This is a genomic window from Siminovitchia sediminis (assembly GCF_042680885.1).
Taxonomy (GTDB): domain Bacteria; phylum Bacillota; class Bacilli; order Bacillales; family Bacillaceae_C; genus Siminovitchia; species Siminovitchia sediminis.
Genome location: NZ_JBHUEO010000062.1, coordinates 1 through 52,182, shown reverse-complemented (window position 1 = coordinate 52,182; position 52,182 = coordinate 1). Strand labels below are relative to the sequence as shown.

The following is a 52,182-nucleotide window of genomic DNA, read 5'->3' as shown; positions in this document are numbered from 1 at the left end:
GCACCAAGGTGACGGTATACTCGGAGTCCAAGGGCTGGGCTCAGATCAACTATAACGGCAGGACCGGATATGTAAGCAGTACCTACTTATCAGGAAGTGCACCATCGTCCAAACCATCCGGCTCAGCTCCTGCGCAAGCGAAGACAACGGCAAAATATGTGAACGTGAATCCTGGTTCCACTCTAAACGTAAGAAGCCAGTCATCGACAAGCGGCAGTGTGATCGGCAGTTTGTCGTCTGGCACCAAGGTGACGGTATACTCGGAGTCCAAAGGCTGGGCTCAGATCAACTATAACGGCAGGACCGGATATGTAAGCAGTACCTACTTATCAGGAAGTGCATCATCGTCCAAACCATCCGGCTCAGTTCCTGCACAATCGAAGACAACGACAAAATATGTGAACGTAAATCCTGGTTCCACTCTAAACGTAAGAAGCCAGTCATCGACAAGCGGCAGTGTGATCGGCAGTTTGTCGTCTGGCACCAAGGTGACGGTATACTCGGAGTCCAAGGGCTGGGCTCAGATCAACTATAACGGCAGGACCGGATATGTAAGCAGTACCTACTTATCAGGAAGTGCACCATCGTCCAAACCATCCGGCTCAGTTCCTGCACAATCGAAGACAACGACAAAATATGTGAACGTGAATCCTGGTTCCACTCTAAACGTAAGAAGCCAGTCATCGACAAGCGGCAGTGTGATCGGCAGTTTGTCGTCTGGCACCAAGGTGACGGTATACTCGGAGTCCAAAGGCTGGGCTCAGATCAACTATAACGGCAGGACCGGATATATAAGCAGTACCTACTTATCAGGAAGTGCACCATCGTCCAAACCATCCGGCTCAGTTCCTGCACAAGAGAAGACAACGACAAAATATGTGAACGTCAATCCTGGTTCTTCGTTGAATATTCGAAGCCAAGGCTCCACTATCAGCAAAATTATCGGTAAATTGCCGTCTGGCACCAAGGTGACGGTATATTCCGAGTCCAAAGGCTGGGCTAAGATTACAGCCAATGGGTTGTCAGGCTATGTGAGCAGTGATTTCTTAACAACATCCAGTTCATCGGGTTCATCTGCAGATCCGGAGACAGGAGCACCTGTAAAGACAATTAAGTTTGTGGATGTCAACGCAGGGTCCATTTTAAATGTACGCAGCAAGCCTTCCACAACCGGACAAATTATTGACAGATTGACGAGAGGTACAGAGGTTGCGGTTATATCCGAGACAAGTGGATGGTCGAAGATTTCGGTAAATGGAAAAACAGGCTATGTGAGCAGTCAATATCTATCAGCAACAGACGAGAAGAAGGAAACAGTCAAGACAACAACGAAATACGTGGTGAGCCCCGATGCATCAGGTATTGCTATGCATAAAAGTCCAACTAACAATTCCTCTGTCATCGTCCATGTGGCAGCAGGTATTCCTGTTGAAGTCTATTCCGAAGAAAACGGCTGGGCGAAAGTAAAGGTTTATAATTCCGAAGGGTATATTCAATCCAAATTCCTTTCCGCCTCAAAGCCTGAAAGCGATACTGAGCAAACGGGGGATTCTGTTCAAACAAGATATGTTTCAGTCAACCCCGGTTCCAATTTAAATATGCGCTCGAAGCCATCGCTTCAAGGTACAGTTATTGCGAAACTTCCGAGCGGAACAGCCGTTCAATATCATTCTGCATCCAATGGCTGGGCCAAAGTCACAGTTAATGGAAAAACAGGATATGTCAGTACACAATACCTGACTGCAGGTCTGAAAGAACACGATAAATTAGAAGATAAAGCGACTGAGTATAGTTATTACGACCTGAGCCTTGATGAAATGGTGAAGATTCAAATGGCGGCCAACCCGCAGACAGATAAGCAATATGCCACGTATATAAGGGAGGACAGCTTAAGGCTGAATTCTTCTAAATCTGGAACTGTTGTTGGCGGAACTTGGAATGTCAGAAGCGGGGCCGGGACAAATTTCAGTTCTCTTGGCAAGGTCAGCTCCGGACGAAATTTGACCATCTTATCCTCAGTAAAAGGAGCAGATGGCTATACCTGGTATCAAGTAGCTTATAATACGGGGTGGGTAACAGCTAAAGAGGATGATGTAAGATATTATCTGGACCCGGACAATTTTATTAACGATCCGGTGAAGTCACTGCAGTTTGTTAACCTATCCAAAACAACAAACGCCCAGGCTCAAGAAATTAATGAAAAAATTCTAGCCGGAAAAGGGATTTTAAGCGGCAAGGCTGCTGCATTTATTGAAGCAGGCAAAATTCACGGAGTCAATGAATTGTATCTCATTTCCCATGCCCTGCTGGAGACAGGAAATGGAAACTCTCAGTTGGCCAAGGGTGTTAAGATCAATGGAAAAACAGTGTATAATATGTATGGCATTGGGGCCTATGACGGGGCAGCCGTTCAAAAAGGTGCCGAGTTTGCCTATAAGGCAGGCTGGTTTACACCTGAAGCTGCCATTATCGGCGGTGCCCAATTTATTGGAAGAAATTATATCAGCGCCGGCCAAAACACCCTATATAAAATGAGGTGGAATCCGGAGGCGGCTGTTGCCAATAATCGAGCCACGCATCAATATGCTACGGATATTGGCTGGGCTGTCAAGCAGATCTCCCAAATCCATAATTTATATATGCTGGTCAATTCGTACACCCTTCAATATGATATTCCAGTTTACAAAAAGCTTTAATATGATAGCCGCTCTGTCAGCTGTCAAGAAAGTCAGGTGAATCTGATTTTCTTGACAGTTTTTTTTAGGCTGATTTTATCGCTTCGAAGGTAACTTACTGAAAAAGATATCCATATTTCCATCACTTATAAATTTTTTCCCCGCCGCCATCTTCAATGATGATTCCCTTGATCTATTAGACTCTGACATAATCGTTTAGATGTTGTCCAACAAGATCATCCAATGAGTTTGATAGTGAATTACAGCTCCAATTTTCATTTGATGTTCCCGGTTGAAAGAATCCCAAAATGATAAAATAAACGGAATGATTCCATTAATGCAGGGTGAACGGAAGAGATTGTGCAGTAACATCCCCTTTTACCGATCAGAGAAAAAATTTAAATAAAGTGTAGTACCTTAAACACCGTTCCTCGTCTATAAATTGACGGCTGAAAGGGGGGGGGAGAAGTCTTGGATGAAATGCTCATTGAAAAAATCAAAAAAGGAAATGACCGTGCATTTCGCATACTTGTGGAAAAGTACCGTACATATGTTTTTCACACAGTGTATGGTGTACTGCGGAATGAAAAAGATGCAGAAGATGCAGCTCAGGAAGTGTTCATGAAAATATATGCTTCTCTCCCCCAATATGACAATCAAGGGTTTAAAACATGGATCACAAGAATAGCGGTCAATCACGCCATCGATATGAAACGAAAAAAAATGCGGCGGAAAGAAGAAATGAATGTTGAATATGAAGAGACGAGCCACTCCCCAACTGGAGACAGTGTTGAATGGCTTGTCATGAAAAGAGAACAACAATATCTGATCAGGAAGAGGCTAGATGAACTTCCTGATAACTACAGAACGGTTGTTGAAGGGTTTTACATAAAGGAACAAACATATGAGGAGTTGGCGAATGAGTTAGGCGTCAAAGCCAAAACCATCGAAGTCAGGCTGTATCGTGCAAGACAATGGATGAAGAAGCACTGGAAGGAGGATGACTTTTCATGAAACATATCGATAATGAGAAATGGATATTATACGTGACTGATTCTCTTGATGAAGACACGCGCGTCCACTATGAAAACCATCTTTACAGCTGTGATCACTGCTTGGAGCAATATTTAAAAGCTGTCCAAGCAGCAGAATCACAGATGCCCGTGTTGTCCAATCCATTGGGCTTTACAGACTCCATTATGAAGGAAATAGCGGTGGTGGAGGAAAAGGCACTAATAAAGCCCAAAAAGAACTTGCGCAAGCAGGCCTTCATGCATTATGCCGTTGCCGCAGCAATGACACTTGCACTCATGTCTGCAGGGGTCTTCTCACAACTGGTTTCCACCGTGAGTGCTTTTGAGAATTCAGCTGCAAAAGAAGAGCGCTCCATTATCAGCGGATGGTTAAATGAAGCAGATTCCATTACTGAAAAAATTGAGGAAAACATTAGGGAGGGAAACGAACATGAATAAAAATCCGATGATTGCGTTTTTGCTGGCTTTTTTTCCAGGCGGCGGATTGATGTATCTGGGGAAAGTCATGCGCGGGCTATTTTATACAACTGTTGTTATCGGAATTCCGGCCTTGTCGGCAGCTGTTGTATTCATAACAGGCTTTAATTTTTTTCTGGTCTTCGCTTTAGGAGGGCTTCTGATGTATCTTATTAATTTCATTGATACAGTGATGACTGCGTCAAAGCTGTATAATCGAACCGGCGAACCGGACGAAGGAGCGGCCGTTGAAAAAAATCCGGATTCTGAGCGCTTCTTCACAATTGTTCTTTCTATTATTCCAGGGCTTGGCCATTTGCAATTAGGGTTGGTATACCGTGGAATCACTATGCTTGCAGTTTTCTTGGGACTGGGCGTCATGATTTTGTTTGTCACCATGATGACAGGGAGATCCGAATTCCTTGTATTTCTTGCATCGCTGCCCATCATTTGGATTTACGGTTTTTTTGATGTCATGCAGCTGCTGGACCGCAAATCTAAAGGGGAAACATTAGAGGACCGGACAGTCCTTGAAGATTTACAAAACAAAAGGCCCGATGACAGAAAGAGCAAATCCATCGCCACGTTACTGTCCATCGTACCGGGTGCCGGTCATTTATACCTTGGATTGCAGAGACGCGGTATCCAATTGATGGCTGGCTTCTTATTGTCTATCTATATTCTTGATGTTTTGCGACTGGGGATTTTTCTTTTTGTAGTACCGATCCTTTGGTTCTATAGTTTTTTTGACGGACTGCAAAAGGCTTCCCAATATGAAAGCGGAGAAGTGGAGGATGAGCCTGTGATCACTTACTTGATGAACCATCAGAAATGGATGGGGATCGGCTTAATAGCAATGGGAATCTACTACCTGGGGACAGATGTTTTTCTCCCGATGGCAGAACCTTACTTGCAGAGCCATTACCAAATCAATGTTCATTTTATTGTTCAATCGTATATCCAGCCTGCTTTGATTTGTGTCATTTTGATTGGCGGAGGCATCAAGCTTTTGGCAGGTAAGAAAACAACTTCAAACAGGGAGGGTGAAGAAACATGAGGACATGGAGAGTCGGTTCTTTTTCAATGGGGGCTGCCCTTTTGCTCCTCGGCGTTGTTCTTTTGCTGTCACAGATTTTTAAGTGGGGGGACACGAATGTTGCTCTTCTATCTTGGTGGCCGATCATTTTTATCATTCTTGGTGCTGAGATAATTGTTTATTTAACAGTATTCAAAAAAGAAAAAAAGACCATTGAATATGATTTTATCAGCATTATTTTTATCACTGTCATTGGAACTTGCGGGTTGGTGATGACCATGCTGAGTACGAGTGGATTGTTGGACTTGGCAGGTCAAGCAGTGAAGGCCGAAGTCCGGACGATGGATCTTCCTTCATACGAAGAACGCTCATTAAACGGAATTAGCCGGATTGTCGTCGAATCGGGATCGTTTCCCCTAACGATTGAAAGTACAGAGGCAAAGACCGTCTCATTATTTGGTACCTATCAGGAAGAAACGGTTGGTGATCAACCACTGATAGAAAACGTCTCGGATTATATACTTTCAGAGAAGAAGGGTGATACGCTCTTCGTCAAGTTGAAAGAACTCCCTCATCAAAGGTTTCTCAATCATTATAACGATGCAGACGCGACTTTGCTCATCCCTGCAAATAAACAACTAGAAATCAAAGGAAGTGAAAGTCATTTAACGTTTAAACCCCGGGAATTGAAAAGCAACTGGTCCATCGATACACCGGGCATGGTAACCATTGAAACGGATGATCAGACCGATACGGAAATTGAAGCCCGTCATGTCTATGAATTGGAAGGGGCCTGGAAAGATGTTAAGAATCTAACTGAACAAGGCCTTAAGTCCGGACACATCTCCTTCGGCAAAGGAACCTCAACCATGACCGTCAATCATGCCCATATAGTAGAAGTAGACTAAAAAGTGATAAAAAGGTATGATTATTAAATGGAGACTTATTTTGACTTGATAGCTTGAAGGATGATGATTTAAATTGAAAAGAGCACGAATCATTTATAACCCGACATCCGGCAGAGAAATATTTCGGCGGCACATCGCTGATGTTTTACAAAAATTGGAGAAAGCCGGTTACGAAGCGTCCTGCCATGCAACCACAGGGGCTGGTGATGCGACACTGGCTGCCCGCACCGCAGTCGAGAGAAAATATGATGTATTGATCTGTTCCGGCGGAGACGGCACGATCAATGAAGTGATCAACGGATTGGCAGAACAGGAGTATCGTCCGAAGATCGGCATTATTCCAACAGGAACAACGAATGATTTTGCCAGGGCATTACATATTCCAAGGGATATTGATGCGGCAGTAGATGTCATCATTAAGGGAGATACTATTCCAGTAGATATTGGGCGAATGAATGACAGTTACTTTATCAACATCGCCGGCGGTGGAAAATTGACTGAGCTCACATATGAAGTGCCTGTCAAAATGAAAACTGTGCTGGGACAGTTGGCCTATTACTTAAAAGGGATAGAGATGCTGCCATCGATCAGAGCAACAGAAGTAAGTATTGAATACGACGGCAAACTATTTGAAGGGGAAATCATGCTGTTTCTTGTAGGTCTGACAAACTCAGTCGGGGGGTTTGAAAAGCTTGCGCCGGATGCATCCATCAATGATGGGTTGTTTTCTTTGCTCATATTAAAAAAGACCAATCTGGCTGAATTCATCCGGGTGGCTACACTGGCCTTAAGGGGTGAACATATTGATGATCCACACGTCATCTATACTAAAGCCAATCATATTAAAGTGAAATCCAAAGAAAAAGTTCAATTGAATATCGATGGTGAATACGGCGGATTGCTGCCAGTGGAATTCTATAATTTATACCGTCATCTGGAAGTGTTCGTTCCCATCGACCGTATTCGTCCTCAAGATAAAGTATAAAACAGGCCGTCACCCAAGTGGATGACGGTTATTCTTTTTATAGGGAAATCATGAAAAAATCCTACAGCAGTTTATATAAATAAAACTCGTCAACAGGCTGGCCATTAATCATCAGCGATCCAATTTTTTCCCCTTCTACCTGAAAACCCATTTTCGTATAAAGGCCGAAAGCTCTTTCATTATGTTTCATCACACTCACACTTAGACGGGTTAATCCTGCTTCTTTTCCCCAGTGGATGGCCTCTTTTAATAGACGAGTAGCTACACCTTTCTCGCGATGTTCCTCTGTGACCCCAACGGAAATTCGGGCAGCATGCTGGGTACGAGAAGACTCTCCGCCTAACACTGTACAAAATCCGATTAATCGGTCATCTTCTTCTGCAACAATAATCGTTGAATTGGGCTGCAGGAGAACTTTTTCAATTTGCTGTTCTTCTAGTTCTGTACTGGTTTTCCTTTCACCTGGTTCATATACCATCATATTGGAGGAGTCTACGCTTAAAATCAAGTTGGAAAACTGTTCGGCATCCTCCAGTTGAATATGCCTGATCTTCATGTCCATCCTACTTTCTCTGATTGAAATTTTCTTGATGATATCCCGTAAAAAATGCCAGCCCTGCAGCAAAGAAACACCCAGAAGCCAGCAGGATCCATGAAATGACAATATCTATATTGGAAGAAAAATTTTTGGCGAATAAAAGGTAGCCGCCCCCAAGTATGGACCCTAGGATCAGCAAATATTTCGCTGCTTTAAATTTCTTTTTTGGATCTGCTTGCGCATGTTTGTGGGTATATTTTACTCCCAAAAACGCCAAAACAATGACGAGAATCAATGAAAAAATCAATAGTGTCAAGCCAAGCATCCATTTGTACCTCCCATTTGAAGTACATTTTACCATAATTCGAGCGAATCCGCAGTTTTATTGGGAAACTGGATGCAGGTTCACAGTCATGTCGGAAAGGCGTCAAATTTCGTATTGAGTTTCAAAGTTGCTAAAAGTACACTAATTTTGTAGATAACATGAGAAAGGAAGTTGTTCAGATTGAAAAAACTTCTCGTTATTTTAGTCACAGTGCAAATGATACTTGCTGCCTGTTCCAGTAATGAACATAAGCATGCTGAAGAACAACTTGGAGAAGAGGCCGTGATTCATGGGGCTATAAGGGAGGAAACAACCGGATTGCAGGAATGGCCTTCATTTCTTCATGACAAGCCGGAAGATATGAAAATCATTTACCAGGCTGCTGCCTTGAATGCTGAACTGTTGGAAAAAATGCCTTGCTACTGCGGCTGCGGAGAATCGGTAGGACATAAAGACAACTATGACTGCTTTGTTCATGAAAATAAAGAGGATGGCAGTGTCGTGTGGGATGATCATGGCACGAAATGTATCGTATGCCTGGAAATTGCTGCCCAGTCGATCAATGATTATCAAGATGGAAGGTCTGTCAAGGAAATCCGCCAAATGATCGATGAGCAATATAAAGAGGGATATGCAGAGCCAACTCCTACGGAGGAAGTGTAAAATAAGAAAGCATTTATTCTGGTAGAGGAGCCTTCAGGATATATATATCCAACGCTGTTTAAGGGAAACGAATCAGAGCCTATATGGCAGCCTTTCTACTTTTTATCAGTTCTTACAGCTCAAGATGTACGAAGGGCTTGATGAGAACGAGCTCCCTATCCATGAGTGTGTTAAGCCTATTGGTTTGATGTTATACTGAGGCAAAAAGGAGTGCCTGGACTCATGCTGCTGAATAAGATAAAAGAATCAAACTATATTGTTATATTAACAGGTGCTGGAATGTCGACAGAAAGCGGTCTGCCGGATTTTCGTTCTTCAGAAGGTCTATGGGAACAAGAAGATCCGAGCCGTATAGCAAGTGTGGAAGCGCTCAATCGTGACGTGGAAAAGTTTTTTGATTTTTACCGTCATCGTGTTCTGGGCCTGCGAGACTGTAAGCCTCACGCTGGGCATGAGATTCTAGCAAAGTGGGAAAAGAAAGGAATGATCAAAAGTATTATTACACAAAATGTGGATGGCTTCCATAAGGAAGCGGGCAGTGAGAAAGTGGCGGAGTTGCACGGAACTTTGCAAAAGGTCCATTGTCAATCATGCGGAAAAAGATACGATAACTCCACGTACGCAAGTGAACAGTACACATGTGATTGCGGCGGAAAGCTGCGGCCGTCAGTCGTGCTGTTTGGAGAAATGTTGCCTGAAGATGCAGTCATGCAGGCAGCGGAAGAAAGTGAGAAGGCCGATTTATTTATTGTTTTGGGCTCTTCATTGAGTGTGACCCCGGCCAATCAGTTTCCGTTAATTGCCAAGCAAAATGGAGCGTATCTTGTGATTGTCAACATGGAACCTACTGACCTGGACATCTACGCGGACGAAACCATTCATGGCCGTAAAATTGGTGAGTTGCTGCAGGAATGGGATAAACAGCTTTAATAGGATAGGAAGGCGCGGGCCTTCCTTATTTTTATATCATTGATATGGTACAATCAAACAAGCAAAACAGCCAAGAAAAGGAAGAAAACAATGAGTAAACAAATGGTGCCTATTCGAAAGAATGATGAGATTGATGTAATTTTTGAAGATTTAACCCATGACGGGAAGGGTGTTGCCAAAGTAGACGGTTATCCGTTATTTGTCGGCAACGCTTTGCCGGGCGAAAAGGGAAAAATCAGGGTGACCAAGCTAAACAAAGGCTACGGATTTGGCAGGCTGCTGGAATTATATGAAGAAAGTGTATTTCGCACGGAGCCGACCTGTCCTATTTTTGCAGAGTGCGGAGGGTGTCAGCTGCAGCACATCACATACGAGGGACAGCTAAAGGCGAAAGAGAAACAAGTGCGTGATGTAATGGACCGGATCGGCAAGCTGGGAAATATCAACATCCATCCTGTGTTGGGCATGGAAAATCCGTGGCACTACCGGAATAAAGCCCAGGTGCCCGTCGGCGAGCAAGAAGGGGGCCTTGTCGGTGGGTTTTACAAACAGCGCTCCCATGAAATTGTTAATATGGAAGCCTGTCTGATCCAGCAGGAGGAAAATGATGAGGTGCTGCAAAAGGTCAAAGCCATCTGTAATGACTTTGGAATCAGAGCTTATAACGAAAAAAACCATAAAGGGACGTTAAGACACATCATGATCCGCTCTGGAAAAGTGACCGGAGAAATTATGGTTGTACTGATCACAAGGACACCGGATATTCCGGGCAGAAGAAAGCTGGTCGAAAGAATTGTGAGCGAGATTCAAGAAGTGAAGTCTGTCGTGCAAAACATTAATCCGAAAAGAACGAATGTTATCTTTGGCGACCAGACTCATGTGCTGTGGGGAGAAGAGTACATCTACGATACGATCGGAGAGGTCAAATTTGCCATTTCCGCCCGCTCTTTTTATCAGGTGAACCCCGAGCAGACCAAAGTGTTATATGACAAAGCCTTAGAATATGCGGACTTACATGGACAAGAGACCGTCATCGATGCCTATTGCGGGATTGGCACCATTTCATTATTTCTGGCGCAGCGTGCGAAAAAAGTGTATGGGGTTGAAATTGTCCCGGAGGCCATTGAAGATGCGGAGCGAAACGCTGAATTAAACGGTATCGATAACGTGGAATTTGCAGTGGGTGAGGCAGAAACCGTCATTCCGAAATGGTATGAAGAAGGAGTAGAGGCCGATGTCCTTGTCGTGGATCCGCCAAGAAAGGGATGCGATGAGAGCTTGCTGCAGACCATCATTGAAATGAAACCTAAGAAAGTGGTTTATGTCTCATGCAACCCGGCTACTTTGGCGAGAGACCTTCGGATTCTGGAAGACGGAGGTTATAAAACAGTGCAGGTGCAGCCCGTGGATATGTTTCCGCAGACGGTGCACGTGGAGTGTGTTGCTCAATTAACGTTGATATAAGGGCTTTAATGAAAGGTATGCCCACATTTTGACCACATACCTTGCTCATTTACTTTGAATGTGCTTGAATTACGGAATTTGTGATTCTTGGCACCCTATTCCATGCCCTCGATGTGAATAACCAAACTTTATTCCTCTGGTATAGCAGATTTTGGTATTTTCTTCACATTCAAGGGCTATTTTTTACTTTAGTTTCACAATTTTTAATTAGCTCATACAACAGAATATTTCCTGTTTGATTCAGCCATTGGGAATACCTTTTATTCATTAGTTTTATTCACTCAAAAACTAAACTGCAAAACGCTGCAAACCATCTTCAATGCATGTCTGGATCTGTGTGGGCAGATCATGCAGTATGAAACAATATATTTAAACAATGCAGCACTCATGTTTTATCATGAATATAAAAAGTTTGAGAGATACATGGATTACATAAAGTATGCCAAACAGCTGCATCATTAAAATCTATCTTTCAGCGGTCACTGCCTTTTGGGAGTTAAGCACTCATTCGGGACAGATTCGACTTTTTCTTAAAATCAGTATATAAAGCCACATTCAACAACACAAGGGACACCGCCATAAGCAAAGGAATCGTCCATAGCCGGCCGCCTGCTGTAAACCCTAAAATCATTACCAAGACAGAAATCAGCGGGGCATAGAAATAATAAGGTTTTGCCTGATACAGCCATCCGTATGGGTATAGATGAGCAGCTGTTATAATGGCGAAGACTGCCACCATGTCAGAAGGAAAATGTACAAAAACCAGAAATAGGATTGGAAAGTACATCAACTGCGCTAAATTTAAGGCTAATCCCAAATCGCTTAGAGGAAGGCCTTCACTTTTCCAATCCACCTTGTATATTTTGGATAAACCAATTGCCAATGGAAACATGATTCCCGAAGAAAAAAGCATCAAAATATTTTTTTGACCTACTTCCAACGGCAACAAATATATGATTGTAATGACGGTCCAAACAACTGCAGCCGATGATAAAAATGAAATTCCATTTTTACTTTTAACAGCAAGTTCATTCTTCAAATCTGATAAATTCATCTCTTTCCCCCTAAAAAATATAGTGCTTTTTACTTGATTTTATCATTCGTGTCCTCCTTTGGATATGTTTTTTGGAAAACTCCGGGTCTTCCTACACAAAAAACCTGCCGGGAATCCCGACAGGCACAGGTTTTATTTTTATTTAAAGGTCGTTATTTTAAAATGAATTGTGCGTTGGACCATATAATAAATTTCGGCCGGATCAATCATCTTTTGCTCTTTTTATAAGAACATATTAAAATGTATAATGGTTTAAACAGACTGTTGTTTGTTAAGAGTGCTAAAGCACCGATAGGCATAATTAAAGCAGGGAAATCCTTGCTTTTTATTTTTGGCTACAAGGGTTTGTTATGTGTCCAATTATGAGAAGGTGGAGTATATCATTTTTTGTGTTGCGGCACTGATAAAAGATGTAACGGATGCGGTTTTCTCCATGCCGTGGGTGAAGCAGACAGACCATATAGTCAGAGCTGGTGTTAGTGGAAAAAGATATTTTTAATTTTCGGGTCTTTTCCTGTTCGCCTCATTTTCTTTGATGTTTTGGCAACTTTATATTTTTATTTATGGGACAAGTGCCAACCGGTAATTCCATAATGAGAGGTTGAAAAAAATTATGACAGATAATTTTTGGAATGATTTACCCAGGCCATTTTTTGTACTCGCGCCAATGGAAGATGTGACGGATGTAGTTTTCCGCCATGTCGTGAGTAAAGCAGCCAGGCCAAATGTGTTTTTTACGGAGTTTACAAACACAGAGAGTTATTGTCACCCGGAAGGGCAGCAAAGTGTCCGTGGGCGTTTGACTTTTACGGAAGATGAACAACCCATTGTGGCTCATATATGGGGAGATAAGCCCGAATATTTTCGGCAAATGAGTTTTGGAATGGCCGAACAAGGATTTCGGGGTATAGATATCAATATGGGCTGTCCTGTACCTAATGTGGCATCGAATGGGAAGGGAGCCGGTCTGATTCTCCGTCCGGAAGTGGCAGCAGATGTCATACAGGCGGCAAAAGCAGGAGGATTGCCTGTAAGTGTAAAGACCAGACTGGGTTACACGGACATAAATGAATGGCGCGGCTGGCTGACACATTTATTGAAGCAAGACATCGTAAATCTTTCTATTCATCTCCGTACCCGAAAAGAAATGAGTAAAGTCGATGCGCATTGGGAACTGATTCCGGAAATTAAGGAACTTCGAGACACGATAGCACCCCATACTCTTTTAACCATAAATGGGGATATTCCGGACCGACAAACGGGCTTGGAACTTGCTCATCAGTACGGGGTTGATGGAATTATGATTGGGCGTGGCATTTTTAAAAACCCGTTTGCCTTTGAAAAAGAGCCAAAAAAGCATAGCAGTCGGGAATTGCTGGATCTTTTAAGGGTGCACCTTGATCTCCATGATCAATATTCAAAAGAATTAGAGCCTCGTCCATTCAAACCTCTTCAGCGTTTTTTTAAGATCTATGTTCGAGGGTTTCGAGGGGCGAGTGAATTAAGGCATCAATTAATGAGTACAGAGTCAACAGATGAAGTGCGCGCATTGCTTGACCACTTTGTGTTGGGCAATGATTGCTAGTAAGGATAAAGAACTAAACAAAGAAAAATGTCTTTTAAAGTGTAAAGGCTGTATTTGCTTTTAAAAATTCATTTAGATGGTTTATCAAGTAAGAATATAATTGAGGTTGTAAAGAAAATGTTGATATTGAGTCATACAACCGAACATATCATACACAAGTACTAAATCTTTCAGTTGACTGGAAGAGAGATTCAATTGATATATGGTTGTTATTCTTATGCCCTGCTTGATCCATCGCTGCTTTCGAAAGAAAGCAGGGAGGAAACTAGCGCAAGTGTGGCTTTTCCGGGGCAAACACTTCGGGAGGCCTTTTTTTTGTAATTTGTATTTGGTAAAAATCATCCATCTCTAGCAGAGCCAGGTACCTTATCATTTAATCAACCTGACACAGATAAAGAGAATGTAGTGATTGAATAAAACGGTGTTGAAATGATCTTACATATATTTCGCTTGTGACAAAAAAAGAGGATATAAAAATTCAATAAAAAACATTTAGGCTGGATCAACTGATTCAGCTTTTTTAATGTAATGGTTTTGCATTTATTTTCCAATAAGTAGGCAGTTTGATAGTGATTCAATGAGTGTGTCAACTAAGAGTGTTAGCTTTCCCTTTCCTCAAAATATTATAAAACCCTATCTTGAAGCACCTCATGAATGAGTATAATATAATTGGCAAAATTACTTACTTGACAACAATAAGTATTAATAATAAACTAGGTTACGCAAAGTAAGTAACTAAAGAAAGGAGAGTAAAAGTGAATACACAGGAAATTGGGAAAATTGTTTTAAGAATCATCTTAGGCCTTACATTCTTCATTCATGGCTTAGCAAAATTCCAAGACGGAATTTCAAATACAGTAGGGTTTTTTGACAGTATCGGTATACCTGGATTCCTTGCCTATGCAGTGGCTGCTATAGAGCTGGTTGGAGGTATTGCCCTGATTTTAGGCTTAGGAACAAGAGTCATTGCTATATTGTTTGCAGTGATTTTGGCAGGGGCTATTCTCACAGCAAAACTTCCGGCTGGATTCCTCGGCAATGGTCAAATGGCGGGATACGAATTGGACCTCGCATTACTGGCCATGTCGATTTATTTCATATTAGCTGACAAATCGTTCTTATCTTTGGATCGAAAATTATTTAACTCCGGTAACAACTAGGAGGTTTAGGATGGAATTCCACAAGAAACCGACAACCTTTGTCGGACATGTAAAAATTAAAGTGCAAAACATGGAGCGTTCTTTACAATTTTATCAAAAAATCATGGGGTTCAATATTTTAGAGCAAACATCCTCGTCAGTCCAACTTACAATTGATGGAAAGACTAGTATTTTATCATTGGAAAAGCCTGCAAATGTCGTACCAAAACAAGGAAGAACAACAGGGTTGTATCATTTTGCACTGCGGCTGGCAAAAAAGTCAGATCTGGCGAGCTTTGTACTGCATTTAGAAGACAAAGGCATTGGCTTTGGCTTTGGGTCATCGGATCACCTTGTCAGTGAAGCCTTGTAATTATATGATCCTGATGAGAATGAAATTGAAATTTATATCGACAGAGCCCCTTCTGAATGGAGTTGGGGCGGGGAAGAAGTGGCCATGGCAGTGGACCCGCTTGATTTTGACAATTTGCTCAAACATGCTCCGGATAAGCCTTGGCAAGGAATGCCGGCTGAAACGGTCATGGGTCACATTCATTTACATGTATCAGAACTTATTCAGACAGAAGCATTTTACGTAAAGGGACTGGGCATGGATGTGGTCAATCGATATGGAGAACAGGCATTATTTCTTTCCTATGGAAAATATCACTATCATATAGGGGTAAACACGTGGAGTGGTATAGGGGCAAAGGCTCCGGCTAAAAATAGTACAGGCCTCGAATCGTTTACGCTCGTTTTTAATCATGAAGAGGCTCGTAATCAAGCAGTAATAAATTTGAAGCAGATCGGTGCAGAGGTATTAACAGAAAATCATCATGTCATCACCTTTGATCCTTCGGGACATCGCATCGAGTTAGCTGTATAAAGACAGGAGGCATCCAATTGTCGGCTATGGAAATTGGTATTTACACCCTTGCGGATATAGGGACGGATCCCCTTACAGGAGAGACGATAACGGCCAAGGATAGAATACAGGATATCATTCAAGCGGCAAAACTTGCGGATGAGGCAGGACTGGATGTATTTGGAGTAGGAGAGCATCACCGTCTGGATTACGCTTCTGCTTCACCTGCGGTGATATTGGCTGCTATTGCACAAGCAACAAAACAAATTAAATTAACGAGTGCAACAAGTTTTTTAAGTACGCTTGATCCTGTTCGTCTATTTGAAGATTTTGCTACCTTGGATGTCCTTTCGAATGGCCGAGCAGAAATACTGGCCGGCAGGGGAGCATTTATAGAATCTTTTCCTCTTTTTGGCTATAGCACAAACGATTATGATGAATTGTTTGAAGAACATATGGACCTCCTGTTACAGCTGAACGACAATGAGACGGTCACATGGTCCGGTAAGTTCCGTTCTCCTTTAAGAAATGCTGAAATTGCCCCCAGACCGATACAAGAAAAATTGCCTGTTTGGATCGGAGTTGGAGGTTCACCTGAAAGTGCTGTTCGTGCCGGAAGGTTTGGGACGGGGATGGCTTTAGCAATCTTGGGCGGCGATCCAAGACGTTTTAAGCCGCTGGCCGACCTCTATCGTCAAACGGGACTGGAAACAGGACACAAAACGGAAGCATTAAAGATTGGTGTGACCGGCCATATTTATGCAGCGAAAACGACCCAGGAGGCAAAAGACGAGTTTTATCCTTATTACTCTAATTACTGGGAATATGTAAATCTCCAGCGTGGAATGGGAACACGTATGTCAAGAAGTGACTTCGAACAATTGGCCGGTCCGGAAACTGCATTGTTTGTAGGGAGTCCGCAGCAGATTGTGGAAAAGATCCTTCAGCAATACGAACTCTTTGGGCATCAACGGTTCCTGGCACAGTTAGATATTGGAGGCCAGCCGTTTAAGAATGTAGCAAAAGGAATAGAATTGCTTGCATCCGAAATAGCTCCAATTGTTCGAAGAGAAACGAGTGAATAATTTTTTTATAGGGGTGTAATCATGGGTTTTTTAGATAGATTATTTGGTAAGCAAACGAAGGAGGAAGAAACAATGACTACAGAAAAATTAAACATTGGCATTATTTTGGGGAGCACTCGTGAAGGACGTGTAAGTCCTCAAGTAGGAGAATGGGTAAAAGGAATTGCCGACAAACGTGGAGATGCAAATTATGAGATTGTAGATATTGCTGATTTTCAGCTTCCATTTTTAGGAACAACGGATGGAACGGAGCCAGGTATTGCTGCTTGGAATGAGAAACTGGCAAACCTTGATGGATTTGTCTTCATTGTTCAAGAATATAATCACAGTATAACAGGGGCGTTAAAAAACGCGATCGATTTTGCCCGTGAAGCTTGGTATGACAAAGCTGCCGGCATCGTAAGCTATGGTTCTACCGGCGGAGCTCGTGCCGCTGAACATTTACGCGGAATTCTTGCAGAACAGAAAGTTGCAGATGTTCGCACACATCCAACGTTGAGCTTATTCACTGATTTTGTGGATGGATCGGAGTTTAAGCCGCAAGATCTGCATTTGAATAATGTAAATACGATGCTTGATGAAGTGCTCGCCTGGAGCGGGGCATTAAAAACGATCCGCTAAACATCGATCCTTATAAGAATATCAGACTCCATGCAGGGTCTGATATTCTTTTTTAAAAATACATTCAATTGGAAGACAAATAAATGAAAATTGGAATCATTGGTGCGAGCGGTAAAGCCGGAAGTCTTATTTTAAAAGAGGCAGTCAGTCGGGGACATGAAGTAACAGCGATTGTAAGGGATACTTTGAAAATGAAGGATTCAGGCGTTCATGTCCTTGAGAAAAGTATTTTTGACCTTACATCAGATGATGTAAAAATGTTTGACGCAGTTGTTAATGCATTCGGTGCTCCCCTTGGTGAAGAGCAGGCGCATGTGGATGCCGGACATGCTTTAATTGAGGCGTTAAAAGGAACAAACACAAGAGCCATCATTGTAGGTGGAGCCGGAAGTCTCTATGCAGATGAAAATAAAACTGTTCAGGTAATGGATACACCGGATTTCCCGGATGTATTTCTCCCCACTGCCAAAGGTCAGGGTCGAAACTTGGAAGAGTTACAAGCAACCTCAAATATCACATGGACATTTGTCAGCCCCTCTGCAATATTTGATCCAGAAGGAAAGAACGGGATCTTATGAGAATGGAAAAGACCATCTTCTTGTTAATTCAAAAGGTGAAAGTTATATCAGCTATGCAGACTTTGCCATTGCCGTTGTGGATGAAATTGAAAATCCGCAACATGTGAATGAACGATTTACAGTTGTCGGGGAAACGGAGTAGCGGCTTAAAAAACTATGCGATTCCTTTTTATAAAGAACGAATTCCCCAGGCGGAATTCGTTCTTCTTTGTACGGACTACTGTCACTTTGGCTATAGATTTATCTCTTTTTTTTTGATGTAATAAGATTAGCATCAATCATAGATACATTGTTGGAGGCATATATGAAAAAAGTCGCTGTAATACAGGATTTGTCGTCATTTGGTAAATGTTCATTGACAGCTGCTATACCGGTTCTTTCCGTCATGGGAGTGCAGGCTTGTCCTTTGCCAACAGCCGTATTGTCTGCGCAAACGGATTTTCCAAGTTTTTTTTATGAAGATTTGACATCAAACATGCCATATTTCCAAGAGGAATGGAGCAAACTGAATGTCACTTTTGACGGAATACATACCGGCTTCGTAACCGGGGAAGAACAAATTAATCACATTTTCCAATTTTTGGATACATTTTACAAAAAGGAAACGGTGCTGCTTGTTGATCCCGTCATGGGAGATCGAGGCGAAGCCTACAAACTTACTACAGATCCATTGCTGGAACGCATGAAAGAACTCGTGAAATGTGCCGACGTAGTTACTCCCAATATTACGGAGGTTTGCCTATTAACGGGGCTGTCTTACGAGAAACTGCATCGTTATTCAAATGAACAAGACTTTCTAAAAGCCATAGAAGAAGCCGGAAGTATTTTACAGCAGGTTACGAATGCCCATGTGATTATCACTGGTATCAATCCGCCTGCACCTAATCCAAGCAAGCAATATATTGGAAATATGTATGTGAATGGGGAAAAAGTATTTTATCACGCGACGCCCTATAATGGTGAGAATTATTCTGGTACCGGTGATCTATTTGCATCTGTGATCATGGGAAGCATGATGCGCGGGGAGGATTTTGGAAAATCAATCCGACTAGCAGAAAAATTCCTGGAAGCAGCTATACAGGATACCAGCTTGGAGCAAATTCCGGAAATAGAAGGCGTCAATTTTGAAAAATTTTTGAGTATGTTATTATAGAAAGCTTTTAACCTGGATAATGGAAGGTCTAAACTGCTGCGGCCAAAAATAAAAAGTCCCCTTTTTGGGACTTTTTATTAATGGTGAAAACATATCCGAAACACGTCAAATCCCTCTATGCAATTTTCTTCTTACTTTCAGAACCGGATAGCATGGGAGAAGAGCCCACCTTGTGTGAGTCCCTGCTAACTGTCTTTATGAAGCCCGTGATCCGGAATACCCCCAGTTCGGGCATATACCCTCCACGAAGTTTCCAAGGGTTCTTTCCGATATAATTTTTTATAAAAATATGCTATGGAATTGAGCAGCTTTGCGGGAATTTTTTTCGGAAAAAACGGCTTGGCATAAAAATAGTAAAACCCCTTTTTTAAATCTTCCCACTGATGGCATTTCTTCGACTGGCGAAACCGTGCCACGTCTATTACTTTTATTTGATGATCAGGAGTTAATATGATGTTTCTCAAATGGATGTCTGAAGGGTTCAGCCCTTGTTCTCTGGCAAGGGATAATGCATCATCCACTTCCATGATGTCTTTTTCCGATAAAGGAATTCCATGGGTCAGGCAATCAAAAAATGTATAGCCATGAATGAAGTCGATGACAATATAATTCGGGCCGGATTCGTACATATCAGGGTAGTAATCAAGGTGATGAACAAGATCGTACACTGATGCTTCCTCTTGTGCGATATGCGCAAACTCCGGGAAGAAAACTTTTAGTACTTTCTCGGTATGTTCTATCTTAAACACAGCGGCACTTCTTCCCATTCCGATCAGCTGTAGGGTTGGTGCATGAGAAACTATAATGGGTTTATGTTCCTTATATTGGAACTTTACGCTTTCTGCTAAATGTTGATATTTCACTGGAGCACCTCTTTTCATTAAAAAAGACGTCATCCAATTTTTGGTATGACGTCTTCGAACAGGAAATCCTCACCAAAAATTGGTAAGGTCTCGCAAACAGCATCCAGCACTGCCAGCAAAGCCGAGGAAATATTCCTGTATTGACGACTTTGCTGTATAGCTACTCCCCTTAACATGATAGTTTGTTTGATTATTATAACATTACTATGTAGTTGCGAGTCAAATCATACCTTTCATAAAAAAAATTTTAAGACATATGACGGCATCCCCGTATTGAATTGAAACGGATGTTGAATATATAAGCACATAACTATATACTTATGTGGATCTTCAAATAAAGGAGGAAAATACCGTATTGCAAACCTCTCTTGACATAGAAAAAGCTGCTGGCATGTTAAAGTTGCTCGGTGATCAAACGAGGCTGACCATGATGAAGCTAATGGACCATCAAGCTTTTTGTGTTTGTGAATTTGTAGAGATATTTCAGATGACCCAGCCGGCCATCAGCCAGCATGTGAGAAAACTGAAAGATTTAGGGCTGCTGACAGAAGAGAGGAAGGGACAATGGATCTTTCACACGATCAATAAAAATAACGAATATTATCCTATTATCAAACAGATTCTTGATCAGCTGCCTGAGCAGGAAGAAAAATTAAAAAAGCTTGAAGAGCGCGGCACACGTATTTCTTGTAGTTAATTAGGGGGAGGTTCTTTGTCAACGACAGTCGTACTTGCAATCATTATATTTGTGGCTACTCTGGTGCTTGTCATTTGGCAGCCAATGGGATTAAACATTGGCTGGTCTGCGTCAGGCGGGGCCATCATTGCATTATTGGCGGGGGTAGTGGGGTTTGGGGATGTCATAAAAGTTATTGACATTACATGGAATGCCACATTGTCATTTGTTGCCATTATCCTGATATCTTTAATATTAGATGAAATTGGGATGTTTGAGTGGGCAGCCTTACATATGGCACGGGCCGCAAAAGGGAACGGTGTCAAAATGTTTGTCTATATCAGCGTTTTAGGTGCTGTGGTCGCTGCTTTATTTGCGAATGATGGCGCAGCTCTCATTCTTACGCCGATTGTTCTCGCCATGGTTCGAAACTTGAATTTTAAGGAACAAATGATTTTCCCTTTTATTATGGCAAGCGGATTTATTGCCGATACTACTTCCCTTCCATTTATTGTCAGCAACCTTGTCAATATCGTATCAGCAGATTTCTTTGGAATCGGATTCCTGGAATATGCCTCAAGAATGATGATTCCAAACTTGTTTTCTCTAATGGCAACTATTTCGGTTTTATTCATTTATTTTAGAAAGAGTATTCCTGAACAATATGACTTCACCAAATTACAGGAGCCGAAAGAAGCCATCCGAGATGAGAGAATGTTTCTTCTATCCTGGTATGTCCTTGCATTGTTGGTCATCGGATATTTTACCAGTGAACAGATGAACTTGCCTGTATCTGTCATTGCAGGACTGATTGCGTTGTTTTTTATCATTATGGCCAGACGCAGTTCGGCTGTAAATACAAAAAGTGTCATCAAAGGAGCCCCCTGGAATATTGTTGTATTCTCCATCGGGATGTATGTGGTGGTCTACGGACTGGGGAATGCAGGGCTTACATCTGCACTGGCAAGTGTGATCCAAGCAGTGTCACAGCAAGGTTTATTTGTCACGACGGTTGTTATGGGATTCATTGCTGCTTTTCTGTCATCCATGATGAATAACATGCCTACTGTGATGATTGATGCTTTGGCCATTGCTGAAACAGACACTTCCGGTGTGCTCCGGGAAGCACTGATTTATGCAAATGTTGTCGGGTCAGATCTGGGGCCAAAAATTACTCCCATTGGTTCATTGGCCACTTTAGTATGGCTCCATGTGTTATCTCAAAAGGGAGTAAACATTTCTTGGGGCACTTATTTTAAAACTGGGATTGTATTAACCATCCCCATTCTGTTTATTACTTTACTGGGACTGTATGTTACACTGCTGATCTTATAAAAGGAGCGATTCGATGGCTAAGAAAACCCTTTATTTTTTATGCACGGGTAATTCGTGCCGCAGTCAAATGGCTGAAGGCTGGGCAAAAAAAATTCTTGGAGATGAATGGGAAGTCAGAAGTGCCGGAATTGAAGCCCACGGATTGAATCCGAATGCTGTAAAAGCCATGCAGGAAGTTGGAATCGATATTACGGAGCAACAATCAGAGCTAATTGATACGGAGTATTTGAATCAAGCTACAATGGTTGTTACTTTATGCGGCGATGCCAAAGACCGCTGCCCGGTTACACCGCCGCATGTAAGGCGTGAACATTGGGGTTTTGAAGATCCGGCAAAAGCAGCTGGAACAGAAGAGGAAGTGTGGAACATATTTCAGAAGGTCCGTGATGAAATCCGCGAACGAATTGAGCGTTTTGCCGCAACGGGTAAATAAAGTAACTAACAAACTTGTGGAAGTGCGGACATTCCCACCCCGGCTTTGCGAAAACAGCAGGCCGGGGTTTTTGCTTGGGATGAAACCAGACTGTCATTCAACTGGTTTGATCTGACGGGCTTTCCCACGCTGTCAAGCATGAAAGGATTAGGGCACTTTATTATTTATTACTTAAATAATGAAACATTTTATTTACAAAATACTGATGATTTGTTAAGTTATCCAATATACCAATCATCCTACAAATTTGGAGAGGAATCATTATGTTAAAGAAAACGAACCGGATTTCTTTGGTTGAGCAGGTTGCCTTACAAATAGAAGAGCAGATTAGCGCCGGGTATTGGAAGGTCGGAGAGAAGCTGCCGCCTGAATTGGAATTAATGGAAACGTTTGCCGTCAGCCGAAATACAGTAAGAGAGGCCATACGGGCCCTAGTTTATGCCGGCCTTTTAGAGACAAGGCAGGGGAGCGGTACAGTAGTACGCTCCAATAATTCATTTGCTACAGCTTTACAAAAGTATTTTAAAAAATCAAATATCATTGAAACGCTTGAAGTACGCGCGGGTCTGGAAAGAGAGGCAGCGAGACTTGCTGCCATGAGAAGGACTCAAGAAGATTTGGCGGATATCCAGGCATGTATAGAGAAGTGTTTGGATGCAGCAAAAAGTAACGACAATAAAAGATTTGCGGAGGCGGACCTCCAATTTCACAAACGAATCGTAAAAGCAGCTGGAAACAAGGTACTTAGCGACTTATATGAGCATTTAAATGAACTCATATACCATTCCATTGATGATTTTATTACGAGTACGGAGCTGTCGGATATAAAGTTTGTTCATCATGATCTGTTCGAAGCGATCCGAAAGAAGGATATGGCCGGAGCAGCGGCTAGTGTGGAAAGTTATATTGATTCCTTTAAAAAGAGATTGGAAGACTTATCGGAGGGATAACATTGGTGAAAAATACAACACTGGATTACCAATCGAAGCAGGTTGGGACATGGGGACTATTCATAGGGATTATTTTAATCGGTGCCAACCTGAGAGCACCACTGACATCAGTGGGGTCCCTTCTTCCGTTCATACGTGATGATGTTGGAATCAGTAACACACTGGCCGGATTGATCACTACATTGCCACTTCTGGCCTTTGCTTTTTTATCGCCGCTCGCACCAAAAATCGCCAGCCGGATTGGAATGGAATGGACAGTCTTTTGGTCTCTCTTTTTGTTAACCATGGGAATGGTCGTCCGTTCATACTTTGGCACGGCTGCTTTGTTTGCCGGAACAGTTTTCATTGGTCTGGCTATCGCTATCGGAAATGTTTTAATTCCTGGGATGATTAAAAAGAATTTTCCGTACAGGATTGGCCTTGTTACTGGAATGTATGCGGTGATCATGAATTTTTTTGCTGCCTTGGCTTCAGGGATCAGTGTTCCGGTCTCTTTTGTTTTTGGCATAGGATGGAAAGGGGCTTTGGCTTTTTGGACTATTCTTTCAATCCTGGCAATGGTTATCTGGATACCCCAAATTCGCAGACGGTCACAAAACACTAGGGCTAAACAAGTGGCTTTTAAGAAAAGTAATAGTTTATTGAAGTCTCCTTTGGCCTGGCATATCACACTGTATATGGGGGCACAATCACTCATGTTTTATACCGCATCAACCTGGGTGCCGGTGATTTTACAAAGTTACGGATACAGTTCCAGCTCGGCAGGCTGGATGCTATCCCTCATGCAGTTTACTGTCGTTCCTTTCACTTTTCTAATACCTGTGATGGCGGAGAAAATGGGAAGTCAAAGAGCTCTAAGTGTTAGCACGGGTGTACTGTTTTTCTTAGGAAGCGGAGGCTTGTTTTTGGGACATCATTTTCTCATACCCATATCTGTCATCTTCATCGGCATAGCGTCCGGTTCTGCATTCAGCCTCTCCATGATGTTTTTCAGCTTGCGTGCTTCCAGCGGCCAACAAGCCGCAGAAATTTCCGGTATGGCGCAGTCAGTCGGCTATTTACTGGCCGCTTTTGGACCTGTCTTATTTGGTGCTTTATATGATGTCACAAATGCATGGACCATCCCTCTGGCCGGTTTGCTTGTATTGTCTTGCTTTATCATCTTTTTTGGCAATGAGGCGGGAAAGAATAGGCTGCTAGATGATGAGCACCGGCCTTTAGCGGAGCAAGTCGGTGTCAATTAAAGCTTCACTTCAGTGTGTTTCATTTCCTGATATCCTGTTACTTTATTTTCACTTATGAGTGAAAAAAGTATTGGAGTGTATCACAGGCATTCCAGCCGTTACGAAGTTTCAGACAAGGGCTTTTTATGCCAGCTTATATTATATAATAAAGAAACAAGGAGCTGACTGTTTAGCTCCTTGTTTCTATACAATTTAAATTGGCCCTACATCGTCTTTATTTCAGTTCTGTTCCAGAACCGCCTTTTGGCAAGTGCCTCAAGATATTGAGATTCGAAGTCACCATCTGCAGCAAAGATGACGCCGTCCAGATTGCCGTCCATTGGTTTTACCATATATTTTTCTGCCCCTTCAGCAATGCCGATGGGCTTGAGGTGCATATATTGCATGTGTACAAAGTCCGAAATGTGATGGTCGAACTTGGCTTGGTTTATCGACTTGCCGCCGACGACATAGATGGAATCATACAGGGCCGGGTTGACGGTCACGAAACTTTTAGTGACGTCAAGTTTCGTTCCGTTGCTGCTCTCAACCTGACCGAGTTTTTCGGATATGATATCGACGAAGCTGTCATTTTTCACTAAGGTATTCAAAACCTGCACCACATCCTCATTAAAGCCGTTTCCGATTAAAACAGCGACACGCTGGGTGGCAGCACTGTGCGGTGAATTCAGCTGACTGAGTGAGGGATAGCTCCGCTCTTCTTGGACATGGCTGCTCTGAGGCGGTAGAACACCGATGTTTTCCGAAATGGCTGCAGCCATTTCCTGATCTACATTCGCCCACATTTCTACATTTTTCTGGCGGATTTCTTTGCTTTTGACACTTCCCAAATGGAAACTGAATGACTCAATTAAGTCTAACTTTTCAGCGGGAGAAAGACTATTCCAGAATATTCGCGCTTGCGAGAAGTAATCAAAGAAAGAGTCGCTTGGCCGCTCACGAGTTACTTGCCCTTCTAATTTTTCCGGATAATGAGTGTATCCGTTTTCCTGAGGAGGCGTCTCCATGGGCGTGTTTTCTGCTGTATGGTTGTTATGGTAATGAACCTGGTCGGTATCAATCCTATGCCGCTGGTAACTGTCGCGATAATTGTAATTCCTCTCCGTTATCGGCCGGTTAACGGGAATGTCCTCTATATTTGCAGAGTGCTGACGGTACAATTCTGTATCCCGATAAGCGAATGAACGGCCTTGAAGGACAGGGTCATTTGTAAATTCAATCCCCGGAACAAGATTGGCCGGATTAAATGCCGATTGCTCATTTTCCGCAAAAAAGTTATCCATTAAACGGTTCAACGTCAATTTACCTATGATTTTGACCGGAATCTCTTCCTGTGGCCAAAGTTTAGTATCGTCCAGAATATCAAAATCATATTTCATTTCGTCTTCAACTGGAATCAGCTGTACACCAAGTTCATATTCTGGATAGGCACCATTTTGGATAGCCTGTATCATATCACGTCGGTGAAAATCGGGGTCGAATCCGCCAATGATATTTGCTTCATCAAGCAAAAGGGAATGGACTCCGAGTTTGGGTTTCCAAACAAACCTGACAAAGGTTGACTTCCCGTCCTTATTAATCAGCCGAAATGTATTGATTGGATACCCTTCCATCATACGCCAGCTTCTGGGACGGCCTCTCATTGACATGAGCCACATGACCATATGAGCGGACTCCTGATTACTTACAACGTAATCCCAAAAGTTGTCGTGTGCCACAGTTGCCTGCGGTACATCCGTCTTTGGATCGGGTTTTGCCGCATGCGTTACATCCATGAATTTCATGGCATCTGCAAGGATAAAGACAGGAAATTGCAGCGACAATGAATCATAGTTTCCTTCTTCCGTATAAAACTTTACTGCAAAACCCCGTATGTCAACCGCAGTATCTTTGGAACCCCGATTTCCGATGAAGTTTGAAAAGCGGACGAACACCGGTGTCTTCCTTCCAGGCTCCTGTAGGAAATGGGCGACCGTGTAGTCTTTCATCGATTCCGTAAGTTCAAATTCGCCATATACGCCAAATCCGCGGGCATGTACCACTTTTTCGGGAATTCGTTCCCGGTTGAAGTGTGACTGCTTTTTATAGAAATGATAATCCTGAAACAATAACGGACCGCGTTTTCCTGCACGAAGCGACCACTCATCATCCGGTACCTTTGTACCATTCTCATCTGTCATTTTTTTGCCGGGGCCTGTATTTTGTCTTCTGTACGCTTCCAATTGCTCATCTTTTTTGTCCATCGGTTTATCACCCTTGTTGCTTTGATCCATCGTATCACCCTTTTCTTTCTAATCATCTTGCAGAAAATAAATCAGCTGTCCAGGTTCGTTTCCCTTCTTCCCGATTAATGGGACTGGCAAACTCTCTGTTTTTTCCTCGCAGGTTGGGAAAAAATCAGAAGGTTATCACAAACTTGAGACCAAAGGGCGGCAACCCGATAACAGACAACAAAGAGTTCATACAGGGGTGCTGTTTTAGTTAGTACAATGCTGTCAGCGTTTTGTCGGATCACTATATACAAGCCGGGGGTATTTTTTATAACTGAACTCTCTTTTTATGTGGTTAAGCTTTTTATTTGTATACTATAGGGGGGTATGGTAAATTAAAAGTACAAAAAATAAGGAAGTGGTACATTTGGATAAATTTTTACATGATCACCCAAGTACACCTCGAACGAAAGACGAAAAGCAGGCGATTATAAATCGTTTAAAACGAATAGAAGGCCAAGTCCGTGGAATACAAAAAATGGTAGAAGAGGACCGGTACTGTATGGATATTTTAGTTCAGCTCAGTGCGATTCAATCGGCTTTAAAGCAGGTCGGTTATACCGTAACTGAAAGGCATATGAAACACTGTGTAAGTGACGCAGTCAAATCGGGCGAAGGTACTGAAACGATCGAAGAATTAATGAGAGTACTTAAACAAATTTCAAAGTAAGGGGGAAGGCTGCAATGAGCGATACAATCCATACAACCATCGGGGTAACAGGAATGACATGTGCTGCCTGCTCCAATCGTGTTGAAAAAGTGTTAAATAAAATGGATGGGGTGGAGGCACAGGTTAACTTAACGACAGAAAAAGCAACGGTACGTTACGATCCTAACAAAACCTCCCTGGATGCCATTACGCAAAAAATAGAGAATATCGGGTATGGTGTTCTGACTGAAAAGGCCGAGCTTGATGTATTTAGTATGACTTGTGCAGCCTGCTCCAACCGGATTGAAAAGGTGTTGAACAAGCAAGATGGAGTGAAACTCGCAACTGTTAACTTGACGACGGAAAGTGCGTTGGTAGAATACAATCCGGCAATAACGGATGAAAAAGCTTTAATTGGAAAAATTCAAAGTATTGGCTATGACGCAAAGCCAAAAGCAGAAGCTGAAGAAAAACAAACTTATAAAGAAAAAGAGCTGGGCCGCCTAAAGAAAAAGCTGATCATTTCAGTCTTATTATCATTTCCCCTATTGGTTACCATGCTGGATCATTTATTTGGCCTAAGTTTACCCGGTGTTTTCATTAATCCGTGGTTCCAGTTTGTTTTGGCAACTCCTGTTCAATTTATCATCGGATGGCAGTTTTACGTTGGGGCCTATAAGAATTTACGGAATGGCGGAGCCAATATGGATGTGTTAGTCGCTATGGGAACCAGTGCGGCGTACTTTTACAGCTTGTATGAAGCTTTCCGAACGCTTGGTAATCCGGACTATATGCCACATTTATATTTTGAAACGAGCGCAGTCTTGATTACATTGATTTTGTTTGGGAAATATTTGGAAGCCAGGGCTAAAAGTCAAACAACCAATGCATTATCTGAATTGCTCAGTCTACAAGCGAAAGAAGCCCGTGTTATCCGTAACGGTGAAGAAATGATGGTCCCTGTGGAAGAAGTTGTTGCCGGAGACCGTTTAATCGTAAAACCAGGTGAAAAAATACCTGTGGACGGTATTGTTGTAAAGGGAAGAACCTCTGTTGATGAGTCTATGTTAACCGGAGAATCCATCCCGATTGAAAAAGGCAGCGGACAGAAAGTCATCGGATCTACGATCAATAAAAATGGCTCTATTGAAATGGAAGCGACAAAAGTAGGAAAGGATACCGCTCTTTCTTCCATTATAAAAGTAGTCGAAGAAGCACAAGGATCTAAAGCGCCTATCCAAAGGCTGGCTGACGTCATATCAGGCTATTTTGTTCCGATTGTCATCGGTATTGCAATCCTTACTTTTGTCATCTGGATTGTCTTTGTCCAGCCGGGACAAATGGAACCTGCACTCGTTGCAGCCATTGCTGTCCTGGTGATTGCCTGTCCATGTGCGCTGGGACTGGCCACACCGACATCTATCATGGTTGGCACAGGAAAAGCGGCCGAAAGCGGAATTTTATTTAAAGGCGGTGAACACTTAGAGCGTACTCATGAAGTAAATACTGTAATTTTGGATAAAACAGGAACCATCACAAAAGGAAAACCGGAAGTAATGAATTTTTCGGGTGATGAAGAAACCCTACAGCTATTGGCCAGCGCAGAAAAAGGGTCTGAACATCCGCTGGCAGAAGCCATTGTGGCATACGCAACAGAAAAAGGGTTGGACTTTTTGGATGTTGAAGACTTCCATGCCGTACCCGGGCATGGGATCGAGGCGAAGATTTCTGAAAGATGGATTCTTGCAGGAAACCGCAAGTTAATGAAAGACCATCAAATTGATGTTGGAGATGCTGAACAAGTGATGGTTGAATATGAAACAAACGGAAAAACAGCCATGCTGATTGCCATTGACGGCCAGTATCGCGGAATCGTCGCGGTGGCAGATTCGATTAAAGAAACGGCTCCCGAGGCGATTAAACAGCTGAAAGCATTGGGAATTCATGTGGTCATGTTAACAGGAGATAACGAAAGAACCGCTCAGGCGATTGCGAAACAAGTGGGCATCGATCAGGTCATTGCCCAAGTCCTTCCTGAAGAAAAAGCAGATAAAGTAAAGGAACTTCAATTAAAAGGCAAGAAAGTAGCTATGGTGGGGGATGGGGTGAACGATGCACCGGCATTAGTGACGGCAGATGTCGGAATTGCCATTGGAACAGGAACCGAAGTAGCCATAGAAGCGGCAGATGTCACAATTCTTGGGGGCGAATTGCTCCTCATACCAAAAGCAATAAATATCAGCCACGCAACGATCCGAAATATTCGTCAAAATCTTTTCTGGGCATTCGGATACAATACAGCCGGTATTCCGGTTGCAGCTTTAGGATTTCTCGCACCGTGGATTGCCGGAGCAGCTATGGCATTAAGTTCAGTAAGTGTTGTTTCTAACTCGCTTCGATTGAAACGAGTGAAATTATAAAAAGAAGGATGATAAGGAGGTGAAAAAGTATGGAAAGGAAAACTTTAGATGTACAAGGCATGTCTTGCGGACATTGCAAAGCATCAGTAGAGGGAGCATTGAAAAAATTGGATGGCGTAAAAGCGGCGGAAGTGAACTTGGAAGCCGGAAAAGTAGATGTTACGTATGATGAATCAAAAGTTACAGTGGATGCTTTGAAAGAAGCCATTGAAGATCAAGGATACGATGTGGCATAATGATAAAAAAGCTGATTCTCCTTATGAGGGAATCAGCTTTTTTGCCTCTCATCAACAAACTTAATAACTGTTTTATTTTAAAAAACATGGTAAAATATGTTTAGGATTATCGGGATTGGGGTAAAAGAAATCGAGGCTTTTCGTTTAGTATTTTCTGCCTGCGGGTTGATCTTATTTAGGCGATTTTCTGCTGCATCAGGGCACTTCTGTTGGCAGGCTTGGCTGATGGGACTTTCCGTTGTCTGGGAGCAAGACCGAGGCGTTCTGTGCACCCGAAGGGTCCATCCTAATGATCCTAATCCCGGTTGGATTAATGCTGCTTTATTATTTTTACATCAAGCACTTTATTTTTTGTTTCTTGTTTACGTAACAACTTTAGTCTTATATACGATGATCCGTGTGTTAATGAGCCGCTATTTTTCTATATCATCTTTGATTCCGGCATGACCGTAAACAAGTATTCTATGAATTCGCGGTGACAGAAGGAATCACTCGCTTATTTTCAATATAAAAAAGCAACGCATAAAAAATTATACGTTGCTTTTTGCCGTTATTTTCATCATGTGTTCAAACATTTGTGGTCTTCCAAACTTGGCCCTCTGCCAAGCCGAAATGCAATCGGAATGCCGTGAGTGGGAGTCGAACCCACACGCCCTCTCGGACACTAGAACCTGAATCTAGCGCGTCTGCCTTTCCGCCACCACGGCAAAAAACTTACTCCGCTATTATAGCACAATGCTCAAAAAAATATAAGGATTTTTTTAAAAGTTTTTTAATAGATTCTTTCAGATGAACTGAGCGAAAAAGGTTGAAAAATATCCTAACGCCAAGGTGAAGAAACGACATAATATTCAAACAAAAGAACGTAAAATAGGGATTTAATGAGAAGCAAAACAGGCTTTTCCGGGTACATGGTTATTGGCTGTACAGCGAAAAGGCTTGTTTGGTTTGCGTTCTCTCATGATGATGACATTTTAGGGGGAATGTGGTCATGGGGGATAGTTATCCCAGTCGCAGCGAATATCAAAAAAATAAGAAAGATGGTCAAAGAAGAACAACCATCGTAAGTAAGCTGGCCATTCGTACAATCTTGTTTCTTATGATTTGCGGCCTTTTGTTAACAGGAATATTCGGTTTTACCGCAATGTCGTATGTAAAATCAGCACCCAAATTAAACCCGGAACTTCTTGGCTCTCCGCAGTCTTCGACCATTTATGATATGAATAATAAGAAAGTAATGGATGTGGCAGGAGAGGAATATCGGAAAATTGTACCTTTGGAAGACATTCCGAAGACGGTGCAAAATGCCTTCCTTGCTGTCGAGGATGCGCGGTTTTGGGAACATCAAGGAATTGATATGAAACGTGTAGCAGGCGCTGTTGCAGCAAATATCACAGAAGGTTTTGGGGCTGAAGGAGCCAGCACGATTACGCAGCAGCTTGTCAAAATTTCTTTTTTAACGCCTGAAAAAACAATGGAGCGGAAAGTGCAGGAAGCATACCTGGCTCTTAAGTTGGAGAGAAAGTACAGCAAAAAAGAAATATTGGAGATGTATTTGAACAAAGTTTATTTTGGAGAAGGGGCCTATGGTGTCGGAACAGCAGCAGAGGTGTACTTTGGAAAATCAGTAAAGGACTTGACGGTCAGTGAAGCAGCTTTACTGGCAGGATTACCTCAAAGGCCGAGCGGATACAACCCGTTTGAATATCCGGATCTTGCTGAAAAGCGAAGAAATACAGTTCTGGCATTAATGCAAAAAAATGGTTGGATTACGGAAAAGGAAAGAATAGAAGCTTCATCGATACCGGTAAAGGAAATGCTTACAGAGAAAAAACGTAAGCATACATATAACAGCTTTACAGATCGGGTGATAGAAGAGCTGAAGGAAAAAGGTTTTGATGAAGATGCACTGTACACACAAGGGTTGAAAATTTATACGACGCTTGATCCCAAAGCGCAGAAATTGACGGAAAAAGTTTTGAAAACAGACGAATATATTAACTATCCGGATGATCAATTCCGGGCGGGTGTTGTCCTTCTGGATACGCAGACAGGTGAAGTTCGGGCCATCGGGGGCAGCCGTGAGAAAGAAGAGAGTGTACAAAGAGGGTTTAATTATGCCACACACATTAAGCGCCAGCCTGGCTCGACAGCCAAGCCGATTATGGCATATGGACCGGTTATTGAAAAGCTGAAGTGGTCCACTTACGAGCAAATTAAAGATGAACCCATCGAATTGAACGGAAAGGTCTTTAAAAACTGGAATAATAAATTTCATGGCAATGTCTCCATGAGAACCGCTTTGCAATGGTCGTATAATATACCTGCAATTAAAGCAATGCAGGCAGCAGGAGAAAAAGAGGCTCAACATTTTGCTGCTGCGCTCGGTCTACACTTGGATGAAGTTTTTCCATCCTACGCCATCGGAGGATTTGAATATGGGGTTTCTCCTTTAGAATTGGCTGGTGCCTATGCAGCGTTTGGAAATAATGGAGTGTTTCATGAACCGCACACCGTAAGAAAAATCGTTTATCCGAACGGGAAGGAGAAAAACCTTCAGCCTGAACCTGTTCAGGCGATGAGTGATTACACAGCTTATATGATCACGGATATGCTCAAAACCGTTGTCAGATCAGGAACCGGTGAGATGGCCAACATCCCTGGCCTTCCAGTGGCCGGAAAGACAGGGACCAATGAGCTGCCCGACCATATTCATGGAAATGGAGTAACAGATGCCTGGTTTGCCGGATATACAACTCGCTACACTGCTGCTGTATGGACGGGATATGATGAGATCACGCAGGACAGCTTTGTACAAATGAAAGATTCTCATAATGCCAAATTGATATTTAAAGCCGTTATGTCTGAAATGTCAAAAGGTAAAGAGACTCCTGATTTTAAAATGCCTTCCTCCGTTGAAAAGGTGACAGTCGGGAATCAGGTTGAATTGTTTGTCAAAGGGACGAAGCCGATAAAGCCGGCGATTTCCGATAACCCGAAAAAAACCGAAGAAAAGGAACCAGTCATAAAGGATAAGGATGAAGAGGCAGGCGAGGAGGATGACAAAGAAGAAGAGGAAAAGCAGGAGCCAGTGAAAGAACCGGTGAAAGATTCTGAGAAAAAATCTGAGAAAGCGCCGGAGAAAAAACCTGCAGACGGAAATAGAGGGGATCAGCAAACACCAGAAAACCCCCAGCCTAAACCTAATAACCCGCCGAAGGAAAGTCCCGTGCAAAAGGATCCCAAGCCGCCTGCTGACAAGGAAGTACCGCCCGGAAATCCCGGCAATGACCAAGGCGGGCAGGGGAATAACAAAGCTCCAGTTCCCGAGCCGCCTCCTGCAACTGGAGGGGAAGGGCGTAAAGAACAGGGGAATGAAGGGCAGAAATCACAACCGCAGAAAGAAAGCCCGAATCAGGGGTAAGGTTCAGGAAAATAGGAACTGGCTGAGAGTAGCCGGTTCTTTTTTTATTTCCTGCCAATTATCTTTTTTTATTAATACACTTACAATGTAACCATATAGGCGTGTTAGGAGGATGGTTTGTGAAGTTATGGATGGATCTTATATTTTTATGTGTTTTAGGTTATTTCTTTTATAGGTTTATTCAAGTTTTAATAAAAATGAAACAGAAAGTGATTCTGCCGGCGAGTACTGAAGAGTTGGCAATGATTCGGAGGCATCCCGAAAAACCAGTGGAGGTTCCAACATATTCTAAGCAGAAAGCCGGCATTATACTAAGCGTTATAATGCTTATATTCGTGGCTGGTATGTTTATCGCTGGGGTGTTTGTTCAACCTTTTAATTGGTCATTTTATTTGCTTGTTTTTCTTCCTCTGACTTATTCTCACGATTTATTGAACATGTTTGCAATCATTCCTGATGGCCTGCTGTGCGGCAGCAGATTCATTTCGTGGAAGGACATCAAATCCTATGAGTTTGTTCCCATTGACCGAAACCATAAATATTATGGTTATTCAAGAGCAGTAAACGACGGCTATGAGTTAAAATTGAAAACAAGGGGATTTCCCGTTAGTTGCATGATAACGACTGATGAAATGAAAGAGAACCTTGCAGATGTATTGAATAAACACAAAACTCAGCAGGTTAACAGAAACAGTGAACAATCGCTGTAAAAAAGGGAAAAGCTGTCCAGAAAGAACTCTGGACAGCTGTATAACTAGTAACCGTCGGTTTCCCGGCTTTTCTTCACTGCATCTTCCACTGCTTTGTTCGCGTCTATGGAGCCTTGGCCAAATTTAGTCTGGCCTGTTTCTCGGCCTAGAACTTCATTTTTCTCCATATTTTCTAACTCTTTCATTTTCATTTCAATGCCTTCCTTCACCCGGCGCCCATAGTCTTCATCAGCTTGGGTAAAGTGCTCAATCATGGCGTCTTGAATACGTTTATCGCATACCGCAAGCGCATCGGACAAGTTTTTGATCAGTTCCTCACGCTCCCATTCTTCAAACGCACGGTATGTTTCACCCGCTTGTCCGTAATTATTTGGACGGTCAATCGGTGCGCTCACAGCAGCTGCGTTATATTCAGGCTGGTGCGGTAAACGGTCATCCTTGCCTGTTTCCTTATACCCTCCGAGCATGGACGGTTCATAGTTAATATGGGGATTCTTTTCCACTTCTTCTCTCGTACGAAAGTCCATCTGTCCCCTTTGCTGGTTCGATCGGACAGGAACTTTTGGAGCGTTTACAGGCAATTGCAGGTAGTTAGGACCTACACGATAGCGTTGTGTATCGGAATAAGAGAACGTCCGGCCCTGCAGCATTTTGTCATCAGAAAAGTCCATTCCGTCGACAAGCACCCCGGTACCAAAGGCTGCCTGCTCAATTTCAGCATGGAAATCTACAGGATTGCGGTTTAGAACCATGCGGCCCACAGGGAGCCACGGAAACTTGTCTTCCGGCCAAAGTTTTGTATTATCAAGCGGATCAAAGTCCAGTTCAGGATGATAGCCATCCTCCATAATCTGGACAAACAGCTCCCATTCCGGGTATTCTCCGCGTTCAATCGCCTCATATAAATCTTGTGTCGCATGCCCCACGTTTTTGGCTTGAATCTTTTCTGCTTCTTCCTGTGTCAGATTACGAATCCCTTGCTTTGGTTCCCAGTGATATTTGACCAGTACAGCTTCACCTTTGTCATTTACCCATTTATACGTATTGACACCGGATCCTTGCATATGCCGGTATGTAGCAGGGATTCCCCACGGAGAGAACAGAAATGTAATCATGTGTGTTGCCTCGGGTGAACGGGACACGAAATCAAACATGCGCTGAGGATGTGGCACGTTCGAAGCCGGATCAGGTTTAAACGCATGGATCATATCTGGAAACTTCATTGCATCACGGACAAAAAAGATTTTTAAATTATTCCCGACAAGATCCCAGTTTCCGTCTTCGGTATACATCTTTACTGCAAAACCGCGCGGGTCCCGTGCGGTTTCCGGTGAATCTTTCGCTCCTGCTACTGTAGAAAAACGAACCATGACCGGGGTTTTCTTCCCGGCTCCAGAAAACACTTTTGCCCGCGTATACTTTTCTACTGGCTCATCTCCCACTTTTCCGTATGTCTCAAAATATCCGAAGGCACCGGTTCCCCTGGCATGTACAACACGCTCAGGTATTTCTTCACGGTCAAAATGTGAAATCTTTTCAATGAAATGATAATTCTCAAGCGTTGCAGGTCCGCGATTTCCAATCGTCCGGATGTTCTGATTGTCCGTTACGGGGTGCCCCTGCCTAGTAGTCAGTGTTTCGCGCTGTATGTCCTGCTCATTTTGTTGATCTTTGTTTTCAGCCAAGGTAAAGCCTCCTCACGACAGTTTTTTTTACGTGATTAGTATGTCCTAAAAACATTCAATTATTATTTTGTTTATACCCCTCGGAAAATGAGACGAAACGTTATCAAGGGCTTCCAGGAATCTCATATGTTTGTCTCTCTGAAACTTTGGGTACTTTTTTGAAAATAACGGCAAAGAAAAAGTGGAATCAAGGAAGGTATTGAAATAGCGCCTGGTGTGATCATGGAAGGATATTATATAGTTTGCGGAATATCAGATGATAAGCGTTGGGATCTTTGTTTGCTATAAACAAAAAAAGTAACCTTCTGCTGCGGAGGTTACTTTTTTGGGCTATGTCTCAAACGGCAAAGCGGCAAACTTATAGCTGAGCATAAAGTGAATAGGCAGAAACGACTGTACCGGCAACGAAGTTTTACCTGTCATTTATTGAGGCTGCTTTTTAATTCCTTTAGGTAGGTATAAATAGTAAACGCCAGCTCCTTTGCCTCAGCTTCTTTTGAAGAACCGGTGAAAACATCCCCAAACGCTAATAAAATGGTTTCGAGCAGAGCTAATCTAGGCTGTTCGGACTTTAGTTCTTCTGCGAGAAATTCAATGTACTCGACAGCTTTTGAATCGTTTGTTACCGAGTTTGCAAAACTGGAGAGGCGTTCAATCAATGTTTCTTTGGTCAATGTATGATTGCTCCAATTGTAATCAGCAGGGAGCGGAAACTGTTGACCTATCAGTTGATCGTTTGTTTCCATCATATGAGCCATAATGGCCTCGATTCTCCTTAATACGAAGTAAATCAACTGATGCCGGTTGATATCCTTATTTAAATGATTCATACAAATATGTATATAATGTTTCATCATACCAGCTGTCATAATAGCGCCATCCATGGCATAGGGGGCTGCAATTTCGCCGTAAATATCAACCAGTCTTTTCGAAAGCCAGGCCAGTTCATAAATATGCAGTTTTTTAACAAACTCACTTAATTCCGGGTCTTCCGAATGAAAGATTGCTTCGTATAAAGGGATGAGATGTTGTTCCCGGTTGACTTCCATCCGAACGGCAATTTGCTTTACAAACACATCTATATCCGAAGGGTCTTTACCAATTAATAATTCCTGTCTCCTGGCAGAAGCTATATCGTGGGCATGAGCCAGTATCGAAATAAGGCACTCATTTTTTGAAGAAAAATAATTATAAAAGGTCCCTTTCGATATGTTGGATTCGTTTAAAATATCCTGAACAGATGTAGCGGCAAAGCCTTTTTCAATAAAAAGTTTTTGGGCTGCTAGTAAAACCCGTTGTTTCCGATCCTTCATCTCATCACCTTTGAACTGAGTGTATAATATAATATTAACTACTTTTTGCCTATTTATCAATGTTTCATCCATAAGTAAAATGTTTTTGTTGAAAAAGTTGAACACAGAGTATAAAATGTGATAGTAATGTATAGTTGAACGGTTTGGAGACATATGTTTGAAAGGATAAGGATGGATCGCAGAATGAATATAGAAGAATTACATAAGAAACCTCCCTATGGCATGATTGCCATACTTTTTTTTGGCGCATTTGTGGCATTTTTGAATAATACCTTACTGAACGTAGCTCTTCCGACAATTATGGAAGAATTTGATGTGAAACCAGCTATTGTTCAATGGCTGACAAATGGGTATATGCTTGTCAACGGGATACTCATTCCGGCCAGTGCCTTTTTTATTCAAAGGTTTACCAACCGGAATTTGTTTTTAACTGCTACATCGCTGTTTACGTTAGGGACAGCACTAGCTGCTTTTGCTCCTTCCTTTGGAGTACTGATTGCAGGAAGGATGATTCAGGCATCTGGTGCCGGTATGATGATGCCCCTCCTCATGAACGTCATGCTGACAGCATTTCCGGTAGAACGGAGGGGGACTGCCATGGGAATGTTCGGACTGGTTATTATGGCAGCGCCTGCGATTGGTCCGACGCTGTCCGGTTGGATTGTGGAGCATTATAGCTGGAGGACTCTATTTGAAATCATCCTTCCTTTTTCCATTATCGTTCTTGTTGTCGCATTCTTTAAATTAAAAAATATTACGCCTGTTCGTGATATTCAAGTGGACGTTTTGTCGCTGATTTTATCAAGTATTGGATTTGGAAGTATCTTATATGGATTTAGCACAGCCGGAGATAAGGGATGGGCAGTTCCTGAGGTATATGGGACGATCACCATTGGGGTGATTTCCATTGTGATCTTCATTTTCCGTCAGCTGTATATGAAAGATCCAATGCTGGAATTCAGGATTTATAAATATCCGATGTTTGCCTTATCATCGGTCATTATGGTGATTGTATCGGGTTCCATGTTTTCCGGGATGATTCTGACACCTATCTATGTCCAGACTGTAAGGGGAATATCCCCTTTTCATGCGGGAATTTTAATGCTTCCCGGTGCTATCTTAATGTCAGCGATGTCACCGGTCACCGGAAGGCTGTTTGATAAATACGGGGGACGGATCTTGGCTGCCATCGGCCTGGCGACAATGACTGTAACAACTTTCCTCTTCAGTCAATTGACAATGGAAACCGGCTATTATTACCTGATGGTACTGTACACGGTCCGGATGCTGGGAATGTCGCTTGTCATGATGCCGGTGATGACCAATGGCTTAAATCAGCTGCCTATGTCAGCCAATCCTCATGGAACGGCGATGAACAATACACTTCAGCAAATAGCTGGAGCGATTGGTACGGCAGTTTTGGTGACAGTAATGAATAACCGAATGGAAACGAAGGGGGAAGAGCTGGCCAAATCTGTTGCAGCCGCCGGTGAATCTCTAAACAACCAGGAATTGGTAAATGCATTGGAGCAGCAGGCTGCGTTGAGCGGAATTAATTTTGCATTCTTTATTTCAGCTCTTTTGGCAGCCGCCGCATTCTTTTTGGCACTGTTTATGAAGCGGTCGGCCCCTCCTCAAACGGACCAGTTATATGGAAAACAGGTTCAAACGAAATAATGGAAATCACTGTCGAAACTTATTCTTGCAATGAATGAGTTTCGATTTTTTTGTCTGTTCTGTGCTACGATTAATCGAAAAGAAAGCCTTACCAGGTGGTGAAATGCACTTGAATGATAAAAAGGACAGAGCAGACAGTGACCTTTTTGAATCGATTAATGATGAGGAAATGCAGGAGCTTGTCAGGTTAGCCCAAGAGGAATCGATGCAAAAGGAAGCCTTTGAAGAAGAATCACCGGTTCGAAGGTTTCCCAAATGGATGTTTTGGATCATATCTGTTGTCTTTCTCTTCAGTACATTTTCCTTTGTTATTCAATCTTACTCTATCCCGACTTTTGAATTTTTATCTGCATCCGCCAGGCTCTCGGCAGATCCGGAGATCCAAATTGTTAAAAAGGCAGTCGTCACAGTGGCTGCCGGGGACAGCAAGGGGACCGGATTTTCCATTGCAAGTGACGGAAGGATCTTGACGAACGCGCATGTGGTCGAAGGCCATGAGCAAGTAACTGTTGATTTTCCGGATAACGGAATATTTTTAGCGGATGTGGAGGCTGTATACGAACAGTCGGATCTGGCTTTATTAAAAGTAAAGGGAGATGGTTTGCCTTATCTGGAGCTGGCAGATGATCCGGAATTTATAGAGGGTGATCCTGTTATTTTTATCGGAAACCCGCTTCGGTTTCACGGGATTGCCAATAAAGGGGCGATCCTTGGTCCGACACAATTAAGCGGATGGGATGATGAGGTGATAATGATGAACGCCCCGGTTTATCGGGGAAACAGCGGCAGTCCGGTTATAGATCATGACGGCCAAGTCATCGGGGTGGTATTTGCTGTAATGGAGCACGAGGTATATGGCAAGGTTGGATTGTTTGTACCGATCGGATTGTTTCAGGATACAGCACCGTTGTAGTGAAAATGGAGAAAGTCTGGTATTTTACGATATGAGAAGGGTATATCATAAAAGAGATTTTCTGAGTGATATGTCCCTCAATAGTTTCCTGCAGTCGTGCAGGCTTGCTACTCTATGATCATACTAAACTATTAAATGGACTGCCTGCAATAAGACACTTGTTTTTATAATCATAACACCCTGACGGACCAATGTTACATACAGGTGCAGGAGGAGATAAGAATGTTAAGGAGAATGAAGCATACCCAGCGGTACCAGGAAATCATGAATGTTTTCTTGAAGAATGGACTCAGTCATTTTTTGTTTCGGTTAGGCTTGGTGGACCGTTCAAAAAAAGCACGGGATGAAGGAGAAAACGTAAACGCAAAGGATTTGGGTACCAGACTCTGTACCGCCTTGCAAGATTTGGGGCCAACCTTTATTAAGCTGGGACAGATTGCTAGTTCCCGGCGTGATATGATTCCTGAAGAGATTGCTTCTGAACTGGAAAAGCTGCAAGATGATGTTCAGTCTTTTTCCTGCGAGGAGGTGGCTGATATTATCGAACTTGAACTGGGAGAACCGGTGGACCGCCTTTTCATGGATTTTAACCAAACCCCACTTGCGACGGCTTCCATTGGACAGGTTCATGCAGCAAAGCTGTATACAAGTGAAGAAGTAGTGGTGAAAATTCAGCGGCCAGACATTCAATCCATGATTGATACAGATCTGGAAATTTTACTGGACTTGGCAAGGGGGATAGAAAAAAGACTCGAGTGGGCGAAAAGGTACCGGATCCGTGAAATGCTTGAGGAGTTTTCCAACTCTTTACGCAATGAGCTGGATTATGAATGGGAGGGCCGAAATGGAGAAAGAATTGCCAAGCAATTTTTGCATAATCCCGGCGTCCATATACCGAAAATATACTGGGATTATTCTACGAAAAAAGTGCTTACACAGGAAATGATTAGGGGAGTAAAAATCACCCATATCGATGAATTGGAACAAAAGGGGTATGACCGGAAAATCGTTGCGGAGCGGTTGGCTGATTCAATGTTTACTCAAGTGCTGGAGCATGGTTTCTATCATGGCGATCCGCATCCGGGGAATATATATGTCCTGCCACGAAATGTTGTGGCTTATTTGGATTTTGGCATGGTTGGACAATTGAGGGAAGAAATGAAAAATTACTTTGTTTCTCTATTTATTCATCTCCGTCAAGGAAGTTCCAGTGGAATGATTAAAACATTTAAGGACATGGATCTCCTGGATGAGGATACCAGTGTGGCGGAACTGAAGTATGATTTGGACCACTTGATTCATAAATATTATGATGCTTCGTTGAGTGAAATGAGTATCGGAGCAGCTCTCACGGATGTCTTTTCCGTGGCTTACCGGCATCGAGTGCGTATTCCTTCAGAAATGGTCATCCTTGGTAAATCCATATTGACAATGGAGGAAATCTTATACACATTGGACCCCGATTTTAGCATTATGAAGGCAGTGGAACCGTTCAGTGAAAAATTGTTCAAACAGAGATATGATCCAAGAAACATTTTAAGAAAGTCATTCGACGAGATGGTGGAAACGATAGACATTTTCCTGGAACTCCCGAAAGACTTGAAAGACATAACAACGAATGTAAAAAAAGGCAGGATGCGTTTGGACATCAATATTAAAGAGCTTCAGACTTTTCTCCAGCGTCTTGATAAAATCAGCAACCGGCTTTCCTTTAGTATCATTTTACTATCCTTCAGTATATTAATGGTTGGATTGATCATTGGAACAGCTATTGCCGATAAGTCAGCGCTCCTGTTCAGAATGCCTGTTATTGAAATCGGCTCAATCATTGCTGGACTCATGTTTTTGTTTATGATTTTTTCCATATTCAGGTCCGGACGGATGTAACGGTTTTAAACCAGGATCGGTTAGGGGCGGGATATGATCCCCGTCCTTTTTTAAATACCTTTCCGCTCGCAATATTCTTCTACCAAGTTCTCTATTTGATCGGGCTCCGGGTAATTTCCTGAAAATGTAAACTTCAGTTCCTCGATAAATGTCCCTTCCCGATACACGTGTACTGCTCCGTTTTGCTCAATAACGCTATATTCCGGCTCAAAAATGTAACCATTTCTCTCAATTGCCCCCATCGGTTTAACCTCCTCTGAAAATGCAATTCAATTTATTATGTCACATCCCAGGCTGCTGCATCCAAAAGGCAACACGAAATTCTCTATAGGATTAAATTTTGTAAGAGACAGGGGGAGTTGACAGCAGCTGCAGGCAAGCAGGCACCTCACAATAAAGCTCCAACTCCCATATAATCGCTTTATCGTACGGTGCAGGAAAAATAGTATTTGTGAAAAATTTCACAAATATGATATTTATCATCCCAAAGTGATGACGTTTATGTCTACCTGAAAGGTTGGAGGGCTTTTATGATAGAGATAACATCACTTAGGAGTGGATTACATGGATAAAGAGAAGACGAAAGAGCTGCGAAAAGGCGTAGCGGCCTTTGCAAAGTCGAACGCCAAAAAAAGTTTGATGCAAATAATGAATACGATCCCGCCGTTTTTGCTCTTATGGTTTCTGGCTTACCAAAGCTTATCAGTCTCTATTTGGCTGACGTTGGGAATAGCTGTAATTGCATCAGGCTTTGTCGTCCGGATCTTTATTATTTTTCACGACTGTACGCACGGATCGTTTTTCAAAAATAAAAAAGCAAATGATTTGCTTGGAACGCTGACAGGTATACTCACTCTATTTCCGTATGAAAAATGGAAGAGAGAGCATGCCATTCATCATGCATCCAGCTCCAATCTCGATAAGCGCGGAATTGGTGATATTTGGATGATGACGATCGACGAATATCAGCAAGCGTCCAATTGGGGACGAATCGGATATCGTTTTTACAGAAATCCGCTTGTTATGTTTGGATTGGGCCCGTTATATCTGGTTTTGGTTTCCAACCGCATTAATGTAAAAAATGCCAGGAAAAGAGAACGGACCAACACCTATTTGACGAATGCCATGATTATACTTTTATTTGGAGCCATGATTCTGGCTGTTGGATGGCAGGCTTTCCTCATTGTTCACGGGACGGTCATGTTTACCGCTGCATTACTGGGGATTTGGCTTTTCTATATACAACATACTTTTGAAGACTCTTATTTTGAAGATGAATCTGAATGGAATTACGTAAAAGCAGCGGTTGAGGGCAGCTCTTATTACAAATTGCCGCGCATCCTGCAGTGGGTTACGGGAAATATTGGTTTTCACCATGTACATCATTTATCGCCTCGTGTACCGAATTATCATTTGGAAGAGGCACACGAATCCAATCCTCCTCTGCAACATGCAACTACAATCACGATAAGGACGAGCCTCAAGTCACTGAAATTTAAATTGTATGATCCTGAAAATAAAACATTTGTGACTTTTAAGGATGCACAACGCCAGTTTAAAAAAGAGAAACAGCGGATGAATGTCAAGGCGAAGCAGATGAGTTTTAATACGAAATAAAAAGAGAAGCCATTCCACGGCGGCGGAATGGCTTTTCTTGTTTGAACATTGGTATAATAGGTCCATTAGACAGGAGTGAACAACTCGTATGGATAGCTGGTTTAGCATTTTTCCCAGAAATAAATGGCTGAGTATTTACGTTTGGGTTATTTTTTGCTTTCTGCCATTTTTCTTCATCTTCCGGTCATCCTCACCGGTTGAAATTTCTATTGGTATTACATTGCTGCTGTTATATTTTTTATCGTACCGGTTTTCATACAAATCGAAAAGCGGCCTTGTCTATATGTGGGTCAGTTTCGAAATCGTGATCAACGTGGTGATGACCCTGTTGTTCGGCTATGTATATTTAGCCATATTTACTGCCTTCTTTATTGGGAATATCCGAAACCCGGTCGGATTTTACATTATTTACGGTCTGCATATTGCCTTTACAGTCGGAGCTGTTGCAGCAGGATTTTTTATCGATATTGATTTATTCCTCCCCCAGATACATTTTGTTTTGGCTTCGGTATTGGGAACGGTGCTGTTGCCTTTTAATCTATATTATCGAAATAAACAAATCAATCTGGAAGGGCAGCTGGAACATGCGAATGAGAGAATTTCTGAATTAATTGTACATGAGGAGAGGGAGCGGATTTCAAGAGACCTGCATGATATTCTCGGTCAAAAGCTGTCATTGATCGGTTTAAAGAGCGACTTGGCTGGCAGGCTTGTTTATCGGGACCCGCAGGCAGCCGAAAAAGAACTTCAGGATATTAGGCAGACCGCCAGTACCGCACTTCGTGAGGTTCGGGAACTTGTGGCGGATATGCGTACAGCCAAGCTTGAAAATGAATTGATCAGAGTAAAGCAAATGTTTCAAGCGGCTGAAATGGATCTTACTATAGAAGGAAACCCGGCTTTTCCACAGATACCTGCTATTGCTGAAAGTGTATTAAGCATGTGTCTAAAGGAAGCTGTAACGAATATTGTAAAACACAGCCAGGCGACATCTTGCCGTATTTCCTTTAAACAATTGGCTGATGACTATGTTGTTACAGTGGAAGATAATGGAATAGGAATAAGCAGCGGTAAAAACAGGCAGCATGGAAGTGGTTTAAGCGGCATGAGGGAGCGTCTTGAATTTGTGAATGGCAGCCTGCATATAGACGAAATAGAAGGTACAAAGCTGACGATCCGCATACCGGTTGTTCTCACACATATTATGAAGGAGGATGATTGATCTGATTCGCATCGTCATTGCTGAAGACCAAGGGATGATGTTGGGTGCACTTGGTTCTTTGTTGAATATGGAAGAGGACATGGAAGTCATTGGACAAGCAAAAAACGGTGAAGAAGCGGTCAAGCTTGTACAGACTCTTGAGCCTGACGTCTGCATCATGGATATTGAAATGCCCATAAAAACAGGATTGGAAGCAGCGCAGGAACTTAAGGGTTCTTCCTGTAAAATTGTGATTCTTACCACCTTTGCAAGGGCCGGCTATTTTGAACGCGCACGAAAAGCTGGTGTTCGCGGTTACTTGTTAAAAGACAGCCCCATTGAAGAACTGGTATCTGCTATACGCCTGATCAAGGACGGGCGGCGCATGTATGCACCGGAACTGGTTGATATTGCCTATGAAGACAGTGATTATATGGAAAATCCACTAACTGACCGGGAAAGTGAAGTGCTCAGCCTTCTTGCTGAAGGAAAGACCACGAAAGAAATTGCCAAAGAATTATTTTTAACACCGGGTACTGTCCGAAACTATATTTCCTCTATTTTTGATAAGCTTGAAGTGGGAAACAGAATCGAAGCCATTTCGCGCTTTAAGGAAAAGGGCTGGTTTAAATAGTCTGTCTAAATGAAGCAAAATTCTTCACAATCGGTTAATGGGAAGGTATGATGAATCAGAATGAATTTAGCAGGATGAGCGGTGAAAAACTATAAACGTTTGTTGGGGGGGGAGTATGTAAATGAGTACGATAAGTAAGAAACTTTATGATTATCTGATAGAAAATATAGATGCTATTTCCGAAGAATGGCTTTCCTACCGAATACAAGACAAAGGTTCCATTTATTCCATTGATGCGGGCAAAGAAGCGGAATCTACTTTAAAGGAGCAAAATCATCTAACGAATATAACTGTAGCAGCAAGTCTGTTGGAGGATAACCACTCATTTGAAGACAGTAAAAAAAGATGGGCTCAAATTGTCGCAGAAAGCAGAGTGAGCAGCAATACACCGATTCCAAAAGTACTGGAAGCTTTGAACAATGCCAGAAAAGTATATTGGAGATTTGTGGCCAGGTTTGTAGAATTAAACGAAAACGAAGTGAGTAAAAAAGATGTAATGGCTTGGAGCGATGCCATTAACAGAGCATTTGATGATTTGATCACAGAGTTTTCCAGGCGTTACAACAAACTGATGAATACGAAGCTGTCCGCCCAATCAAGTTTGATTGATGAGCTCAGCTCTCCCGTCATAAAAATCAATGCTGATATTGGAATTCTGCCATTGGTTGGCGATATAGATACATTGCGGGCGAAGAAAATTTTTGATTATGTTCCGGAAAAATGCACGGAAGTTCAAATAACTCATCTATATATTGATCTTTCAGGAGTTTCTATTATTGATACAATGGTTGCTCACCAAATGTATCAACTTACACAAACTCTGAATCTCCTTGGGGTTCAATCGACAATTACTGGAATTCGGCCGGAAATCGCTCAAACGGCCATTCAGCTGGGCTTGGACTTTTCAAAAATTGATACATATAGTTCCCTGCAGCAGGCATTAAAATCAAAGTTTGCAATTGTGCCGGAAGGTTAAAACAAAAAAAGGCGGTACCCATGGACTGGACATATTTTTGACAGTTCTGTTCAGGGACTGATCGCCTTTTTTTTTATATTGATATTTTTTGAGTACTAGATTTAACATCCGAATGTACAAATTAGGATCAACAGTCCACCCATACTTCCTTATCTGTTTTTCCTGATGAAATAATGAAGCTTAACCCGATCATACACTTCAGCCATGCACCTTGAGTATTTCCGCCAAACAATGCGGGCAAGCCTGCAAAGAATCAAATCGTTCCCAGGCTTGAGATCTTTCTTCCAGAAGATCAGCTTGTTGAAATCAAAAAGGCGATACTTTCCCATTTAGGAACCTTTTATTCTCTCACTATATGACATATTCCTTGCTGAGCAGTCCTTCAATTTCAACTTGTGAAAGCGGCGGGCTGTACAAATATCCTTGTCCAAGGCTGCATCCGTTTTGCAAAAGGAAGTTGGCCTGTTCTTCTGTTTCAATTCCCTCCGCAATCAATCCAAAATCCAGATTGTTTCCCATTTCAATAATCGTTTTTACGACGGAGGCTGTGTTGGGATGGTCCACCATTTTCTGAACAAAGGATTTATCAATCTTTACAACATCAATGGGCAGGCTGCTCAGTACACTCAGTGAAGAATATCCCGTTCCGAAGTCATCTATGGATACCTTGATGCCGATGTTTTTCAATTTCCTGATCACCGTGAAGGATTGATTGATTTTTTGCATGACACTTTCTGTAATTTCCAGCTCCAAATATTTGGGGGGCAGTAAATTCTTGTTTAATGATTCATGAATCAACTCAATAAATTGGTGATCTTCAAACTGCAAGGCTGAAACATTTACGGCAATTTTTATACGGATTCCGGCCGCTTGCCATAATCTGATCTGTCTGCATGCCTCCTGGATCACCCAATTTCCGATCGGGATGATCATCCCGGAGTTTTCAGCCGCAGGTATAAACTCGTATGGAGAGATGGGACCCAACTCGGGATGTCTCCAACGAAGCAAGGCTTCCACCCCAACGATCTTCCTGCTATTTAAATGTACTTGGGGCTGATAATAAAGTTCAAACTCATTATGGTGCAGTGCCTGTTTCAATCCTTGTTCAATCTTGGCATTTCTACATGAAGCTTTGTCTTGTTCCAATTTGTATAACTGCATTTGGTTATAGCCTTTCTTTTGAGCTGAAAGCATCGCCTGATAGGCTTTTCTTATTAATAATGAACCGGTATCACCATCTTTTGGAAAGAGGCTGATCCCCATACTTGTGGTCGCAAACCATTTTTTTTCGTTAATAATAAATGGTTTTGCCAATACATTTGCCAGATGTCGGGCGGTTTCGGTGACTAATGACTCATCTATATCATCCAATAAAACCATAAATTCATCTCCGCCGTGTCTCGCTACAACACAATGGGAGGGGAGGTGCCCCGTCAATCGTTCCCCGATCTTTTTCAAAAGTGTGTCCCCGTATTCATGTCCCATGGTATCATTGATCCATTTGAACCGATCCAAGTCTATAAACAGCACTGCAAGCTGGCGGCCGCTCTTCCGGCATCGAAGGACAGATTCATTTAATTGCTGCAGGAACTTTATTTGGTTGGGCAGGCCGGTTAGTGGATCATAAAAAGTCATGTGTCGTTTACGCTCTTTGATCCCAATCATGTGCATCCACCCAATCATTCCCAAGTTGATGATTATCATACCCGCTAATACGGTGCCGAAGGGAATGGAAAAATCCCATGTGCCGGGTATAACTGTCTTCTGAAGTGTCATGGATTTCATACTGAGCACATGTGTAAGACACAAGCAGGAAGCCAACAGGGCTGTTGCCGGGATATGAAAAGGTGAAAAATGTCCATACATTGTCTTCGTAAAGAAAAACATGGAAATGAACGATAAACTAATAGCAGTAATGATGGTCAAAATGATAAATACTGAATTATAGCTAATGAGTAGATTTGCTGCAATACTGTAAGTTCCAATATAATGCATAAGGGTGATACCGATACCCAAGAGAACTGCAGCAGAGACCAGGGCAAAAAATGCAGGGTCCCTGGATGTGAAAATATAAAACGAAGCATACGATAAAAGTATAACTGCAATGAGTGAAATAACCATTGCAGGAGCGCTGTATATAATTTTTTCCCCGGTTTCCCCCGAAAGCTGGGCTGTATAATGCATGGACCAGATCCCTGCTCCCATGATGAAAGCACTTGTTGCCAGTCCCTGTTTTTTTTTGCGGGATTGTTTTTGGCGAGCTGCCATACTTAGCAAATCAAGTGTTATGACACTTGTAAAGAAGGAGATTAAAATAGAAATCAGGAAGATTAAATGGTTGTCTGCAAACAATATTCTGTCCATAACGAAAAACCTCGTTCCAAGTGGAATTTGATAAAATCCATTGAATCTTTCATAGACTTGTATCGGCGTTTCAATCATTTTGTAAATAGGTATTTCTGACTGAGGATATTTGTGCATCCCTCTTGGCAAGACTTTCTATTAGTTTCAGTCTATAGTTCAACATTTTAGTGAAATTTCAACCGTGTCTTGGGCTAAATAGGAATTTCATATTATAATGGTAGATGAGATGATCGAGTGAAACGGCTTCGGGGCCGATAGAATAAAAAAAGACGGGCCAGGGGCTCAGTTAGATAAGGGGTCAGGATAACATGATACTCAGCAAAGCAGAAACACACGAAGGACAGGTAAAGACCGGACAAGTTGCCGGAATCTTTGCCGACCTCATGGCGCTTTTTAAAGGAATAGTACTGATTGCGAATGCACTTCCTATTTTTGCAGGATTTTGGCTTGCATCAGTATTTATGGATGTACCATTTTCCCTTTATGTGAATGAGTTTTTTCTGACTATGGTTGGGGGAACTCTTGTAATGGCAGGAGCACTAGTCCTTAATAACTGGTATGAAGTGGACTTGGATACGGTCATGGAAAGAACTAAAATTCGGCCGACGGTTACAGGACGGATCTCGCTTAAGACTGTGCTCATACTGGGAATTGTATTGAGTATATTGGGAATGGTTCTTTTAGCTCTCACAACATGGGAAGCTGTAGTATATGCTTTTATTGGCTGGTTTACGTATGTGATCATGTATACCATGTGGACTAAGCGTAAGTACACATTGAATACAGTCATTGGAAGTATTTCAGGAGCAGTGACGCCTTTGATCGGATGGGCTGCCATCGCTCCGGCAAACCATATTGTACCGGTTGTGCTGTTTCTCATTCTGTTTATCTGGCAAATGCCGCACACGTTCGCCATTGCTATGAAAAGGCACGATGAATATAAAGCAGCAGGTGTCGCGATGCTTCCGGTGATCCGCGGGTTTGCCATGACGAAACGCCAGATTTTTGTTTATGTTGCATGCCTGCTGCCATTGCCATTCTTTCTTGTTCCGCTTGGCACAACTTTTATCATGGTCGCGACGCTGATGAATGTTGTGTGGCTGGGGCTGGCCATTGCAGGATTTTTTGTGAAAGATGATATGAAGTGGGCGCGGATCAACTTCGTTGTTTCGGTAAATTATATTGCGATTTTCTTTATTATGTCTATACTGGCAACATTGTAAATGAAGAGGAGTTATGTGACTCCTCCTTTTGTTTTTACCGGCCGGCATTTTGGTTTTTTGGTCCGTTATGTTCGCGCATAAATTTTTATCAGCAATTGAAAGGGTTTTTGGAATGTCGAAGCATTTTTTTGAACGAAAGCAGGCTGAAACAGGTGTGATATTAAATGAGGTGCAGAAAAAGGCAGTCCTTCAGACAGAAGGGCCGCTGCTTCTACTGGCTTCTCCAGGATCAGGAAAAACTACAACGATGATCATGCGAGTGGGTTATTTAATACAAGAAAAAGATGTTTCGCCGTCCAGAATAAAAGCTGTTACATTCAGCAGGGCTTCGGCCAACGATATGAGGGAACGCTTTAAGCAGTTTTTTCCGGAGCTGGCGCCCGTTGATTTTTCAACCATCCATAGTTTGGCATTTGAAATTGTAAGAGAGCAATTATACATAGAACGGGTTAACTTTCAAATTATCGAAGGGAAAACCGCAGATGGCTTAAACAAAAAAATGATTTTGCGAAAGCTGTTTGAATCTGTGGTGGGAGAGATGATGACTGATGACCAATTGGAAGAACTGATGACTTATATCAGTTTTATAAAAAATAAAATGATACCCAAAGAAAATTGGCATTCTGTCAAATGTACCGTTCCAAAATCAGCGGAGATTCTTCGTAAGTATGAGAAATGTAAACAGTCGGATACGAATAAGCTTCTGCTCGACTTTGATGACATGCTGGTAATGGCCAATGACATACTAGAAAATGAACACAAGCTTTTAAAGAAATATCAGGGCAGGTACGATTATATACTTACGGATGAAAGTCAGGATACATCCCTTTTACAGCATCAATTGATTGAAAAGCTGGTGAGGGAGCATCAGAACCTTTGCGCAGTGGCTGATGATGACCAGTCCATATACAGTTGGAGGGGAGCGGAGCCTTCTTATCTGCTCGGCTTTAAGAAAGTTTACCCGGAGGCAACAGTTTTGTTTATGGAGCAGAATTACCGGTCCTCTAAAGACATTGTGGAAACGGCCAATACGTTTATTAAGCAAAATCAAAACCGCTATGCAAAAAATATGTTTACGCACAATCCTTCCATACAGCCTATTATATTTAAGAAATTTTCTGATTACAAGCATCAAGTGAAATATTTGGTGAAAGAAATGAAAGATGAAGAAAATTGGTCCGATATTGCTGTATTATACAGGAACCATTCATCATCCATTAGTTTGATCAATACATTTGAGAGAGCCGGTATCCCATTTATCGTAAAAGATGCGGACAGTCGATTTTTCTCCCATTGGGTTGTCCGGGATATCCTGAATTTTATGCGGATGACTTATACGGATAAGCGGCCGGAAATCCTGGAGAAAATTTTCACGAAATTGAACGGCTATATTACGAAAAAACAAATGATAGCCTTAAAGCGTATTCGAAACAATGAATCGGTCTTTGATAACCTGATCGACTATGTTCAGCTGAAGGATTACCAGGTTGATAAGTTATTGGAATGCAAGGAAACCTTCCGGCAAATGAAGGGGATGCCGCCGCTCCACGCGATTCATGTAATTCGGGGTCGGCTTGGATATGACAAGGCCATTGATCGTATGTGTGAACGCCTTGGCTTTCGGAAGGAAAATTTGGCAGGTATTTTAAATACGCTGGAGGAGATTGCCATGGATCTAAAAACCATGGAGGAGTTCGCTGCTCGGTTGAAACATCTGGAAACAACATTAAAAACCTCAAAATACCAGGATTCCGAAAATGCGGTGACATTTTCTACTTTTCACAGTGCTAAAGGGCAGGAGTTTGAAAAAGTATATATGATTGACTTAATGGATGGTGTCATTCCTTCTTCAGAAGATAGAAAAGGGGATTTGGAAGAAGCGGTCCGGTTATTTTATGTTGGTATGACACGTGCAAAGCGGCACCTGGAATTGATTACTTATCAGCAGAGGGACGGTTCGAAAGAAATCGAATCTCCGTTCGTAAGGGATGTTTGGAACATTGTCCATCCCTCAAAGCAGATCAGAGTTGAACCAAAAGTACAGGAACAAACGGCGAAGCAGAAGGCCGCAGCTTTGAACCCCAATGCCATTGGCCAGCAATCAGAGCTGCAAACGGGTATGAAAATCTGCCACAAAATTTTTGGACACGGCATGATAAAATCAATGGATGGTGATTCGGTCCATATTCAATTTTCAAAACAGAAAAAAGTATTGTCTATTGCCATGTGCCTGGAACGGGGGCTGCTTGAGCCTGAAAAATGAAAAAAGGGGCTGTCCAGAAAGTCAGTAAAAACTGATTTTCTGTGACAGCCCTATTTTGTTTAGTTCTAAAAAAGGCATACAAAAAAATCGCCCTTTCTAGTAAAATGTAAGTTACCACACCAACA

The 52,182-nt window shown here is 42.4% G+C and carries 42 protein-coding genes, 1 tRNA gene and 2 pseudogenes; 35 read left to right on the top strand and 10 right to left on the bottom strand.

The window, feature by feature from the left end; genetic code table 11:
* The 6 genes from ACFSCZ_RS15930 to ACFSCZ_RS15905 form a co-directional block, all read left to right on the top strand.
* Positions 1 to 2,696: SH3 domain-containing protein (locus ACFSCZ_RS15930; RefSeq protein ID WP_380775231.1), on the top strand; the 2,696-nt coding region annotated here is incomplete at its 5' end.
* Between the two features lie 459 nt (positions 2,697 to 3,155).
* Positions 3,156 to 3,689, top strand: coding sequence for an RNA polymerase sigma factor (locus tag ACFSCZ_RS15925; RefSeq protein ID WP_380775300.1), 534 nt, complete (start codon positions 3,156 to 3,158; stop codon positions 3,687 to 3,689).
* Positions 3,686 to 4,147: an anti-sigma factor gene (locus ACFSCZ_RS15920; protein WP_380775229.1), complete on the top strand. Its 462-nt coding sequence runs from the start codon at positions 3,686 to 3,688 to the stop codon at positions 4,145 to 4,147. The genes ACFSCZ_RS15925 and ACFSCZ_RS15920 overlap by 4 nt, the downstream gene beginning before the upstream one ends.
* Positions 4,140 to 5,222 carry a hypothetical protein gene (locus tag ACFSCZ_RS15915; protein ID WP_380775227.1) on the top strand — a complete coding sequence of 361 codons (1,083 nt, stop codon included), beginning with the start codon at positions 4,140 to 4,142 and terminating at the stop codon, positions 5,220 to 5,222. The genes ACFSCZ_RS15920 and ACFSCZ_RS15915 overlap by 8 nt, the downstream gene beginning before the upstream one ends.
* Positions 5,219 to 6,109: a hypothetical protein gene (locus ACFSCZ_RS15910; RefSeq protein ID WP_380775226.1), complete on the top strand. Its 891-nt coding sequence runs from the start codon at positions 5,219 to 5,221 to the stop codon at positions 6,107 to 6,109. Before ACFSCZ_RS15915 ends, ACFSCZ_RS15910 begins: the two co-directional genes overlap by 4 nt.
* A gap of 73 nt (positions 6,110 to 6,182) precedes the next feature.
* Positions 6,183 to 7,094, top strand: coding sequence for a diacylglycerol kinase (locus ACFSCZ_RS15905; RefSeq protein ID WP_380775224.1), 912 nt, complete (start codon positions 6,183 to 6,185; stop codon positions 7,092 to 7,094).
* Positions 7,095 to 7,155: 61 nt separating this feature from the next.
* On the opposite strand, the gene ACFSCZ_RS15900 is transcribed toward ACFSCZ_RS15905, so the two are convergent.
* Together ACFSCZ_RS15900 and ACFSCZ_RS15895 are read right to left on the bottom strand one after the other, a co-directional pair.
* Positions 7,156 to 7,656: a GNAT family N-acetyltransferase gene (locus tag ACFSCZ_RS15900; protein ID WP_380775222.1), complete on the bottom strand. Its 501-nt coding sequence runs from the start codon at positions 7,654 to 7,656 to the stop codon at positions 7,156 to 7,158.
* 1 nt (position 7,657) lies between these two features.
* A complete protein-coding gene (locus ACFSCZ_RS15895) occupies positions 7,658 to 7,957 on the bottom strand; it encodes a hypothetical protein (protein ID WP_380775220.1) in 300 nt (99 codons plus the stop codon).
* 180 nt (positions 7,958 to 8,137) lie between these two features.
* Between ACFSCZ_RS15895 and ACFSCZ_RS15890 the strand changes: the two genes are divergently transcribed.
* From ACFSCZ_RS15890 to rlmD, 3 genes are all read left to right on the top strand, one after another.
* A complete protein-coding gene (locus ACFSCZ_RS15890; RefSeq protein ID WP_380775218.1) occupies positions 8,138 to 8,620 on the top strand; it encodes a PCYCGC motif-containing (lipo)protein in 483 nt (160 codons plus the stop codon).
* Between the two features lie 222 nt (positions 8,621 to 8,842).
* Positions 8,843 to 9,550: an NAD-dependent protein deacylase gene (locus ACFSCZ_RS15885; protein WP_380775215.1), complete on the top strand. Its 708-nt coding sequence runs from the start codon at positions 8,843 to 8,845 to the stop codon at positions 9,548 to 9,550.
* 90 nt (positions 9,551 to 9,640) lie between these two features.
* Entirely contained in the window at positions 9,641 to 11,014 is a 1,374-nt protein-coding gene (gene rlmD / locus ACFSCZ_RS15880; RefSeq protein ID WP_380775213.1) for a 23S rRNA (uracil(1939)-C(5))-methyltransferase RlmD, read from the top strand.
* Between the two features lie 496 nt (positions 11,015 to 11,510).
* Here rlmD and ACFSCZ_RS15875 read toward each other — a convergent pair whose 3' ends face one another.
* Positions 11,511 to 12,068: a DUF7010 family protein gene (locus tag ACFSCZ_RS15875; RefSeq protein WP_380775211.1), complete on the bottom strand. Its 558-nt coding sequence runs from the start codon at positions 12,066 to 12,068 to the stop codon at positions 11,511 to 11,513.
* 613 nt (positions 12,069 to 12,681) lie between these two features.
* Here ACFSCZ_RS15875 and ACFSCZ_RS15870 point away from each other — a divergent pair.
* The 7 genes and pseudogenes from ACFSCZ_RS15870 to ACFSCZ_RS15840 all read left to right on the top strand — a co-directional run bounded on the left by ACFSCZ_RS15870 (position 12,682) and on the right by ACFSCZ_RS15840 (position 19,094).
* Entirely contained in the window at positions 12,682 to 13,653 is a 972-nt protein-coding gene (locus tag ACFSCZ_RS15870) for a tRNA dihydrouridine synthase (protein WP_380775210.1), read from the top strand.
* 755 nt (positions 13,654 to 14,408) lie between these two features.
* Positions 14,409 to 14,813 carry a DoxX family protein gene (locus tag ACFSCZ_RS15865; RefSeq protein ID WP_380775208.1) on the top strand — a complete coding sequence of 135 codons (405 nt, stop codon included), beginning with the start codon at positions 14,409 to 14,411 and terminating at the stop codon, positions 14,811 to 14,813.
* Positions 14,814 to 14,823: 10 nt separating this feature from the next.
* Positions 14,824 to 15,678, top strand: a pseudogene (locus tag ACFSCZ_RS15860) (VOC family protein).
* Positions 15,679 to 15,704: 26 nt separating this feature from the next.
* The gene (locus ACFSCZ_RS15855; RefSeq protein ID WP_380775298.1) at positions 15,705 to 16,742 is read left to right on the top strand and encodes an LLM class flavin-dependent oxidoreductase; all 1,038 of its coding nucleotides are present in this window, start codon (positions 15,705 to 15,707) and stop codon (positions 16,740 to 16,742) included.
* A 21-nt stretch (positions 16,743 to 16,763) separates the two neighbouring features.
* The gene (locus tag ACFSCZ_RS15850; protein ID WP_380775206.1) at positions 16,764 to 17,363 is read left to right on the top strand and encodes an NADPH-dependent FMN reductase; all 600 of its coding nucleotides are present in this window, start codon (positions 16,764 to 16,766) and stop codon (positions 17,361 to 17,363) included.
* Between the two features lie 83 nt (positions 17,364 to 17,446).
* Positions 17,447 to 18,083: pseudogene (locus ACFSCZ_RS15845) on the top strand (NAD(P)-dependent oxidoreductase).
* A 162-nt stretch (positions 18,084 to 18,245) separates the two neighbouring features.
* A complete protein-coding gene (locus tag ACFSCZ_RS15840) occupies positions 18,246 to 19,094 on the top strand; it encodes a pyridoxamine kinase (RefSeq protein WP_380775204.1) in 849 nt (282 codons plus the stop codon).
* A 185-nt stretch (positions 19,095 to 19,279) separates the two neighbouring features.
* On the opposite strand, the gene ACFSCZ_RS15835 is transcribed toward ACFSCZ_RS15840, so the two are convergent.
* On the bottom strand, positions 19,280 to 19,957 hold the full coding sequence (locus ACFSCZ_RS15835; protein WP_380775202.1) for a serine/threonine-protein kinase: 678 nt from the start codon (positions 19,955 to 19,957) through the stop codon (positions 19,280 to 19,282).
* 391 nt (positions 19,958 to 20,348) lie between these two features.
* On the opposite strand from ACFSCZ_RS15835, the gene ACFSCZ_RS15830 reads away from it, so the two are divergent.
* The 5 genes from ACFSCZ_RS15830 (at position 20,349) to ACFSCZ_RS15810 (ending at position 24,595) form a co-directional block, all read left to right on the top strand.
* Positions 20,349 to 20,654, top strand: a complete 306-nt coding sequence (locus tag ACFSCZ_RS15830; protein ID WP_380775297.1) for an ArsR/SmtB family transcription factor — start codon at positions 20,349 to 20,351, stop codon at positions 20,652 to 20,654.
* A 15-nt stretch (positions 20,655 to 20,669) separates the two neighbouring features.
* Positions 20,670 to 21,968, top strand: a complete 1,299-nt coding sequence (locus tag ACFSCZ_RS15825) for an arsenic transporter (protein WP_380775200.1) — start codon at positions 20,670 to 20,672, stop codon at positions 21,966 to 21,968.
* Between the two features lie 13 nt (positions 21,969 to 21,981).
* Complete coding sequence (gene arsC / locus ACFSCZ_RS15820; protein WP_380775198.1) at positions 21,982 to 22,401, top strand: arsenate reductase (thioredoxin); 420 nt, start codon at positions 21,982 to 21,984, stop codon at positions 22,399 to 22,401.
* A 263-nt stretch (positions 22,402 to 22,664) separates the two neighbouring features.
* The gene (locus tag ACFSCZ_RS15815) at positions 22,665 to 23,351 is read left to right on the top strand and encodes a FadR/GntR family transcriptional regulator (RefSeq protein WP_380775196.1); all 687 of its coding nucleotides are present in this window, start codon (positions 22,665 to 22,667) and stop codon (positions 23,349 to 23,351) included.
* Positions 23,352 to 23,353: 2 nt separating this feature from the next.
* Positions 23,354 to 24,595 (top strand): CynX/NimT family MFS transporter, encoded by a 1,242-nt coding sequence (locus ACFSCZ_RS15810; protein WP_380775194.1) that lies wholly within the window; start codon positions 23,354 to 23,356, stop codon positions 24,593 to 24,595.
* Between the two features lie 203 nt (positions 24,596 to 24,798).
* Here the strand turns inward: ACFSCZ_RS15810 and ACFSCZ_RS15805 are convergent, their stop codons facing one another.
* Entirely contained in the window at positions 24,799 to 26,868 is a 2,070-nt protein-coding gene (locus ACFSCZ_RS15805; protein WP_380775192.1) for a catalase, read from the bottom strand.
* Between the two features lie 364 nt (positions 26,869 to 27,232).
* Between ACFSCZ_RS15805 and ACFSCZ_RS15800 the strand changes: the two genes are divergently transcribed.
* From ACFSCZ_RS15800 to copZ, 3 genes are read left to right on the top strand one after another with little or no spacing between them, the layout of a single operon-like run.
* Complete coding sequence (locus ACFSCZ_RS15800) at positions 27,233 to 27,535, top strand: metal-sensing transcriptional repressor (protein WP_380775190.1); 303 nt, start codon at positions 27,233 to 27,235, stop codon at positions 27,533 to 27,535.
* A gap of 14 nt (positions 27,536 to 27,549) precedes the next feature.
* Positions 27,550 to 29,934, top strand: a complete 2,385-nt coding sequence (locus tag ACFSCZ_RS15795; RefSeq protein ID WP_380775188.1) for a heavy metal translocating P-type ATPase — start codon at positions 27,550 to 27,552, stop codon at positions 29,932 to 29,934.
* Positions 29,935 to 29,963: 29 nt separating this feature from the next.
* Complete coding sequence (gene copZ, locus ACFSCZ_RS15790; protein ID WP_380775186.1) at positions 29,964 to 30,170, top strand: copper chaperone CopZ; 207 nt, start codon at positions 29,964 to 29,966, stop codon at positions 30,168 to 30,170.
* 624 nt (positions 30,171 to 30,794) lie between these two features.
* Here the strand turns inward: copZ and ACFSCZ_RS15785 are convergent.
* Positions 30,795 to 30,877 (bottom strand) — tRNA-Leu (locus ACFSCZ_RS15785).
* Between the two features lie 284 nt (positions 30,878 to 31,161).
* On the opposite strand from ACFSCZ_RS15785, the gene ACFSCZ_RS15780 reads away from it, so the two are divergent.
* Positions 31,162 to 33,594: a transglycosylase domain-containing protein gene (locus ACFSCZ_RS15780; protein ID WP_380775184.1), complete on the top strand. Its 2,433-nt coding sequence runs from the start codon at positions 31,162 to 31,164 to the stop codon at positions 33,592 to 33,594.
* 119 nt (positions 33,595 to 33,713) lie between these two features.
* Positions 33,714 to 34,304, top strand: coding sequence for a hypothetical protein (locus tag ACFSCZ_RS15775; RefSeq protein WP_380775180.1), 591 nt, complete (start codon positions 33,714 to 33,716; stop codon positions 34,302 to 34,304).
* Positions 34,305 to 34,348: 44 nt separating this feature from the next.
* Here the strand turns inward: ACFSCZ_RS15775 and ACFSCZ_RS15770 are convergent, their stop codons facing one another.
* Both ACFSCZ_RS15770 and ACFSCZ_RS15765 read right to left on the bottom strand, forming a co-directional pair.
* Complete coding sequence (locus tag ACFSCZ_RS15770) at positions 34,349 to 35,989, bottom strand: catalase (RefSeq protein ID WP_380775175.1); 1,641 nt, start codon at positions 35,987 to 35,989, stop codon at positions 34,349 to 34,351.
* Between the two features lie 419 nt (positions 35,990 to 36,408).
* Positions 36,409 to 37,302, bottom strand: coding sequence for a TetR/AcrR family transcriptional regulator (locus ACFSCZ_RS15765; RefSeq protein WP_380775171.1), 894 nt, complete (start codon positions 37,300 to 37,302; stop codon positions 36,409 to 36,411).
* Positions 37,303 to 37,485: 183 nt separating this feature from the next.
* On the opposite strand from ACFSCZ_RS15765, the gene ACFSCZ_RS15760 reads away from it, so the two are divergent.
* From ACFSCZ_RS15760 to ACFSCZ_RS15750, 3 genes are all read left to right on the top strand, one after another.
* Positions 37,486 to 38,979, top strand: a complete 1,494-nt coding sequence (locus tag ACFSCZ_RS15760; protein ID WP_380775169.1) for a DHA2 family efflux MFS transporter permease subunit — start codon at positions 37,486 to 37,488, stop codon at positions 38,977 to 38,979.
* Positions 38,980 to 39,082: 103 nt separating this feature from the next.
* A complete protein-coding gene (locus ACFSCZ_RS15755) occupies positions 39,083 to 39,892 on the top strand; it encodes a S1C family serine protease (protein WP_380775167.1) in 810 nt (269 codons plus the stop codon).
* Between the two features lie 222 nt (positions 39,893 to 40,114).
* Positions 40,115 to 41,779: an ABC1 kinase family protein gene (locus ACFSCZ_RS15750; RefSeq protein WP_380775165.1), complete on the top strand. Its 1,665-nt coding sequence runs from the start codon at positions 40,115 to 40,117 to the stop codon at positions 41,777 to 41,779.
* Positions 41,780 to 41,829: 50 nt separating this feature from the next.
* Here ACFSCZ_RS15750 and ACFSCZ_RS15745 read toward each other — a convergent pair whose 3' ends face one another.
* Positions 41,830 to 42,021, bottom strand: a complete 192-nt coding sequence (locus ACFSCZ_RS15745; protein ID WP_380775163.1) for a YbxH family protein — start codon at positions 42,019 to 42,021, stop codon at positions 41,830 to 41,832.
* Positions 42,022 to 42,343: 322 nt separating this feature from the next.
* On the opposite strand from ACFSCZ_RS15745, the gene desA reads away from it, so the two are divergent.
* The 4 genes from desA to ACFSCZ_RS15725 all read left to right on the top strand — a co-directional run bounded on the left by desA (position 42,344) and on the right by ACFSCZ_RS15725 (position 46,207).
* Entirely contained in the window at positions 42,344 to 43,396 is a 1,053-nt protein-coding gene (gene desA, locus ACFSCZ_RS15740) for a Delta(5) desaturase DesA (RefSeq protein WP_380775161.1), read from the top strand.
* An 88-nt stretch (positions 43,397 to 43,484) separates the two neighbouring features.
* Positions 43,485 to 44,618: a sensor histidine kinase gene (locus tag ACFSCZ_RS15735; RefSeq protein ID WP_380775159.1), complete on the top strand. Its 1,134-nt coding sequence runs from the start codon at positions 43,485 to 43,487 to the stop codon at positions 44,616 to 44,618.
* 1 nt (position 44,619) lies between these two features.
* Positions 44,620 to 45,231, top strand: a complete 612-nt coding sequence (locus ACFSCZ_RS15730) for a response regulator (RefSeq protein WP_380775295.1) — start codon at positions 44,620 to 44,622, stop codon at positions 45,229 to 45,231.
* Positions 45,232 to 45,352: 121 nt separating this feature from the next.
* On the top strand, positions 45,353 to 46,207 hold the full coding sequence (locus ACFSCZ_RS15725; protein WP_380775157.1) for an STAS domain-containing protein: 855 nt from the start codon (positions 45,353 to 45,355) through the stop codon (positions 46,205 to 46,207).
* Between the two features lie 351 nt (positions 46,208 to 46,558).
* On the opposite strand, the gene ACFSCZ_RS15720 is transcribed toward ACFSCZ_RS15725, so the two are convergent.
* Positions 46,559 to 48,688 (bottom strand): putative bifunctional diguanylate cyclase/phosphodiesterase, encoded by a 2,130-nt coding sequence (locus tag ACFSCZ_RS15720; protein WP_380775155.1) that lies wholly within the window; start codon positions 48,686 to 48,688, stop codon positions 46,559 to 46,561.
* 191 nt (positions 48,689 to 48,879) lie between these two features.
* On the opposite strand from ACFSCZ_RS15720, the gene cyoE reads away from it, so the two are divergent.
* Positions 48,880 to 49,794, top strand: coding sequence for a heme o synthase (cyoE, locus tag ACFSCZ_RS15715; RefSeq protein ID WP_380775153.1), 915 nt, complete (start codon positions 48,880 to 48,882; stop codon positions 49,792 to 49,794).
* Positions 49,795 to 49,906: 112 nt separating this feature from the next.
* Positions 49,907 to 52,057 carry an ATP-dependent helicase gene (locus tag ACFSCZ_RS15710; RefSeq protein ID WP_380775151.1) on the top strand — a complete coding sequence of 717 codons (2,151 nt, stop codon included), beginning with the start codon at positions 49,907 to 49,909 and terminating at the stop codon, positions 52,055 to 52,057.
* Positions 52,058 to 52,182 lie beyond the last annotated feature (125 nt).

Excerpts from the sequence above, each read along its gene's own strand:
- ACFSCZ_RS15745 (WP_380775163.1), bottom strand. The coding sequence starts at position 42,021 with ATGGGGGCAATTGAGAGAAATGGTTACATTTTTGAGCCGGAATATAGC.
- ACFSCZ_RS15725 (WP_380775157.1), top strand. The coding sequence starts at position 45,353 with ATGAGTACGATAAGTAAGAAACTTTATGATTATCTGATAGAAAATATA.
- ACFSCZ_RS15915 (WP_380775227.1), top strand. The coding sequence starts at position 4,140 with ATGAATAAAAATCCGATGATTGCGTTTTTGCTGGCTTTTTTTCCAGGC.
- ACFSCZ_RS15735 (WP_380775159.1), top strand. The coding sequence starts at position 43,485 with ATGGATAGCTGGTTTAGCATTTTTCCCAGAAATAAATGGCTGAGTATT.
- ACFSCZ_RS15925 (WP_380775300.1), top strand. The coding sequence starts at position 3,156 with ATGCTCATTGAAAAAATCAAAAAAGGAAATGACCGTGCATTTCGCATA.
- ACFSCZ_RS15795 (WP_380775188.1), top strand. The coding sequence starts at position 27,550 with ATGAGCGATACAATCCATACAACCATCGGGGTAACAGGAATGACATGT.
- desA (WP_380775161.1), top strand. The coding sequence starts at position 42,344 with ATGGATAAAGAGAAGACGAAAGAGCTGCGAAAAGGCGTAGCGGCCTTT.
- ACFSCZ_RS15850 (WP_380775206.1), top strand. The coding sequence starts at position 16,764 with ATGGGTTTTTTAGATAGATTATTTGGTAAGCAAACGAAGGAGGAAGAA.
- arsC (WP_380775198.1), top strand. The coding sequence starts at position 21,982 with ATGGCTAAGAAAACCCTTTATTTTTTATGCACGGGTAATTCGTGCCGC.
- ACFSCZ_RS15760 (WP_380775169.1), top strand. The coding sequence starts at position 37,486 with ATGAATATAGAAGAATTACATAAGAAACCTCCCTATGGCATGATTGCC.
- ACFSCZ_RS15900 (WP_380775222.1), bottom strand. The coding sequence starts at position 7,656 with ATGGACATGAAGATCAGGCATATTCAACTGGAGGATGCCGAACAGTTT.
- ACFSCZ_RS15815 (WP_380775196.1), top strand. The coding sequence starts at position 22,665 with ATGTTAAAGAAAACGAACCGGATTTCTTTGGTTGAGCAGGTTGCCTTA.
- ACFSCZ_RS15895 (WP_380775220.1), bottom strand. The coding sequence starts at position 7,957 with ATGCTTGGCTTGACACTATTGATTTTTTCATTGATTCTCGTCATTGTT.
- rlmD (WP_380775213.1), top strand. The coding sequence starts at position 9,641 with ATGAGTAAACAAATGGTGCCTATTCGAAAGAATGATGAGATTGATGTA.
- ACFSCZ_RS15920 (WP_380775229.1), top strand. The coding sequence starts at position 3,686 with ATGAAACATATCGATAATGAGAAATGGATATTATACGTGACTGATTCT.
- cyoE (WP_380775153.1), top strand. The coding sequence starts at position 48,880 with ATGATACTCAGCAAAGCAGAAACACACGAAGGACAGGTAAAGACCGGA.
- ACFSCZ_RS15710 (WP_380775151.1), top strand. The coding sequence starts at position 49,907 with ATGTCGAAGCATTTTTTTGAACGAAAGCAGGCTGAAACAGGTGTGATA.
- ACFSCZ_RS15885 (WP_380775215.1), top strand. The coding sequence starts at position 8,843 with ATGCTGCTGAATAAGATAAAAGAATCAAACTATATTGTTATATTAACA.
- ACFSCZ_RS15875 (WP_380775211.1), bottom strand. The coding sequence starts at position 12,068 with ATGAATTTATCAGATTTGAAGAATGAACTTGCTGTTAAAAGTAAAAAT.
- ACFSCZ_RS15720 (WP_380775155.1), bottom strand. The coding sequence starts at position 48,688 with ATGCACAAATATCCTCAGTCAGAAATACCTATTTACAAAATGATTGAA.
- copZ (WP_380775186.1), top strand. The coding sequence starts at position 29,964 with ATGGAAAGGAAAACTTTAGATGTACAAGGCATGTCTTGCGGACATTGC.
- ACFSCZ_RS15750 (WP_380775165.1), top strand. The coding sequence starts at position 40,115 with ATGTTAAGGAGAATGAAGCATACCCAGCGGTACCAGGAAATCATGAAT.
- ACFSCZ_RS15805 (WP_380775192.1), bottom strand. The coding sequence starts at position 26,868 with ATGGATCAAAGCAACAAGGGTGATAAACCGATGGACAAAAAAGATGAG.
- ACFSCZ_RS15755 (WP_380775167.1), top strand. The coding sequence starts at position 39,083 with ATGCACTTGAATGATAAAAAGGACAGAGCAGACAGTGACCTTTTTGAA.
- ACFSCZ_RS15765 (WP_380775171.1), bottom strand. The coding sequence starts at position 37,302 with ATGAAGGATCGGAAACAACGGGTTTTACTAGCAGCCCAAAAACTTTTT.
- ACFSCZ_RS15910 (WP_380775226.1), top strand. The coding sequence starts at position 5,219 with ATGAGGACATGGAGAGTCGGTTCTTTTTCAATGGGGGCTGCCCTTTTG.
- ACFSCZ_RS15855 (WP_380775298.1), top strand. The coding sequence starts at position 15,705 with ATGGAAATTGGTATTTACACCCTTGCGGATATAGGGACGGATCCCCTT.
- ACFSCZ_RS15840 (WP_380775204.1), top strand. The coding sequence starts at position 18,246 with ATGAAAAAAGTCGCTGTAATACAGGATTTGTCGTCATTTGGTAAATGT.
- ACFSCZ_RS15870 (WP_380775210.1), top strand. The coding sequence starts at position 12,682 with ATGACAGATAATTTTTGGAATGATTTACCCAGGCCATTTTTTGTACTC.
- ACFSCZ_RS15780 (WP_380775184.1), top strand. The coding sequence starts at position 31,162 with ATGGGGGATAGTTATCCCAGTCGCAGCGAATATCAAAAAAATAAGAAA.
- ACFSCZ_RS15830 (WP_380775297.1), top strand. The coding sequence starts at position 20,349 with ATGTTAAAGTTGCTCGGTGATCAAACGAGGCTGACCATGATGAAGCTA.